The organism is Rhodovastum atsumiense (genome assembly GCF_937425535.1).
GTDB lineage: Bacteria > Pseudomonadota > Alphaproteobacteria > Acetobacterales > Acetobacteraceae > Rhodovastum > Rhodovastum atsumiense.
Genome location: NZ_OW485601.1, coordinates 3,669,344 through 3,722,699, shown reverse-complemented (window position 1 = coordinate 3,722,699; position 53,356 = coordinate 3,669,344). Strand labels below are relative to the sequence as shown.

Sequence of the window (53,356 nt, the reverse complement as noted above, 5' to 3'; positions counted from 1 at the left end):
CGGGGCATTGGCGAGGTCGACCACCACCTGCGCCCCGTCCAGGGCTTCGGCGAGGCCCTCGCCGGTGAGGGCGTTCACCCCCGCGCGGGGCGAGGCGGCGACGACGGCATGGCCCGCCGCGCGCAGGATCGCGGCGACCCTGGCGCCGATCAGGCCGCTGCCGCCGATGATGACGATCTTCATGATCTTTGTTCCTTCCGGCTTGCCGGGCAGCCGCCCATGGCCGACACCTCGGCCGGCCATGGGCGACGCGTCCGTCAGCCTTTGATGAAGGCGAGCAGATCGGGGTTCACCACGTCGGGATGCGTGGTGCACAGGCCGTGCGGGAAGGTCTCGTAGACCTTCAGCCTGCCCTGCTTCAGCAGCTTCACCGACAGCAGCGCCGAATCCGCGATCGGCACGATCTGGTCGTCATCGCCGTGCACCACCAGCGTGGGTACGTCGATGGCCTTCAGGTCCTCGGTGAAGTCGGTTTCGGAGAACGCCTTGATGCCATCGTACTGCGCCTTGGCGCCGCCGATCATGCCCTGGCGCCACCAGTTCTGGATCACGCCCGGCGACGGCGTCGCGCCGGGCCGGTTGTAGCCGTAGAACGGCCCGCTCGCGATATCGAGGTAGAACTGCGCGCGACCCGCGGCGAGCTGGCTGCGGAAACCGTCGAACACCTCGATCGGCAGCCCGCCGGGATTGGCCTCCGTCCGCAGCATGATCGGCGGCACCGCGCCGATCAGCACCAGCTTCGCGACGCGACCCTGGGGCTGGCCGTGCCGGGCGACGTAGCGGGTCGCCTCGCCACCACCGGTGGAATGACCGATATGCACCGCGTTGCGCAGGTCAAGGTGCTCGGTCACGGCGGCGGCATCGGCCGCGTAATGGTCCATGTCATGGCCATCGCCTACCTGGGTCGAGCGCCCGTGGCCGCGCCGGTCATGCGCGACGACGCGATACCCCTTGTCCAGGAAATAGAGCAGTTGCGCGTCCCAGTCGTCCGCGCTCAAGGGCCAGCCGTGATGGAACACGATCGGCTGCGCGTCGCGCGGCCCCCAGTCCTTGTAGAAGATCTCGACGCCGTCCTTGGTGGTGACGGTGCTCATCGCTGTGGTCCTTTCCCCTTATGGATTGCTTCCGCTGGTTGCACGGGCGGCTTCCAGCGCACCGGACAGTGCCCTCGCCACCGGGCCGGCGGTGGGAAACTCGCCGCGAGCCGGTTGGGTTTTTCGGGAATGCCCTGCCGTGCGCCCCGGCCGCTCCGTTGCCCTGCTGAATTGACACGCAGGCTACAGGGCGGCACCCATGTCGCATAGGACATAAACCCCCCGGATTTCGGCCATGCCCCGCCATGTCTGCTTCCTCGTCTACCCCGGCTTCGTGCTGATGGATCTCGGCGGGCCGCTCGAAGCGCTTTCAACCGCGGGCGACATGTCCGGAGGTGGCTACCGGTTCTCCGTGGTCTCGATGGCGGGCGGGATGGTGCGCGGTTCCAGCGGGCTGGAAATCGCGACGACGGCGCTTGCCTTCGAGCCGATGGACACCTTCATCGTCGTCGGCGCGCCGCGGCCGCCGGACGGCGCGTGGCTCAAGGGGATGGCGCCGACCATCGCCAGGGCGTCCGGCCTCGCCCGCCGTACCGCCAGCGTCTGCACCGGCGCCTTCCTGCTGGCCGCCGCCGGCATCCTCGACGGCCGGATCGCCACGACCCACTGGCACTACGCGCCGAAGCTGCAGGCGCGCTATCCGGCGCTGCGCGTCGACGGCGACCGCATCTTCACCCGTGACGGCCCGGTCTGGACCTCGGCGGGGATGTCGGCCGGGATCGACATGGCGCTTGCCCTGATCGAAGAGGATCTCGGCGCGGCGATCGCCCAGGCGGTCGCGCGCATGCTGGTGGTGTATTACCGGCGTCCGGGCGGGCAGTACCAGTTCTCGTCGCTGCTGGAGTTCGATCCGGGGTCCGACCGGATCCGTCGCACGCTCAGCTATGCGCGCGAGCACCTGGCGACGGACCTGTCGGTGACGCGCCTCGCCGAGGTCGCGAGTCTCAGCGTGCGCCAGTTCGGCCGCGCCTTCGCCGCCTCCACCGGCATGACCCCGGCCAAGGCCATCGAGCGCCTGCGCGTCGAGGCGGCGCGGCCGATGGTCGAGGACGGCCGCCGCAGCTTCGACGAGATCGCCCGCCTCACCGGCTTCGGCGATCCCGAGCGGATGTGTCAGGGCTTCCTGCGCGTCGTCGGCCACACTCCGCTGGAGCTGCGGCGCCTGGCGCGGCAGGGCGCCGCCGTGTCGGAACGCCAGATCGCCTGAGCCCGCGGCGGCACAGGCATCGGGATCACCGGCCCCGGAGTGCGGCCGGGCAATTTGCCGCCATGTCGGAGATGATTCGCAGCACGCGGACCGGATCGGTGAAATCCGGCACGACGGCCGCCCCCTGCCCGGCCAGGGCCTCCGCTTTCGCCCCGGTGCCGACGCCGAGGAATCCCAGCCCGAGATGGTCGGCGGCCTGCAGGTCCCACAGGCCATCGCCGACCGAGATCACAGCAGCCGGCCTCCCGTCAGGCGCGATGCGTGCCGCGGCGATGGCGGCGCTGACGATCTCCTCGCGGGAGAGGAATTCCGATGCGGTGACGAGGGCGGGCTCGGTGAAGGCGATTCCGATGGCGCGCAGCTTGGCCCGCGCCGGAGTGCGCAGCCCGCCCGTCGCGAAGGCGACGGCCCAGCCGGTCGCCCGCACCAGCGCGACGAAGGCGGCCGCGCCCGGGATCTCGCGGATCGGATGCAGTGGGCAGAGCCGCGCGAACGCATCCTCGAACCGGGCGAAGAACCGGTGCCGGTCGGCTTCGGCGGGGTTCCCGCGGCCCGCGCGTTGCCAGGCTTCGGCGAAGATGCCGCTGTCCGTGTGGTGGCGGTAGCGGGACCAGTCCGGTTCGAGCACCGGGAAGTCGAAGGCGTCCAGGGCGACACGCATGGCCGCCTGATGCAGCGTAACCGTGTCGGTGAGCGTGCCGTCGATGTCCAGCACGACCAGGCCGGGGGAATTGGGGGACCGGGACGATCCGGAGGGTGAATTCCGCATGCCCGACAGGCTAGACAGCAGCGGCGGAGGCCGCTTGCTCCGGCACGCCATCCCCTTTCGCGAACCGGCCAGGATCGATGACGCCGAAAAGCACGAACCGGGAGGACTACCAGCATCTGCCCCAGCCGGTCGGGGCGATGCCGAAGGAGTATCCGGCCGGCCATGTCAGCGCCCGCCACAGCCACCAGCGGGCGCAGCTTGTGCACGCGACCAGCGGGGTGATGGAGGTCGAGGCCGACGGCCGGCGCTGGGTGATCCCACCCGGGCGGGCACTCTGGCTGCCGCCCGGAATCGCGCATGCGACCCGCATGCACGGCGCGGTGTCGCTGCGGACGCTCTACATCCGGCCCGGCCACGAGCCGGAAGGTGCGCCGGCCGGCCTCGGCTTCGTCCGGGTCTCGCCGTTGCTGCGTGAACTGGTGGAGCGTGCCTGCGCGCTGCCGGTCGCCTACGAGGGCTCGACGCGGGCGCGGCGGACGGTGGAGCTGATGCTGCAGGAATTCGAATGGACGCGGGAGCCGGGCCTGCCCCGGTTGCGGGCTGCCGATCCCCGCCTGCAACGCATCCTCCGGGGCATGCAGGCCGATCCGGCATGCCAGAGGTCCCTCGATGAATGGGCCGCGTTGGCCGGGATCTCGCCGCGCAGCGTTGCCCGGCTGTGCCGGTGTGACCTGGGCATGACCTTCGCGCAGGTGCGGCAGCATCTGCGGCTCCGGGCTGCCCTGCCGCGCATCCTGGCCGGCGAGGCGGTCACCACCGTCGCGCTGGACGTGGGCTACGAGACCCCGGCCGCGTTCTCCACCCTCTTCCGCCGTGTCCTGGGGGTGCCGCCGTCGAAATACCTGCAGGGCTGACGCGCGTCCGCTTCGGCAGGCCGCGCTCAGGATTGCCCGGACGCCTCGGCCCGGCCCCGCGCGTCATAGGCGGTCTGGGCGCGCAGGACGTCCTGGATATGGGTCTCGGCCCAGGCGCAAAGCGGGCTGACCGCCTCGGCGAGCGTGCGCCCGAGCGGGGTGAGCGCGTATTCCACCGTCACCGGCACGGTCGGGATCGCGGTCCGCGTGACCAGCCCGTCGCGTTCCAGGCTGCGCAGTGTCTGAGACAGCACTTTCTGCGACAGGCCCTCGACCGAACGGCGCAACTGGTTGAACCGCACCGGACCGTTTCCCAGCAGCCCCAGGATCAGCACCGTCCATTTGTCGGCGACGCGGTCGAGCACGCGGCGCGTCGGGCAATTGGCTGCGTACGGGGTCGGGCGCGGCATCCCGTCCATCAGGTTTCTCCAGGGGAACCAGGTTACCGGAAGGTGCCTTCTTTAACACCTGGGGACGATTTCACTATCTGGTTTCCCACGGAAACCATGGAGCATCCCCCATGCATGTCGTCCTCATCGGCGCCACCGGCGCCGCCGGCTCGCGCCTGCTGGCCGAACTGGTCCGCCGCGGCCACACGGTCACCGCCATCGCCCGCAATCCCGCACGGGTGCCCGCCCTGCCGGGTGTCACCGCGCGGCAAGGCGACGTGGCCGATCAGGCCGGGCTGGCCGCCCTGCTCGCCGGGCATGACGCCGTCATCAGTTCCGTGCGCTTCCTCGACACCGAGCCGCGCATCCTGATCGACGCGGTGAAGGCGGCCGGCGTGCCGCGCTACCTGGTCGTCGGCGGCGCCGGCAGCCTGGAGATCGCGCCGGGCCGGAAGCTGGTGGAGACGCCGGATTTCCCCGCCGCCTACAAGGCCGAGGCGCTGCGCGGCGCCGCCTTCCTCGATGCGCTCCGCGCCGCGACGGAACTGGACTGGACCTTCCTCTCCCCCTCGGCGCTGTTCGTGCCGGGCGAGCGCACCGGCCGGTTCCGCCTCGGCGATGACGCACTGCTCGTCGATGCGCAGGGCCGGAGTTCCATCTCCTACGAGGATTTCGCCGTTGCCCTGGTCGACGAGCTGGAACGTCCCGCCCATTCCCGGCGGCGCTTCACCGTCGGCTACTGATCCGGCCCGGCCTCGCCGGCGGCGTCGCCCGGCCCTCAGGTGGCGGGGCGCTTCGCCAGGGCGAGGCCGATGCCGAGCGCGACCATCATGGCGCCCGACGCTTCCCGCAGGCGGCGGATGAACGCGGGCCGGGCTGTCGCGCCTGCCCGGAGCACGCCCGCCGCCAGGATGACCCCCATGTCGGCGAGGGTGTTGAGCGCAATCGACACGAAGCCGAGCACCGCGAATTGCAGCGCGACATGGCCCTGGGCCAGGTCCACGAACTGCGGCACGAAGGCCAGGAAGAAGGCCGCCGTCTTCGGGTTCATCGCCTCGACCAGCACGCCTTCCCGAAAGGCCCGCCCCGGCCCGGGCGACGGCACCACGGGCTCGCCAGCCAGTCCTGGCGGCGTGTCCCGTCGGGCGGCGTGGATCGTGCGCAGGCCGATCCAGATCAGATAGGCGGCACCGATCAGCTTCAGCGCGGTGAACAGCTCCGCACTCGCCAGCACGATGGCGGAGACGCCCAGGCTGCCCGCGAGGACGTGCACCATGCCGCCCGTCCCGGTGCCGAGAGTCGAGGCCAGGCCTTCCACGCGACCGCCGGCGAGCGTGCGCGCCGCGATGTAGAAGATGCCCGGACCGGGCGTGATGGCGAGCACGAGCGCCGCGGCGAAGAACAGAGGAAGCTGGGTCGGATCCGGCATGAGATGAGCATGGGCCTCGACAGGGTGACAGGCCGGGATCAGCCCCTGACCAGCGCCGCGACGGCATGGTCGGACGGGCGATCGCTGGCGGCAAGGCCGGCGGCCACGCCCGCCCGGTCCTCGACGCTGCGGTTCTGGCTCATCTTGCGCTTGCCCTCGATGCGCGTGATCGGCAGGCGCAGGCCGACGATCCCCTTGAGCAGCCCGGCGACGAACGGCGCCGGCGCGTCGTCGAGCGCCCATGGCGCGGCGCGCGGGTGCTCCTGCAGGTCGGTCAGCCGCGCGAGGACCTCGCGCAGCCGGTCGGCATCGTCGAAGAACCCGGCCGGGCCGTAGGCATGCACGGCAACGTAGTTCCAGGTCGGCACCACCTTGTGGTGCTCGGCCTTCGACGGATACCAGGAGGGGCTGACATAGGCGTCGGGCCCGTTGAACAGCGCCAGCGCCTCGCCGGTCGCGGGCAGCGTCCAGTGCGGGTTCGCGCGCGCAAGGTGGCCGTAGAGCGTGCCGTACGGCCCTTCCTCGGGCACCAGGAACAGCGGCAGCGGCGTGGCGACCAGCCCGTCCGGCGTGTGCGTGACGAGATTGGCGAGACGGACCTGCTGTATCACCCCGTGCAGGGTGGCGAGGTCATCCTCTCGGAAGGCGGGCGGCACGTACATGGCGCTGGCTCCAGGACAGGGCAGCACCTTGTGCCGGAACCGGTCTGACAGGAACGTCCATTCCCGGCCGATCGCACCAGTCCAATCACTGTCGCCGATGCGGCCGGGATTGCCCTAGAAGCCGATCACCGGCACGCCGATCAGCACCGGGTGCAGCAGCAGCATCGCCCCGTAGGCAATGCTGCCGCCCCCGAGGGCAGCGGCATCGGCGCGGGTGAAGGATGCCAGCCTTGGCGCGCCCGCATCGCCGCGCCGCGCCACCGCGATGCGGTCATAGATCGCCCAGGCCAGGAAGGCACCGAACAGCAGCATCCCACCGGCATCGCCATTGGCCAGCAGATGCGCGAACGCCCAGAACATGACCCCCGCCAGCATCGGATGGCGCAGCCAGCCCCGGATCCGGCCCGGGGCCGGATTGGCGCAGGCGAGCGCCACGAAGGCGAACCACATCAGCACCAGCGCCAGATGGCGGGTCCAGACCGGGGGTGTCCAGACCGGGATCATCGCTTCCCGATACAGCGAGAACCCCCAGATGATCAGCCCGAAGCCCAGCAGCGACACCAGCGAATGCAGGCCTCGGTAGGGCAGTTCGCCGATCCCGCCGATCACGGCGGCCCGCGCCGGCCGCAGCGTGGTGAAACTATGCGCGCCGAGAAAAATCACGATCCCGGCGATCAGAACCAGCATGCCTCTCTCTCTCCCGGCCGGGCCATTCCCGCGGCCGCGGCATTATTCCGCAAAGCGCCCCGCCGGTCACGCCATCAGGCCGCCGGGGCCGGCTGCGGCACCGGCGCCGCCAGGGCGGCCTCGATCCGCGGCGCGATGGCCTCGGGCGAGGTGGTCGGCGGGAACCGCTCCAGCACGCGCCCGTCGCGTCCGACCAGGAACTTGGTGAAGTTCCACTTGATGGCGCTGCCGAGCAGCCCGCCCTTCTGTGCCTTCAGATGGGCGAACAGCGGATGCTGGCCGGCCCCATTCACATCGACCTTGGCGAACAGCGGGAAAGTCGTGTGGTAGGTCGTTTCGCAGAAGCCGCGGATCTGCGCGTCGTCGCCCGGCTCCTGGCCGGCGAACTGGTTGCAGGGAAAGGCCAGCACCGAAAAGCCGCGCGCGGCGAAGCGGTCCTGCAGCGCCTGCAGCCCGGCGTATTGCGGCGTGAAGCCGCAGCGGGAGGCGGTGTTGACGATCAGCAGCACCTGCCCGCGGTAATCGCCCAGGCTTTGCGTCGCGCCGTCATTTCGCCTCGTGCTGATGTCGTAGATGTCCATGACGCCCCCGGTCTGGTTGACCCCCACGACGTAGGTGCCCGGCCCGACAATGCCAGGGCCGCGTCACGACTGCGGCACCACCCGGCGCGGCCTGGATCGCCCGGCCGCCGCCCGGGTAAGGAAGACGGCACGGGAACGGGGGAAGGACATCCGCATGCGCATCCTGGTGTTCGGCGCGACCGGTGGCACCGGGCGCGCGGTGGTGGGCACCCTGCTCGCCGCCGGGCACGCGGTCACCGCCTTCGTGCGCGACCCGGCGGCGCTGCCGCCGCTGCCCGGCCTCGGCGTGGCCAGCGGCGACGCGATGCGGCTTGCGGACGTGGCGCCCGCGGTCGCCGGCCAGGACGCCGTCGTCGTCAGCCTCGGCATCACCCAGCGCCAGGGCGGGCTGGTGCCGCGCATGCCGCGCGGCGGCCCCCCCTATGTGTGCGAGGCCGGCACCGCCAATGTCATCGCCGCGATGCAGGCGGCCGGCGTGGCACGGCTGGTCTGCGTCACCGCCTTCGGCGTCGGCGACACCCGCGACGCGGTGTCGCTGCCGTTCCGCATCATCTTCCGCCTGTTCATGCGCGCCCTGATGGCCGACAAGGAGCGCCAGGAAGTGCTGGTGAAAGCCTCCGGTCTCGACTGGACGCTGGTCCAGCCGGTCGGGCTGACCGACCAGCCGGCGAGCGGCAGGTGGGTGGCGAGCACCGATGGCAGGATCGGTCGTTCCACCGTCAGCCGCGTCGATCTGGGGGCGTTCATCGCCGAGGAGGTGACGGCGCGACGGCACCTGCATGAAACCGTGGTGTTCTCCGGATGAGGCGCCGCCGCGACCACCATCCCGCCTGTGGCCTGGAATCAATGCGCGGTCACAATCCTTCGATGCGACTACAATAAAACTTGTTCTTCCGGCTGTGCCGGGAAGACAAAGCGGCGCTCCCATACCGGCGCCCGAAGATCGCTTTCATGGATTACACGTCCCCTGTCACTGCCGTGGCCGCCGGCTTTCCGGCCGAGGAACTGGCCTTCGCCGCCGCCTGGGCCAGCATTGCCCCGGGCGGCTGGGCCCTGGCCCTCGACGGCGATGCCACCGAGGGCGGCAATGACGGGCTGATCAGCGTGTTTCCACCCGGATGCGAATTGCCCGTGTTCTATCTCGTCAGGCAGCGGAACATGGTGGTGATCGAACGGCAACGACCGAAGGAACTCGGCGGCGGCGCTGTTCGGGTCAGCACGCATGGCTCGCTCGCGGCCGCACTGCTGGAACTCTGTCCGCTGGTGGACGAACAGGTCGAGCGGGTCCGCGTGGCGATGCGGGAGAATGCCGGCACGCCGCTGTGACGAACCGGAGCCCCCGCCGAATCCCACGCCCGCCCCTTCCTCCCGGCAATGCACCGGCGTCGCACCGGACCGGCATGACCAAGCGCCACGCCGCCATCGGTTTCATGCCGATGCAAGATGCGGTTTTGCCGACCGGCGCACCGCCGCGCCACCGGGGTGGGATGCGGTTCGGCTCAGGCCCGCCGCACGATCGGCATCGGGGCCCCCTGGCTTTCCGCCACCAACGCCCGCCCCACCGCGGCGAGCGAGGCAAGCGTGGCCAGCTCGTGCCGCTCCACCGTCCTGCCGGCCTGGCGACGCTCGCGGGCCTCGGCCGACAACTGCCCCAGTTGCTCGAGCGCCGCTTCCACGTCCGCGAAACTGGCACGCCGCAAGAAGCGGACGGCGCGGGCAGCACCCAGATCATAGACAACGGCCATCCTGTTCTCCCCCTGCCGGAATTGTTCCTTGAGCAGGAGTGGATATGGGGTGCGGCACCGCGGACAAAAGAGCCCGCGTCCTCGAAGATAACGATCTCCCGCAGTGCCGATCCCGCGAGCGGTCCGGCAACGCGCACCGCTGCCTGCGATGTCGGACAATTGTGCCATGGAAATGATATAACAGCAGGTGGCAGGGCGGCGTGGTCGCGCATCCACCGCGACAGGCTCCGTATCGCCCCCGACCGTCTTCCTCGCCGCGCATGGCCACGCCGGCACGCCGCTTGCGGCGGCACCGACACTTCTCCGCCACGCGCCGAACCCGAAACGGTTATTCTGCCATATGACCGCAGGCCGGTGGTCAGATCAGGCGGGATACCCGCTGATGTGAGATGGCGACGATCGCCACCAGGGTTTCGGTCGGCAGGGCGGAAAAGGACTCCGTCCGATGCTGGGTCAGCACTGTTCGCAACCAGATGGGACCGGAGCGCCACGCAAGCTGGCGGAACGCCTCCACCGCGGCGGCATGGGCCGGGTCAGGGTCCAACGGGATATCATCAAGGTCAGCACAGGCGGGCATGGGGCGGGAACTCCTGGCAGAAGTCCATGTATTGCAACCGCAACGCATGTCGCGCAACCAGCAGATGTATTAGTTGCACTATTTGGTGCCTGTTGTCACCTGTTTTCTGGACGCCATTACCTGAGACTGCCAGGGCTGAACCAAAAAACCATTGCCTCTACGACACGGAAATTAACCGCTGCCAAATCACAATCACGGATTGCCTGAAGCGTTACGCTCCGTCATTCTGTTGCGGTTCCCGCAAACGGGCTGGCGCTCGCCGGGTCATATCAGGAATCCGGCCATGAGCGTCGGCCACCTCATCACCGAGTACGGGGCTCTGTTCTACCCCATCATTGGGGTGTGGACGTTTTTTGAAGGCGAGACCTGCGTTCTGGTGGCCGGGGCCGCCGCGCGCGCCGGCATGCTCGATATCCGGATCCTCACCGCGACGGCCTGGATCGGCTCCTTCCTCGGCGACCAGCTCTGGTTCTACCTGTCGCGGCGTTATGGCGTCCGCCTGTTGAACCGGTTTCCCCGCGCCAAGCCCAAGCTGGCCGCCGCCACGCGGCTGCTGGACCGGCACGCGGTGCTGTTCATCCTGACCTACCGGTTCCTCTACGGCATCCGCAACGTGGCCTCGGTCGCCGTGGGGCTCAGCGGCATTTCGTGGCCCAGATTCGCCATGCTCAACTTCCTCGCCTCCGGGGTCTGGGCCGTGTTGTTCGCCGGCGCCGGATACCTCGCCGGCATGACGATGAAGCACATGATCGGGGAAGCCTTCCACACGATCAGCATCGCCCTGGTGGTCATCGCCGCCCTGGCCGGGATCATCCTTTACTGGCGTTCCCGCCGCCGGGTCGCCCTGGCCACCGCGCCCGCCCCCACGGCAACCGCCGACCGCAGCGTGACGGTGAGCCAGGCCTAGCCCCTCACCAGCCGTCAGCCGCGCCGCCGCCCCCAGGCGGCTGCCTGCAATGTCCGCAGCACCGCCTTGGCACGGTTGGCCTTCTCGCGGGTGAGCACGGCGGTGGCGGCCTTCGCCTCGACCCACCTGATCGCCGCGGGCAGGTCCGTGGTTTCCAGCAGCGCCACCTGGGCGATCTGTTCGGGGTCGGCATCATCGGTGATCCGAGGTGTCGCGCCGCCTGTCACCGCATCCCTCCCCTTCGACCTCGTGCCTCGCCGCCGCGCGGCACGACAGCGTATGGCGCCTTACGGCTCCGGCGCCACGACGCTGATGCCAAGGCTGCGCGCGGCGGCGATGGCCGCGTCCACCAGCCCGGCGCCCCCGGCCTGTCCCGCCGCGACGATGAAGTCCGGATCCAGCATCAGCATCTCCGGCCGTGCCCGCCGCAACCCGGCGAGGCTGCCGAAGCAGGCACCGAAATCACCCAGCGCCAGCCCGACCCCCCGGTCACGCAGCGTGGCGAGGTCGCAGGGGCCCCCATCGGCCTCCGGGTCCGCCCCGTCCTCGAGCAGGGTCGCCTCGCTCAGCCGCAGCACGAGGCGCCGTGGCGGCAGCCCGGTGCGCGCCAGGATCCCCGCGATCGTGGCCGGCAGGCCGCCTTCCCGCAGCGTCGCCGCGGAGACGGACACGACCACCGGCAGCGTCGATGCCGTGGCCGCGTGACAGGCCGCCTCCAGCACCCAGGCATCGAGGCGCGGGCACAGCCCCGCATCCTCCGCGATCGCCGCCACCGCTTCCCCCGACAGCACCGCCCGCTCCGCCGGCCGCCAGAGCGGCTCGGCCAGCAGGGCGATCACCACCCCACCCGGCGTCTCGGCCAGCTTCCGGTACTGCAGGTCCATTTGCCCGTCATCAAGCGCCTGGCGCAACGCCGCCGCGGCATCCTCCCCCGTGAGCGACGCAGCGTCGCTCGCGGGGTGGAACACGCAGATGCCGCCGGCCGCCTCGCGCTGCGCCCGCTCCCGCGCCGCCCCCGCGGCCCGCATCAGCGCCCCCGCCGTCGCGGCGTCGGCCGGATAGGCGGCGATGCCCAGTGTGACCGCGGGCAGGATCGTGCCACCGGGGAGGCGGGCCGGCGCCGACAGCGCCGCCACCAGCCGTTCCGCCAGGTCGGTCACCTCGCGCGGCGAGGCTGCATAGGGCTGCACCACGGCGAATTCACCCACGCCGAGGCGGCCGACCCGGTCCACGCGACGAATCTCCCGTCGCACCCGCGCCGCCAGTTCGGCCAGCATCCCCGCCTGCGCCGGCAGCCCGCGCCGGCGGCCGACGGCACCAAGCTGCGCGATGGCGATGCGGAACAGCACGATGCGGCCATGGGTGCTGGCGGCCTGGGCCAGCAACGCATCCAGCATGGCCTCGCAGCCAGCCCGGTCCGGCGCCGCCATGATCGCCTCCGGCCCCGCCGACGAATCGTCCCCCGCCGCGGCCGTGTCGCGAACGATGACGGCCACGGCGGGCAGACCGTCGAAGCGTGTCTCCTGGGAGATCGCGTCCACCACCACGCGGCGTCCCTGCGCGTTGGTCAGCCCCAGCGCGACCCGGTAGCCATCGGGATCGCGCAGGCGCTGCGGCTGGGCCAGCCGCGCCTCCACCAGGCCGGCGAAGTCGGGCGAGACCACATCGAACAGGCTGCGGCCGATCAGGCGGGAGGCCGGCTGGCCGAGCATCCGGGCCAAAGGCGGGTTCACGTCGATGATCTGCCCGTCGCGGTGGATCAGGATGCCCTCGCGACCGGCCTTGGCGAAGCGAAGGAAGCGCTGCGCGTCCCGGCGCACGCGGGCGACGGCCTGGCGGATCCGCATCGCCCCGAGCAGGCCCAGGACGAGCAGCAGGGCGGCCACCGCCAGGACCAGCGCATCGGCGGCGATCACGCCGCTGCCGGCGAGCGGAGCGGTGTCGTCGGGGATCACGGTCACGCCCGCCATCGCCGTGGCATGCGACGCCAGCAGCGCCGCCACCAGCGACACCCCCGCCCCGACGCGGGCGGCGACGTGGTCGATCCGCCGGGCCAGGACGACCACCGCGGTGCTCAGGACGATGGCGAGGGCGACGGCGGCAAGGATCATGCTGCCATCGACCACGATGTCCGCCGGCAGTCGCAGGGCCGACAGCCCGATGGCGTGCATGACGCTGATCGACAGCCCCAGCAGCCCCCCCGCGGCGACGATCCGCCGAAGTGGGGCCCGTCCCGCGGTCGCGGTCCACGCCGACGTTGCGATGGCAAAGGCCAGGATGCCACCAGCCATCGCAACCAAGGCAAGCGCCATCGACCTGAGTTCGAAATGAACCGGCAGCCCTGGCCGGAACGCCAGCACGGCGGAGGAACCGGTCGCCCAGGCGGTGCCGGCGAACATCAGCCCCGCACCGGCCACCCATCCCCGCCGACGCGACGAGGCCGGGTCGGCACCCATTGCCAGCATCTCCAGGCTGATCAGGCAGCCCAGCCCGCAGATTACCCCGGCAAGCAGGAAGAGTCCCAGGTCGTGGCTGCCGAAGATGCCGCCGATGAGGGTCCTGTCGTCGCCCGGGAAACCAAAGCTCATTGCCGCTCCTGTTGTGTGTGTGTCCTGTGCCACGGCAGGACGATGTCCCGCGTGGCCGTCACCGCGATGCGGCTGCCCGCGGGCAGGTCGAAGGCAGGCGCCGCGCGCTCCCTGGCGGCCCACGCCGCATCCGTGCGGCGGTACAGGCTCGTCAGGTGGGCACCACCGATCCTGGCCGCATCCGGGGTGGCCGGTCCCTCCGTCCCCTCGCCCGGCGGCGCCCCGGCCGGGAGCAGGGTCAGCGACCGGCCATCGGGAAACGCCACTCCGGTCCAGACCAGCACCACCGTGTGGGGATCGATGCCACCGCCATTCCTGGCCTCCCCCGTGAGACGGGTGCCGCGCGGCAGCAGGACGCGCCGGTCGGGTTCGGGGCCACGCACGACCTCGGCCACCTCCGCGACCACCTCGACGCCGCCCGCCGGCATCCCCCCGCTGACCAGGGTCGCGGCGAAGGTGGTGCCGCCGGCCAGCACGGCGGGCGGTTGCTCGCCCGGGGCGGCGGCGTTGTCGCCCGCCGCGCCCTGCCATGCGCCGGGCTCCGCCCCGGCCTTGCCCGAGGGCAGCATCGGCGGGCCGGCGCGCCAATGCGCCGAGAAGCGGGGAATCCCGATCTTCCAGCCTGCCAGGTTGGCCAGCCCCAGGCCGTGACTGCCCAGCAGGACCGCCCCCGCGACAAGGCCGCCCGCCGCGGCCACCGGCAACTTGCGGATGCGCCGCCGCCCGGTGACCGACCAGGAGGCCGGCGCTGCCACGGCCTGGCGGCGCCGGGCGAAATCCTCGATCAGCCGATGCAGCGTGTCGTCCGCCGCCTGGCCGGGCGGGAAGTGCAGCCGCAGGATGTCGTCTTCCACCGCGACCACCCAGCATTCGACCGGCTGGTCAACCAGGTTGCACAGCGTGACCTCGTCGCCCTGCGCCAGATGCGCGAGCCAGGTATCGGCCGCGCCCGTGCCCCGGCGGAACTGCACCGCGGCACCGGTGCGCGACACGTTCTTCATGGTCGCCCGGTCCGGTACCTCGTCGCGGCGGCGGAGCCAGACGGTCCGGGTGAACGTGTAGCGTTCGGCCGAGCGCCGTTCCTTCCACGCCGGCCCGGGCGCCTCCGCCACGGTGAACCAGCGCGCCACCCGCGCACGCCACCCGCCTGCCGGCCCCCGGGGTGACGGAGGCCGTATCACCGCGTCGTCGCCGGCCGGCAGATGATGCCGCGGCCGGGTCCGCCTGGGTCCGTCATCCATGTGCCCTGCCCTCCGTCGGGCCGGAAGAGGCGGTGGCTGCAACCATCGACCTTGCGGGCCGATGCACCCCGCACCCGGTCGGACTGCCACCGTCCTTCCGGCGGCAGTCCCGTCCAGTCCGGCCCCCGCGTCAGGCCCACCACCCCCTGCCATGGCGCGACCATGGCAGGGAACCAGGAGACAGGCGCGGAAACCGGCACGGTCCGCATGGCATCGTTGGCTTTACGGACCGGGCGAAGGATCCTCCCTAACGCGTGTATATATCACGCCACCATCTACTCATGATAGTTATTTCTACATCATTCCAAGCGCCAAGGTTGCATTACGCGCCGCAACGAAGGATCCCCCTGTTGGACGCGGCACCGAGGCAGCCCTACCCTCCCGCCGACGCGCAGAGGAGACAGCAATGAGCGAGAAAGTGGCGATCGTGACCGCGGCCGGCAGCGGCATGGGCGCGGCGGCGGCGCGCCGCCTGACGGAGGCCGGCTACCGGGTGGCGATCCTCTCCTCCTCGGGCAAGGGCGAGGCGCTGGCGCAAGAGCTCGGCGGCTTCGGCGTGACCGGCTCCAACCAGTCCACCGCGGACCTGCAACGCCTGGTCGATGGCACACTGCAGCGCTGGGGCCGCATCGACGTGCTGGTCAACAGCGCCGGACACGGCCCGCGCGCCCCGCTGCTCGAGCTGAGCGACGAGGACTGGCATCGCGGCCTGGATGTCTACCTGCTCGGCGCCGTCCGGCCGACGCGGCTGGTCACGCCGGTGATGCAGGCGCAGCGCGCGGGGGTGATCCTGAACATCTCGACCTTCGCCGCCTTCGAGCCCGACCCGGCCTTCCCGACCTCCGGGGTGTTCCGCGCCGGGCTCGCCGCCTTCGCCAAGCTGTTCGCCGACCGCTACGCCGCCGAGGGCCTGCGCATGAACAACATCCTGCCCGGCTTCATCGACACCTTCCCGGAGAAGGAGGAGATCCGCGCCCGCATCCCCATGGGCCGCTACGGCCGCGTGCGCGAGATCGCCGACACCGTCGCCTTCCTCGCCTCCGACGGCGCCGGCTACATCACCGGGCAGAACATCCGCGTCGACGGCGGCATCACCCGCTCGGTGTAGCGGTCAGGGCAAGCGCCGGTCCGGCGGCGCGTCGAAGTCGATCTCCGGCCCGACCGGCACGATGCCGGTCGGGTTGATGGTGACGTGGCTCTGGTAGTAATGCCCCTTGATGTGGACGAAATCGACCGTCTCGCGGATGCCGGGCGTCTGGTACAGCTCGCGCGTGTACGACCAGAGATTCGGATAATCGGCCAGCCGGCGGATGTTGCACTTGAAGTGGCCGACATAGACCGCGTCGAACCGCAGCAACGTCGTGAACAGGCGCCAGTCGGCCTCGGTCTGCCGCTCGCCGCACAGATAGCGTCGCTGCGCGAGGTGTTGCTCCAGCCAGTCGAGCGTTTCGAACAAGGGGCGGACGGCTTCCTCGTAGGCGGCCTGCGTGGTGGCGAAGCCCGCCTTGTAGACGCCGTTGTTCACCGTGGCGTAGATGCGCGCATTGAGCGCGTCGATCTCCTCGCGCAGCGCCTCGGGATAGTAGTCCCCCGCGCGGGCGCCGATGCCGTCGAAGGCCCGGTTGAACATGCGGATGATGTCAGCGGATTCGTTGCTGACGATGGTGCCGCGGTTCTTGTCCCACAGCACCGGCACGGTGACGCGGCCGGTGTACTGCGGATCGGCGCGCGTGTAGACCTCGTGCAGCCGCGTCGCGCCGTTGATCGGGTCGGGAATCACGCCCGGGCCCGGCGCGAAGGTCCAGCCCTGTTCGCCCATCAGCCAATGCGTCACGGAAAACGAGATCATGCCCTCGAGCCCCTTCAGGGCCCGGAAGATCATGGTCCGGTGCGCCCAGGGACAGGCACGCGAAACATACAGGTGATACCGCCCGGCCTCGGCGGCGAACCCGCCCTCGCCATCCGGCGTCACCCAGTTGCGGAACCGACTCTCGCTGCGCACGAAGCGTCCGCCGCTGCTGCCGGTGTCATACCAGCGGTCCTGCCAGACACCGTCGACGAGAAGACCCATTTTTTCCCTCCCTGATTGCAGCCTTCGGGGTCAACGCCTCGGGCGCGTTGGGGCTTCGCCCCAAACCCCACCAGAGGGCTTTGCCCTCTGGACTCCCACCAAGGGCCAGAGGCCCTTGGATCCCGATTTTCTGTGCCGCGCAGCGAGACTGGGGTGCAGGGGCCTTATGGCCCCTGCCGGGTCGAGGGCAGAGCCCTCGCCTTCCTTCAGGCCGCCAGGCTCTGGATCTCCGTTTCCGCCTGCGCGAAGGCCGAAGCCCGCGGCGCCTCGCCGAGCGCAAGCCCTTCGGCGCGGATGATGGTGACATCGGTGATGCCCAGGAAGCCGAACACGGTGCGCAGATAGGTCTCCTGGTGATCGAGCGCCTGCAGCGCCGTATCGGCAGCGTAGATACCGCCACGCGAGGAAGCGATCACCACCCGCTTGCCGCCGGCCAGTCCGACCGGGCCGTTGGCGGTGTAGCGGAAGGTCTTCCCGGCCTGGGCGATGCGGTCGATCCAGGCCTTGAGCTGGGTCGGGATGGAAAAATTGTACATCGGCGCGCCGATGACCACGACGTCGGCGCCGAGGAACTCCGCGAGCAGCGCGTCGGTGAGGCTGCGCTCCTGCTGCTGGGCCTCGGTCAGGGCGGCCGGATCGCTGCTGGTCATCGCCTGCAGCACCTGGCCCGACAGATGCGCCGGCGGCGCCGCGGCGAGGTCGCGATAGGCGATCGTGGCGTCGAGGTGTGACTGCCGCAGCGTGGCGACGATGGCGGCGGTCAGGCGGCGGGACGCGGAGGCATCGCCGAGCGCGCTGGAATCGATGTGCAGGATGTTCATGGTCCTCGCCTCTTTGCCTTGCATACGGGGGCACCCCCTGTGCCGCCTTGCCTGAGCCGAAAGCTAGGCTGATTGCATTCGTGGATAAACCGGGTCTTGCTTGACAGATTGTCTTACAGGATTGACCAATTCACCCTGGCAAGGCGGCAGAGGTGGGGGCATGGACCGGCTGGCGGCGATGGCGGCCTTCCTACGGGTGGTGGAGCGGGGCAGCTTCACCGCCGCCGCCGAGGATTTGCGCCTGTCGCGGGCCATGGTCAGCAAGCACATCCAGGACCTGGAACAGCACCTGGGGGCGCGGTTGCTGAACCGGACCACCCGCAAGGTCAGTCTGACCGAGGCCGGGCGGGTCTATTTCGAGCGTGGCACCCAGGTGCTGGCCGATCTCGCCGAGACCGAGGCGGCGGTGGGCGAATTACAGGCGCGCCCGCGCGGGAGGCTGCGCATCAACGCGCCGCTGTCCTTCGGGCTGCTGCATCTGGGCGACGCGGTCGCCGACTACATGGCGGCCGAGCCAGAGGTCACGGTCGAGCTGACGCTGAATGACCGCGTCGTGGATCTGGTCGAGGAAGGCTATGACGTGGCGGTGCGCATTGCCCGGCTGACCGACAGCAGCCTGATCGCGCGCCGGCTCGCGCCCTGCCGGCTGGTCGTGTGCGCCGCGCCCGCCTATCTGGCGCGGCATGGCCGGCCGCTGCATCCGCACGACCTCACCGGCCATGACTGCCTGAGCTACAGCTATGATCCGGGCCGCGACGACTGGCGCTTCGACGGCCCGCAGGGGGCTGTCGCGGTGACGGTGCGGGGGCGCCTGCGCACCAACAACGGCGACGTGCTGCGCAGCGCGGCGCTGCGGGGGGCGGGCATCGCCCGGTTGCCGAGCTTCATCGTCGGGCCGGATCTCGCGGCCGGACGGCTGGTTCCGTTGCTGTGCGGCTACCGGGTGCCGGAGCTGGGAATCCATGCCGTCTACCCGCACAGCCGGCATCTTTCAGCCAAGGTGCGCAGCTTCGTGGATTTCCTGGCACCCCGCTTCGGCGAAAGACCGGACTGGGATGGCTGGATGACCCTGCCACAGGGGTGATCCGGATCATCCGGCCCAGGCGCGTCCTGCCACGGTCGGCTGAAACCCGGCTTCCCCGATGGGTTGTCGAATCTTCGTCGCCGTTGGACACTGGAACTTCCGTGATTCCACGAATGGCGCCGGAGCGTGCCCTGGTTTCCATTCTGTTGACGGAGCCATCGCTCAAATGCTAGCAGAAAGGTGCTCTGGCGGAGCTGAACGGCATAGCCGGAAAACGACTTGCCCCGACAGCGAGGCGGTTTCTCGCAGGGGCCGCAGCATGTCCAACCGCCCATCACATCTCGATTGCCTTGCCGCTGACGATCTGCCCGCGGGCAGTGTCACGCCGGCGCGCCGTTGCCGCGATTCATCCGGTCGATGGCCTTCATATTCATCAGTTCGCATCAAGGCTTGCGGAAACGCCAACGAAGCAACGCAGACAAATCAACAATGAATGACAAAGATACCTTTCTCCCTGTCGTGGAAGCCTATGACCGGTGGGCATCCTTCTATGACTCCTACGATAATCCGATGACCTTCGCTGCCAGCCAGGCCCTCGAAGGTCTGGCCGGCGCTGCCGATGGCAAGGTCATCGTGGAGTTCGGATGCGGCACCGGCCGGAATCTCGCCAGGCTCAAGCAAGGTGGTGCTGAAAAGCTCATCGGATGCGATGTTTCGGCGGGCATGCTGGAGAAAGCCCGTGCGCTCGATCCCGCATTCATCCTGGTTCAGCAGGATATGACGCAGCCATTGCCGCTGGCCGATGGCATCGCCGATCTGGTGCTGTTTTCCCTGGCCCTGGAACACGTCAGCGATCTGATCCCGCCCCTGCGGGAGGCCCGCCGCCTTCTGCGGACGAATGGGACGATCAAGGTGATCGAAATCCATCCGTTTCTGTCGCTTGGCCAGGTGAGCGCCCATTTCCGTGATGGCGCCGATATCGTGCGGATGCCGACCTTTCCGCACCGCTTCTCCGATTACATCAATGCAGCAGCAGATGTCGGGCTGGCGATCAATGACTGCCGCGAGTGGCGTCCCCGTGATTTTCACGGCACGCCACCACAAAAGATATTCAAACGAGGACCGGATGTTCCGATGCTGGTCGATCTGACGCTGACAAAAGCCGGCCGGGTCCGGTCATGAGTCACGGCAGCCGACACATGAGGACGAACGCAATGCGCCCATTGCGGGTGAAAAGTGAGGAATGACCTTGCGATACTGCATCTTCTCCGGTTCCAGCGCCGGAAGGCTTCCGCTGTACACCGAGGCGGCGAAGCAGCTTGGCCATGCGCTTGTCGATTCCGGGATTGGCCTCGTCTACGGGGGCGCTTCCGTCGGCTTGATGGGGGTGATCGCTGACACCGTCGAGTCCCGCGGGGGTGAGGTCATCGGCGTCATCCCGCGCTCGCTTGTCGAAAAGGAAGTCGCCCATACCCGCCTCTCCGATCTGCGGATCGTCGACACGATGCACCAGCGCAAAGCCCTGATGGCCGAGCTGTCGGACGGCTTCATCGCGTTGCCCGGCGGCATCGGAACGCTTGAGGAACTGTTCGAGGTATGGACCTGGGCGCAGCTCGGACACCACGGCAAGCCGTGCGCGCTGCTGAACGTCAATGGCTTCTACACGGGCCTGGCGTCGTTTCTCGACCACATCGTCGACGAGGCTTTCCTGAAGCCGGTTCACCGGAACATGCTGATCGTCGAACAGGAGGTAAGCCCATTGCTGGCCGCCTTGCGGACCTACGAGGCGCCACGGGCGACGAAATGGATCACGGCGACACACCGGTGATGGCATTGGCTGGAATGGGCTGGGGCCGGTCGGACACACTGCCATGCAGGAGGTCCGGCTCCCGGCGATGACGGAGGACACCCGCCCCATCCTGCGGGGCTTCCGTGGGAAATGCCAGCCACCTCATGCCGCCCCGCTATCCCCGCGCGCAGACCGGTCGGCCGTTTGGCCGACCGGTATCAAGGCGGATGATTCCGTCCACGCGGCCCAAGAGTCTAACTCTGAACTCATGCGGAACGAGCGAACCGCCAGGTGAGCAGCATGACAGAGGCGGCGCAGAGGAAGGCGATGGTGGCCTCGAAGTCGTGGCCGAGCCAGGCGAAGCAGCGCCCGACGACTCATCGCCTGGGGTGAACGGCGAAGCCGACCTGACCGGCAGGCTTGCAGACGATCCCGATGGCGATGCACGTCGCGGCAGCCACACGCTCAGCGGCGCAGGCGGCATCTGCGAAGACACGCTCGATGAACGGGAAGCTGGCGCGCGATGCCTTGAGCACGGGCAGTGTACCATCGCGGTCCTGCACGCTGGCCGGGGTCACTTGGCCGACCAGCGGCCGCCCATCGGGGTTCACCAGGAGGTGGCGCTTGCGCCCGTTGAGCTTTTTGCCTGCGTCGTAGCCGCGCGGGCCACCTGCTTCGGTGGTCTTGACGCTCTGGCTATCGATCACTGTCGCGGAGCACGTAGAAGATCGCACCCACGATATCGCGCAGCGGCCATTCCGGTGTGCGGCCCCGCGGGGAACATGGCGGCAGCAGCGGCTTCAACACGGCCCACTCGGCATCGGTGGTGTCGCGGGCGAAGCGCAGGCCCTCGCGCCCGTGCCGGGCGCGGGGGGGGCGGGATCCACATCAGGTGTCCATCCAACTCGGTCTCGACAATCCGTTGGAATCACGCCTGACCAGGCCATCCAAGCCCCATTCCGCATCCGTTCAGAGACAGCCTCTCAGTCCAAGACCGCACAGGCCGAATCAATAATTCGTTTCCGCCCCTGAATCCGCTGCGGTTGAGGTCGCCGCCGCAAAGTATTCAGGTGCCGGCACTCATTTGTGTGGCGGTTTGAGGCGAAATGCAAAATTGGCGTCGCGCTGCAGCCCTACTATGTTTCGAACTGTTTCGCTGAGGTCATATCGGTGGGATTGAGCCACACCTGCGGCTGACGGTTACGTTCCCATAAGGTTATAATAGCGGCGATCCTCGACAGAGGATGGCATGTCGCGGCAACCGGGCTGCCGAGACGGCCGAAATCCAAGCTCTGCCTGGCGTCATTTCGATAGGGCATCAATGATAACGAAAAATAAACTTGCCACTTTGCAAATGTCGCGTGGAATTGCGGCCAGCATGGTTATGCTATTCCATTATCAGGGCATGCTTGCAGGTCCAACCTTCATTGGGCATACGCCGTTTGGTGGGTTTTTTTCATTCGGCCATGCTGGTGTCGAATTCTTTTTTGTGCTAAGTGGCTTCATTATCTATTTCGTACACCGGATGGATGTTGGTTTACCTGGCGCTCTCGCCAGCTATGGCTGGAAGCGCCTGACGCGTATCATGCCTGTGTACTGGTTTATTCTAATATTTTATTTCGCAAAAACCCAGGCGACCGGCACCCTGGATGGGGCAACAGTGCTGCGCTCCATCGTCCTGTTCCCGCACCAGCCGTCGCCCTTGCTGGCGGTTTCCTGGACCTTGTCGCACGAAATCCTGTTCTACCTTGTGTTCGCCGTGGCAATCGCCCATCGCCGGGCCGGGCAGGCGCTGTTTCTACTGTGGGGGACGGCCATCCTGGTGGTCAACTGGCTGGCGCCGGGGACGTAATTGCTCACCGGGTTGGCTGACGCGGGGTTCAGGCGATGGCGAACGAACCGTCGATGAGAGCTCGGACGGCGTTGAGGGCGGTCGTTCCTTTCAGGCGGGCCGTCCCGGTGACCGAGCGATAGCCGGCGTGGACCTTGGCGCCCCAGGCGGAGCGGAACCCGTTGGTGACCTTGCGGAACACCACGGAGGGCCGGATTTCCTGCTCGCTGATGTTGTTGGTCGGCGGAACGCGCCGGTCATGCAGGAAGACGAAGAACTTGTTTCGCCAGGCCTTGATCTGCCGCTGCAACTCCCGCCCGGCCGGATGAGCGGCCGGCGTGCCGAGCAGGCGATCCAGACGTCGCTCGGCCTGGCCGGCATAGACGGCGAGCGTGCTGTCTTTGAGCGATGGTCGTCGCTTGCCGATCCGGATCGCCCAGCGCAGATGGTCGCGGATCTTCGGGGCACACACCGTATCGCCGCAGTCGATGGCGTATTGCACGTCGCGCAGCACGTGAGCGAGGCAGACCTGATGGGTCTGGCCCAACTCCTGCTGCCCGGCGTAGCGATCCGAAACCCACACCTCGGGCCGGTGGCCATCGAGCACCGCCTCGGCCACGGCGCGTCCCCGCCCTGGCGCGATCTCGTGCAGAATTGCCTGCTCGGAGACGAACACCCACTGCCAATGGGTGACGCCGTCGATGCGGGTGGTGGTTTCATCCGAGGCGATGACGCGGGCCTGCAGCAGCTTCGCCTTGATGGCCGCGCAAGCGGCATCGAACTTGCCTGCCATCCGGCGGAAGGCATTGGCGATCGCCCCTTCCGAGATGGAAAGCCCGAACAGTTCCTTGCACATCCGCGACAGGCGCTCGAAGCCAACGTGGTGGCTGTGATGCAGGTAGGCCAGCAGGGCGTGGATCCCTGGCCCGAACGGCGTCCCCGGTGGCATGGCCGCGGGCGTCGGGGCGCGATAGCGCCGGCCGCAGCCGTGACACCGCCCGCCAAACACCTCGACCCGCGTCACCTCCGGGCGGACGGCGGGAAGGTCGACGTGGTCGTAGCGCTCGCGGCACTGCTGCGCCGTCTCGGCCACGGCCGCTCCGCAATGCGGGCAGGCCTCGACCAGGCAGCGTTCCGTCTTATCGGGGGTGTCCGCCAGGGGCCGCGTCGCCCCCGGTCGCGAGGGGCGGGGTTTGCGCGACCGCTTCCGCTCCCGGTTCTTGCGCCCCGGGCCATCCTGGGACGGCGGAAGGCTGGAATTCGACGACGTCTTCCGCGGTTTGCCAACCAGCGTTTCCAACTCGGCGATCCGCGCCGCCATGCGCTCAATCAGCGCCGCCTGCTCCAACAGCAGCGCGTCCTTTTCAGCCTCGGTCAGCCGGATGCGAGGAGGGGTCGGCATCCCGATTTTGATTCACATCTCAGCGCCCAGCGCAACCCCCTCCCGCCACCCCCGTGAGCAATCACCCGGGGACGACGGCCGCGTGGTTCATCGCTTCGCCCTATAATCTGCTTTTCTTTCTCGGCATCGGCGTTGGCTGGATCACGACGCGATGGCGCGTGCCGGGCGCGATCGGGATCGCCGCCCTGGGCATCGCCGGCTTCTGTTTTTCTGGTTATGCGGAAAATGCCGGCTGGGTACGCAACGGCACCCCCAGCACGCTCCTGTTCGGCCTGTGTTCGGCACTGGCGCTGCTCGGCCTGGTCAGCGCAGAGGCGCGCTCCCGCCTCGATTTCGGTCGTACCGCCACGGTGATGGGTGATCTCTCCTATCCCTTGTATCTGGTGCATGGCGCGGTCGGCGCCGTGGCAATGCCGCTGCTGTGCCGGCCGGATCTCGGCCTGTCCGACTGGGCGGTGATGATCCTTTGCGTCGGCGCGGCCGTGGCAGCCGCCAGCGTGATCCACTCTTTGTTCGAGCGCCCGGTGCAGGCGCTGCTGCGCGCCGCCGGCCCGCGTCGCCCCACCCGGGCGACCGCCGGTCTGGAATGCGCGTCCGATTGACAGGCCGCAACGTGACGCGACGGCCCCGCCCGGTCCTCTCGTGTCCCGGCTGTCATGTCCCCTGGCCGTTGCGGACAGTCTGATGAGCACGGCGTCCGAGGACCTGTCATAGCGCCTCCCTGCCGTGGCTGGTTGGCCGAACCAGAGCAGTTATGGAGCAGCGGATGAGCTTGTTTTTCCGACCAATGCGATTGCTCGCCTCCGGCGCTCAACCATCAGCAAACCAGATCTCTATTCGTTCAGGGGCGACACCCTTCTCGGTGGCGATTTCCTCCAGACGAGCCGGGAAACTTTTTGAAAATGTTCGATTGCCTCTTCAGCCTGGGCATGATGGCGCGGCCGGACCGACAGCTTGCGAAGGCCCATCGCCCGCAACTGCCGGCTCATCGTTTGCCGCGACACCGATATCTGGATTCTTCCCAGACCCACTGACACAGGTCGATTTGCCGCCAGCGCACCACACCGTGCACCACCGGGATCGATCAGCCCCGCCGGACCGGCCGCGTTGAACGTCATCACCCAGTCCCGGACAATCTGCGGCGTCACTTCGCCGATCTTCGCCGCCTCCGCTGACCCTTCGCAGATCGCCACCAACGCCAGGAAGCGCCGGGCTTGTCCCCCGTCTTTCGCGGCCCGTGCCGCCGCACGTACCGACACCGCGTCAGAATCACTGCGCAAGAGCAAGGGGCGAGCCATGGCGAACCCCCTTCGTTCGCCATCTTCAATCCTGATCTCACCCGCGTCGGGCCCCCCCGCATAAGTCGTCATCCACGGGCATTGGTATTACGCTCCCCCGGACCGAGCAGTCCGCGCAGGCAGAGGGGCGCCCAGATCCGGCGCGTCTTGCGCCCGAGCACATTCAGAAAAGGCGCAAGCAGGCATCCAGACCGCGCCCACCACCGCGGATATCGGCCACTATCTCTCCCCCCAATCACCCGCTCAGCAGATGGGGGCGGAGAACCTCGTCAAAAAGTGCCCAGCTCGGGCTAAGCGGCCCGCATGTCGTTGAGGAACTGGCCAACTTCCTGCTGAAGCTGGCCCGATCGTGTCGACAGATCGGTCACGGCCGAGAGCACGTGATCAGCGGCAGTGCCAGCGGCTTTCCCGGCTTCGCCGACGTCGTTGACATGCGACATCACCTGCTGGGCGGCCTGCGCTGTGCTCGCGACCTGCTTCGCGATTTCCCTGGTCGCCCCGCTTTGCTCCTGCACGGCAGCGGCGATCGCCGACGAAATGACGCTGATCCGCTCGATCGTTTCCCCGATATTGCGGATCGCTGAAACAGCTTCTTTCGTCGCAGACTGAATTTCGCCGATCTGCTGCCCGATCTCCTCCGTCGCCTTCGCGGTCTGATTGGCAAGTGTCTTCACTTCGGAGGCCACAACCGCGAAGCCCTTCCCGGCCTCACCCGCGCGGGCGGCTTCAATGGTCGCGTTCAGCGCAAGAAGGCTGGTCTGGCTCGCGATCGTGGTGATAAGCCCGACAACATGACCGATGCGGCCGGCACCGTTGGCCAGTTCACGGACAATCTTGTCCGTGTGCTCGGCATCATTCACCGCTTTTTCAGTGATCTTCGTTGATTCGGCGACCTGGCGCGCGATCTCGTTGATCGATGAGGAGAGTTCCTCGGAGGCAGACGCAACCGTCTGGACGCCGGAACTCACTGTGTTGGCCGCGCCGGCAACGGAGCCGGCTTGCCGGCTGGTGGTCCCGGCTGTCGCCACCATGGAGCGGGCAGTCCCTTCCAGGGCCTGCGAAGCACCGGACAGGTTCTTCGCCAGCGCACCGATCCGCTGCTCGAAGCCGTTGGCAAGCTGGGCCAGGGCGGCTTTCTTGCTTTCCTCCGCCCGAACCCTTTCATCGATCAACACAAGGGAGCCACAGGCGCGGCGGGGCCGGCGATTCTCGTCCAGCACGACACCACCCGTCGCGCGGAACCAGCGGTAGGAGCCGTCCTTGACCTTCAGTCGATAGGTGACGTCGTACGGCTTGCCGGTGCTGCAGCTCGCCTTGAATGCGGCGAAGGTCCCGGGCGCGTCGTCCGGGTGCAGCCGATCCGACCAGGACTGCACGACATTCGGGAATTCGGCCTCGCTCTCATAGCCGCACAGGCGCCGGAACTCGGCGGACCAGGTCCAGCGGGCCTGCGGGTGCAAAGCATCCCCGTTGTAGAACACGGCGTCCCAGAGGCCGACGCCGCAGTAATGGGACAAGGTCTCCAGCAACTCCAGCTTTGCGGCGGCTTCCTTGCTCAAACGGCCATTCCAGATCATGCGGGCATCTCTCAGGGACGTGATGAAATAAACCGACTCAGCACATGAGAGCAAGAACTGTTCCAGGTAATGCGACTATAAAAATCACCAATGATTCGATAAATATGACTGGCCGAAATCGTATCGATGCTCCCGCGAAGTCCTCGTTTTCGTTGCATGCGGGATCAGGGCACGCCGGCTGCATTCCCTGAAGCCGGGTCACCGGAACATGGTGATCGCCGAACAGGAAGTGCCCCCGGTGCCGGCGGCCGTGCGGGAGGTCGCAGAGGAACCAGGCCCTACGCTTTCCCCTCCGGCGCCGCGCCCCGCAGCATGAACCCGGCCAGCCCGCCCATGACCGCGAGCAACCCCAGCCAGCCGACCGGATCGGGGGCGGTGGCGCCGAGCAGCGCCATCTCGCCGAGCAGGGCGAAGCCCACCTCGCCGGCCTGGGTCGCATCGACGGCGGCGATGCGCAGCGGATCGCTGGAGAGATTGCGCGCGTACAGGAACAGCGGCGTGGCCAGCCCGCCGGCGACCAGGGCGACGATGCCGGTGCTGATGAGTTGCCCCGTGCCCGGCGGCGGCGGCGCGGTCAGCAGGATCAGTCCCGCGAACAGCGGCAGCGCGCCGAGCGTGAGCAGCAGCACCGCGGCGGCCGGGTCGGCCAGCAGGTCGGCCGCATCGCCGCCGGCGTGGCGCAGCCGGTTGACGATCTGGTTGCCGAACGGATAGGCGAAGGCGGCGACCAGCACCGGCAGGACGCCGGTCAGCACCTCCGCCATGGCCACGCCCTCGGCGATGCGCTGCGCGTTCAGCACCAGGATGCCCAGGACGATGATGCCGCAGAAGGCCATGCCCCGCAGCGGCACCCGCGCGCCGAAGCCGGCCATGACCAGCGGGGTCGCCAGGATGGTCATCTGCCAGCTCGCCGCGACGATCCAGCCGGGCGCGTGCGACGCGGCGTAGCAGATCCCGGTGTAGAACACGCCGAAGCCGATGCCGCCGGCGAGCAGCCACAGCCGGCTCTGCAGCCGGAACAGGCGCAGCACGGCAAGCAGGCGGACCGGCCCGTGCCGGAGCGCGATCCACAGCATGAGCAGCACGGCCATGTCGACGTAGCGCAGGGCGGCGCTCCAGGCCCAGTGGCCGCCGGCCAGGCTCATCGACCGGTTCAGCACGAAGGTGACGGAGAACAGGGCGGCGGCGAGCAGGCCGAGGCCCAGCAGGCGCGGCATGCCGGGCCCGGCGGGGACGGCCGTCGGCACGGCGGAGGCGATGGCGGGGGTCACGAGGCGGCGGCTCCCGGCGATGACGGAGGACACCCGACCCATTCTGCGGAGCCTTCGCGGGAAATGCCAGCCGCGCCGGGGCCGGCGGCGGGCGTGGCTTGCCCCGCCCGCCGGACCTGCCGTAGGTCTCGCCGCTCCGTTCCGGCGCGGAGGCGTGCATGACCAACGGCTTGCTCGGTCTCAGGACCTATTCCGGCGAAACCCTCCGGCATCGCCACGACCACCACCAGATCGTGCTGCCGCATCGCGGCCGGCTGGAGCTGGAGATAGACGGCCGGGGCGGCTGCGTCGCCGCCGGGGTCGGCGCCTTCATCGCCGCCGGGGCCTGGCATGGCTTCCTCTCGCGCGACGACAACGCCTTCCTCGTGCTCGACGCGCCGGACGCGGCCTGGCCGGCGCCGGAGCGCAGCGCATTCTTCCCGGTGACGCCGGCGATCCAGGGGTTGCTCGACTACGCCACGGCGCGGCTGGAAGCCGGCGCCCCGGCCGCGTCCCTGCAGGAAGCCTGGGCGGTGCTGCTGCAGGACAGCCTCACCCCCGCCGCCCCGCCCGCGCGGGGAGAAGCGGCGCTGCGCCGGGCGATGGGCTTCATGCGCGCCCATCTCGCCGAACCGATCGGCGTCGCCGACATCGCCGCCGCCGCCGGGCTCAGCCCCACCCGCCTGCATGCCGCCTTCCGCGACCGGCTGGGCAGCAGCCCGCATGCGACGCTCGCGCGGCTGCGGCTGGACGCGGCGCAACGGCTGCTCGCCAGTAGCACCCTGCCGATCGCCGAGATCGCGCTGCGCACCGGCCATGCCGACCAGAGCGCGCTGACGCGGCGGCTGCGGCGGGCGCGCGGCATCACGCCGGCGCTGTTCCGCCGCCTCGCCGCCGGCGCGGTACCGGCAGGCAAGGCCCAGGATCCGGCAGGATCTGCCAAGACCCCGGCGCGGGCGGATGCGAGACTGCGCCCCCTGACGGCAACGGACTGAGGCGGGAGAGCACGGATGCGCAAGAACGGCGAGCTGGGGGCGACCGCGATCGGCGGCGTGGCGGTGCTGCTGTGGTCGGCGCTGGCGCTGCTGACCGTGCAGGCGGGCGGCGGCCTGCCCCCCTTCGAGCTGCTGGCGCTGAGTTTCGGCATCGCCTTCCTGGCGGGGCTGGCGATGCTGGGGCTGCGCGGGCGGGCGGCGCTGGCGGAGCTGCGCCAGCCTTTGGCGCCGTGGCTGCTCGCCTTCTGCGGAATCTTCTTCTATCACGCGCTGTATTTCTTCGCCCTCTCCGCCGTGCCGGCGGCGCAGGCCAGCCTGATCGCCTATCTCTGGCCGCTGCTGATCGTGCTGATGGCCGCCCTGCTGCCCGGCGGCGAGCGGCTGCGCGCGCGGCACCTGGGCGGGGCGCTGCTCGGCCTGGCCGGCACCGCGCTGATCCTGGCGGCACGCGGCGGCGACGGCACGACGGCGGGATCGGTCGCGGGCTATGCCGCGTCCTTCGGCTGCGCCTTCGTCTGGTCGGGCTATTCGGTGCTGAACCGGCGCTTCGCGGCGACGCCGGCCAGCATGCTGGTCGGCGTGTGCGGCGCGGTGGCCGTGGCGGGGGCCGCGTGCCACCTGGCGTTCGAGGCAACGGCATGGCCGCGGGCGGAGCAATGGGCGGCGATCATCGGGCTCGGGGTCGGGCCGACCGGCCTTGCCTTCCTCGCCTGGGACCATGCCACCAAGCACGGACGGCTGCCGCTGCTCGGCGCGCTGTCCTATCTGAGCCCGCTGCTGTCGACGCTGCTGCTGATCGCCGCCGGGAAAGCCTCGGCCAGCGGACCGCTGCTGCCGGCCGCGGTGCTGGTGATCGGCGGGGCGCTGCTGGCGACCGGCCTGCCGGCGCGGCGGCGTCAGCGCGCCCGGTGTGCCGGTGCCGCCGGCGGAAGCGCGGGCTCCGCCCCGCCCCCGGCGGCCTGATCGGCACGGCCGGAGGCGGGACGGAGCGGACGCTCAGGCGCCGGTGCGAATGATCGTCCCGACATGCTCGCCGCGCAGCGCGGCGGTCAGCCGCCCCGGCACGAGCCCGTTCACCACCTGCACGCGCGCGATGTGGCGTGCCGTCGCCATGACCTCGAGCAGCGCCCGGTCGAACGGGAGCGTGCCCTGGTGCTTGGCCAGATCGGCAAAGCTGGTCTCGCGCAGCAACTGCGCCTTCGCCCCGTCGGGGCCGGTCGGATCGGCGGTGTACACCCCGTCCACGTCCTCGACGATGGTCAGCCCGGCCGCCCCGAGCGCGTCGGCAAGCAGGAAGGCGCCGGTGTCGGCCCGGTGCGGCGGGATGCGCGAGCCCGGGAACTCGTGGTGGTGATAGGGCGGGAAGGCGCTGCCCACGACCGCGCGCGCCGCGGAGAGGTGGATCGCGAGCTGGTTGGCGATGGTGGGGTGCTCGACATAGGAGACGCCCTCCGGCGCGAGCAGCGAGGCGAGGATGTGTCCGTTCTGGCCGGCCTCGCTCGCGGCGAGCGGGGCAAGCGAGCCCACCGGCAGGCCAAGGTCAAGGCCGACGCTGTAGAGATGGCGGGCGCGGATGCCGGCACCGGTCAGGATCAGCAGGCGATGCTCGGGCAGCAGCCGGCGCAGCTCGTCCACGATCGGCAAGATCGCCTCCGCGCCACGATCCAGGATGGACCGGCCGCCGATCTTCACGACCTGCAGCCAGGGAAGCAGCTTGATCGGCCGGCCGCCGGCGACGGGCCGGGTGAGGTCGCTGTCGAGCAGGGTCTGGCGCGCGAGCGGCGAGGTGACGTGCTTGATGCCGTGGGTGGTCGCAGACATGGCAGGATTCCTCTCGCTTCAGCTCGCGGTGATGATGGTGCCGACGTGCTCACCGGCGAGCGCGCGGGTCAGGTTGCCGGGAACGAGGCCGTTCACGACCTGCACCTCACGGACATGGCGCGCCGCCTTGAGCAGATCGAGCACCGGGAACTCGAGGATGGAATCGTGCAGCCCCTTCGCTTTCATCTCGTCGACCGAGATCTTCGGGATGAAGGTGGCGTCCTTCGCGGTCTTCGGGTTGGCGGTGTAGAGGCCGTTCTCGTCCTTGACGTAGATCATCGCCTTGCAGCCGAACTGCTCGGCCAGCAGGAAGCATCCGGCGTCGGTGCGGTAGGGCGGGATCACGCCCTCGGCGGGGGGGCGCATCCACAGCTTGTAGGGCGGCATGCCGCTGAAGATCACGGCGTGCACTTCGGCCAGGAACAGCGGCACCGCCGAGAGCCCGGCGCCATCGACGGCGGAGATGCCGTGCTTGGCCAGAAGCTGCCCCAGCATGGCGGCGTTCTGGTCGGCCACCGAGGCACCGAGCTGCGAGAGCACGCCCGCCGGCAGGCCCAGCCCCGCCGCGATCGAGTAGAGATGCCGCGCCCGCGTGCCGGCGCCGGTGCCGATCAGCAGCTTGTGATCCTTGCGGGCGGCGACGATCTCGTCCACCAGCGGATAGACGGCGGCGCGGCCGCGATCGATGACGCTCTGCCCGCCGATCTTGATCACCGTCGCATCCGGCAGGATGCGGAAATCCGCGGCCGCATCCGCCGCCGCCAGCAGCCCGGCATCGGTCAGCGATCGCTGCATGAGGAGAGCCTCGAGCTCCGCCGTGGTATTGGCCATCAGGGCCGTCCCTTTTGCTGTTTCAATGCCTGTCCGCAGTTCCCGGCAAACCGCTCGTGCCCGACTGATCCCGCCAAGGGCTCATGCCCGGACGGTCCGGCCGGTGCAGCATCCGCGCTGTTTCAGACTGCCGCGCCGATGGGAAAGCGATCTGTCATCGCCCCCCGAAAACGGTTTCGTTGAAAACCACTCGCATTCATCGAAACAGGTCTTCGCACGAAATTCAGAAACGCTCAAGACGCCATTTCGATATGACCGAAGAATGCGATATATATCGCAAGTATATAACGGCCAAGCTAACGATATATCGCAGGCTTGTTACAGATAACTATTGATAAATAGATCAGTTATGCCTCCAGTGTCAATCATGCACATTTATCCCATGCCTTAACCAACGCTTCGGCCCGGCTTCGAGTCATCAACTCCATCCCTACTGCCCCGCAGTCCGCTCCGCAGACAGCTTCCTGCCGCTTCATCCTGGCGATCGGCGGGATGGACCTGCCCGTTTCGTCCCGCCGGGTCATGTCCACAAGAAAAAGGATCTGTCGTTACGTGCCGTCGCCACGGGCAGCGTTTTCGTGGGTTGATATGGGAGCACAGCACGATTACTCCTGAATGTTTGTCGACGCGGATCAACAAAGCTGCCGCCATGAGCCTCTCTTCCGGCCACGCAAACGAGACGACGAAGGACGAGGATTTCGAAATCTTCCTCGCCACCACGCCAGGTTTGGAAGACGTGCTGTGCGCGGAAGTGCGCGGCAAGGGATTCCCGCGCCCCAGGGCCGTTCCGGGCGGCGTGATCTTCAAGGGGGGCTGGCCGGAAGTCTGGCGCGCGAATCTGTGGATCCGCGGGGCCGGACGCGTGCTGGCGCGACTGGACTCGTTCCGCGTCGTCCATCTCGCGCAGCTCGACGCGCGCGCGCGGCGTGTCCCGTGGGGCCGCGTGCTGCGCCCCGATGTGGCGTTCCGGGTCGAGGCGACCTGCGCGGGGTCGCGCATCTACCACTCCGGCGCCGCGGCCGAGCGGATCGAAACCGCCATCCGGGACACGCTTGGCGCGCCGTCCTCGCCGGACGCCGAAATCCTGGTCAGGGCGCGGATCGAGCGCGACATGTGCACCATCAGCGTCGATACCTCGGGCGAGCCGCTGCACAAGCGCGGCTACAAGGAAGCCGTCAACCTCGCGCCGATGCGCGAGACCATGGCATCGCTGTTCCTGCGGCAATGCGGTTATGACGGCAGCGAACCCGTGGTCGATCCGATGTGCGGATCAGGGACCTTCGTCATAGAGGCCGCGGAGATCGCGGCCCGGCTCAATCCCGGCCGGTCGCGTCATTTCGCCTTCGAGAAATTCATGACCTTCGACGCGGCGTCCTGGCAGCGCATGCGCGAGGCAAAGAGCATGCGCGTGCCGGCCGCCCGGTTCTACGGCAGCGACCGGGATGCGGGGGCGATCGCCATGAGCCGCGCGAATGCAGAGCGCGCCGGCGTCACCGGGTTCACGGAATTCCACCAGAGCACGATCAGCGAACTGACTGCCCCCGCCGGGCCGCCGGGTCTGGTCATCCTCAACCCTCCCTACGGCACGCGCGTCGGCGACAGGCAGCAATTGTCCTCGTTGTATCGCGCCCTCGGGCAAACGCTGGCGAGCCGCTTCAGCGGCTGGCGCGTCGGGATCATCACCAGCGAGCCGACACTGGCGCACGCCACCCGATTGCCGTTCCTGCCGACCACCGCGCCGGTTCCCCATGGGGGGCTGCGCGTGACCCTGTTCCGGACGGGGCCGCTGGCCTGATGTCTTTGCCGAACGCCCTTTCCACCGTCCGGCGATCCGATCCTCCCGCGCAATCCGTGCGGCATGGCCATTGGATAGCGGGAATGGAATCGTGCAGAAAGCCGCAATAAAGCACATTGACCTCGCAACATGACCCGCCAAAGCTGCATTTTTGACATTTACTTCAGCAGATCCAACAGCACATTCACACCGCCCCAGCAGGTTGCATGCATGACACAGCATCGATACGCCTACCTGGACGGTATTCGCGGGCTTGCGGCCATATTCGTTCTGACACGCCATATTCCCTTTTTGAATTTTAACTTTTATCGAAGCTATCTTGCGGTTGATCTGTTTTTCATTCTCAGCGGCTTCGTGCTTGCGCATGCCTATGACCGGAAACTTCGGGAAGGCATGATGTCAGCCAGGCGTTTCATGCTGATACGCGCCATCAGGCTCTATCCGGTTTTCCTGCTTTCCGCCTTATTGAGCATCGTTGCAGCATTTGCCGGCGCGTTTTCGAAGCACCTGGACAGTTTCAGCCATCTGGCGGACCTCTCATTCGCCGCACTTGCCACCATCATGTTGCTTCCATGGCCAGCATCGGGCAACCCGAGCCTGTTTCCGATCAACGGTGTGTACTGGTCATTGTTCTTTGAAGTATTGGCAAATTTCCTTTACGCCCGCTGCAGGTTCCTGCTCACGGGCGCCGTCCTGGCGGGGGTGGCCTTCCTTGCCGCAACCGGGATCGTTGTCCTGGCCTGTTGCCATGGCAACCTCGACGCGGGATTCCTGTGGACATGGCAGGATGCCGGCGCAGGCATGCTGCGGTCCATCTTCGGCATCTCCATGGGCCTGCTGCTCTACCGACAGGCCCCATCCCTCTCGCGTTGCTTCGGACGGGTGTCACCGTGGCTGATTTTCCCCATCGTCGGGATCATCCTGGCATCCCCGGCCAGTCCCCACCTGAACTGGCTGATCGACGTCATCTGCGTCTGCCTGATCTTCCCGGCCTGCGTCCTGATCGGGGCACGGCGCCCCACCAGCACCGGGGAGACAATCCTCCTTGCCCTCGGGTCCGCGAGTTACCCGATCTACGTGCTGCACGTGCCCATAGCAAAGATGATGTCCCCGGTGTGGGAAAGCGTTGATGCCTTCGCGCCTTACGGCGGCATCCTGTTCATCGTTCTTCTGGTGATGCTTTCGGTGGGCCTGGAAAGAATCTACGATGTTCCGGTCCGCCGCTATCTGCTGGGGCGTTTGCGGAAATCGCGGCCGGCCGACGCGGCGCAGGGGGGATTCCTGACCCCTGCCGGTGGATAAGCCGCAGTGGCGGGGCGTTGCCCATCGGCTCGCTTCGCGACCCAAGCCCACCAGGACTTCGCCCCATGGAATCCATTCTGTGCCGCGCAGCGCGAATGGGCCTGGACCGCGACGTGGACCAAGAGGGGCCCCTGCCCCCTGCCAGGTCAAGGATGGAGCTCTTGCCCTCCTCGTCCATCGAGCACCACCAGCGCCAGCCCCATCCCTGCCAGGCTCAGCAGCACAGCCGTGTAGATATCGGTGGCCACCACCAGCCCGAGCCACCGCCCCAGCATCCCGGCAGCAATCGCCGGAGCCCCCAAGGCGACATAGCCCTGGATGTAGTAGGCTGACACCAGCCCGGCCCGTTCCTCCGCGCCGGCGAGCGGCAGCAAGGCCCGCAGGATGCCGAGGAAGCTGGCGCCCCAACCCAGCCCGGCGAGCAGCGCCCCGGCCAGGAAAAGCGGCAGCGCCGCCAGGTGCACGCCGCCGGCCAGAACCGCCACCCCCGCCAGCAGCAGGATCGCGCCCGACAGCAGCGCCGTCCGGGCCGGACGATGGCGCAGCGCCAGGATCGACAGCGCGCCGGCGCCGGTGAAGGTCGCCACCACCGCCCCGCCGGCCAGCGACGCCGCCGCTCCGGTGGCCTCGCGCACCAGCGAGGGCGCCAGTGACATGAAGAAGCCGCCCAGCGCCCAGATGGCGACGTTCAACGGCGAAAGGCGCAGGAACGCGGCGCGGGCCTGCGGCGGCACGGCGACGCACGGGCGCAGCGACGCCCAGGCACCCGGGCGCGGGGCCGTCATCTCCGGCAGCAGCCAGAGCGCCGCCGCCTGCACGACGAACAGCCCGGCCAGCAGGATGTAGACCAGGTGCAGCGGCCAGGGCGCCAGCTCGGCCAGGGCGCTGGTGCCCAGGGCGCCGAGCGCCATGCCAACCGGCGTGACCAGGCTGTTGATCAGCGGCCCGTGCCGGCGGGCGCTGTCGAGCAGCGCCGCGGCCAGGGCGCTGGTGGCGGCGCCGGTGGCGAGCCCCTGCACGATCCGCGCGGCGATCAGCATGGACGGCGACTCCGCCGCCACGAACAACCCCATGCCGAGGATTTCCAGCAGCAGGGCGGCGAAGATCACCGGCCGCCGGCCGACATGGTCGGAGAGCGACCCGGCCGTGAGCAGCACCGCCAGCAGGCTGAGCGCATAGACCGCGAACACCACGGTCAGCATCGCCGGCGAGAACCCCCAGCTCTGCTGGTAAAGGCGATAAAGCGGGGTCGGCGCGGCCGCCGCCGCCATCAGCGTCACCAGCGTGGCGGCGAGGAACGGCGCGGCGGCACGGCCCGGCGGCGCGACGGCGCCTGCCGTCGCAGATGAGGCGATGGACATGGGGGGCTCCAGGGCTTAAAGCGAATAATTGGCTTTTGCCCGACCTAGCCGATTGTCGGAGCAAAAGCAAATTTTTTGCGTTAGCGGTCATTCCCTGGCCGCGACGGCGCCTGAGCGGAAAGGAACGCGCGGCACGATGGTGGTGAAGGATGGCATCCGGCCCGGCGGGCGCAGCGCGCGCGTGCAGGCGGCGGTGCATGCGGCGACCCGCGAGCTGCTGGCACGGATGGACCGGGCCGAGCTGACCATCCCGATGATCGCGGCGGCGGCCGGGGTGACGCCCTCGACGATTTACCGGCGCTGGCACGACCTGCCGTCGCTGCTGGCCGATGTCGCGGTGGCGCGGCTGCGCCCCGATGCCGAGCCGGCCCGCACCGGCACATTGCGCGGCGACCTGGATGCCTGGCTGGAGCAGTATGTCGACGAGATCTGCTCGGCGCCGGGACGGGCGATGACCGCCGACGCGTTGGCCTGCGACCCGCGCGACCGCAATGCCGGCAGTTGCGCCGCCTATATCCGCCAGCAACTGGAAGCGATCGTGGGGCGGGCCGCCGAACGGGGCGAGCCGGTCCCCGGGCTCGACGCGCTGATGGACCACGTGGTCGCGCCGGTGGTCTACCGGATCGTCTTCGGCCACGAGACGGTCGCGCCGGCCTTCTGGCGCGGCCTGCTCGACCGGGTGCTGGCGGAGACGAAGCGATGAGCGATCCCTCGCTGGATTTCTACGACCGCCATGCCACCACCTACGTGGAGCAGGGCGACGTCAATCCGCGGCTGGCGGCGTTCCTGGCGCTGCTGCCCGCCGGCGGGCGCATCCTGGAACTGGGATCGGGCAGCGGCCGGGACGCGCTGGCAATGCTGCAGGCCGGGTTCGCGGTGGAGCCGACCGACGGCTCGGCCGCCCTGGCGCGGCAGGCAGAGGCCCGGCTCGGGCGGACGGTGCGACTGATGGCCTTCGACCAGTTGGAGGCCGAGCAGGACTTCGACGGGATCTATGCCTCCGCTTCCCTGCTGCACGCGCGGCGGGCGGCGCTGCCCGGCATCATCAGCCGCCTGCACCGGGCGCTGAAGCCGGGCGGGTACGCCTGGGCCAGCTTCAAGGACGGCACGCAGGAAGGCCATGACGGGTTCGGCCGCTACTACAACTACCTCGATCGCGCGGCGCTGGCAGCGATGTGGTCGGGCGGCGCGCCATGGTCGAGCCTGGCGTTCGAGAGCTGGGACGGCTTGGGCTATGACCGCCTGCCGACGCGCTGGCACGCGGTGATCGCGCGGCGCTGAGCACCGCACAGCCAGGCGATCGCGGCAAACATCACCGCGCCGGGCAGCAAGGGCGGCGCCGCCCCTGCCACCAACCCGATGATGAGGAAGAAGCCGGCGACCAGCGCCAGGGCGGCCGCACGGTCGACGGACCGCCACAGCGCCGCCGCACCGAAAAGCGGCGTCAGGACCGCCGCCGTGGTCAGGCCAAATCCATGATGCAGCGGGCTGGGAAGCGGAAACAGCCCCGCCATGGCAAGGGCGATGGAAGCGAGCAACACGCTGGCCCCGGCCCCGATGCGCCACGGCGCGCCGCGGCCGGGGATCCCGGGCGACATCAGGCCCAGGCCGGCGAGCAGCCCGGCCATCGCCGTGGCAAGCATGCCGGCATTGTAGACGAGCGGATACGCCACGCCCGCGCTTCCGAGTTCGCTCGGCGCCCGGTGCAGCAGGTCGAAACCCGGGTTGAGGATGCGGGCGATGAAGAGCGTCAGCGCATACAGCACGGGCATGGCGACGCCACAGGCAAGCAGGCGGCACGTTCGCCTCATCGGTCATCCTCCAGGCCGCGACCGGACATTGGCGGCGCGGCCGATGCCTTGATGAAGTCGATGAAGGCCCGCAGCGGCGCGGGCACCAGGCGCCGTCCCGGGTAATAGAGGAACGGCCCCGGGAAGCGCAGCCACCAGGGCTCCAGGACGGGTTCCAGGGCGCCGCTGTCGAGGTGCGGGCGCAGCCATTCCTCGAACAGGGTGACGATGCCGCTGCCGGCGACCGCAGCATCGACCAGCAGGTCGGTGGCCCCGCCGATCTGCACCAGCAGCGGCCCGGTCGGATCGACCCGCACCACTTCGCCCTCGCGTTCGAATTCCCAGGACATCATTGCCCCGCTGGGGAAGCGGCCGCGCAGGCAGGCATGGCCGAGCAGGTCACGCGGATGCGCCGGACGGCCGCGGCGATCGAGATAGGCGGGTGCCGCGGCGGTGGCGAAGCGCTGGATGCGGGGGCCGATCGGCACGGCGATCATGTCCTGCTCCAGCCGCTCGTCGTAGCGGATGCCGGCATCGCAGCCGGCGGCGAGCACGTCGACGAAGCTTTCCTCGGCGATCACCTCCAGCCGGATGTCGGGATAGGCGGCGAGAAACCCCGGCACGATCGCCGGCAGCACCAGCCGGGCCGCACTGACCGGCACGTTGAGCCGCAACACCCCCGCCGGCCGGTCGCGGAACCCGTTGGCCACGTCGAGCGCCGCCTCCATCTCGGCCAAAGCCGGACCGAGCCGTTCCAGCAGGCGCTTGCCCGCTTCCGTGAGGACCACGCTGCGCGTCGTGCGGTGCAGCAGGCGCACGCCGAGCCGCGCCTCCAGCCGGCGCACCGCCTCGCTGAGCCCCGACGCGCTGACGCCGGTCACGCGCGCGCCGTCGCGGAAGCCCCGGGCGCGCGCCACCGCGACGAAGGCGGCCAGGTCGCCGAGTTCCCCCTTCACTGTTCGTCCTTCCGCACAGCCCGTGCGGATTATGCCCGGTTATCGCGCGCCGCGGAAACACCCAGCTCCGTGCCGACATCAAAGGGAGATCGGTCATGTCCAGCATCAACCAGTCCGGCAGCTTCCGCCTGGGCAGGCAGAACGTGAAGCGGCTCGGCTACGGGGCCATGCAGCTCGCGGGCCCGGGGGTGTTCGGCCCGCCGCGGGACCCGGCAACCTGCCTCGCGGTGCTGCGCGAGGCGGTCGCGTCCGGGGTGAACCACATCGACACCAGCGATTTCTATGGCCCGCACGTCACCAACAAGCTGATCCGCGAGGCGCTCGCGCCCTATCCCGACGATCTGGTCATCGTCACCAAGATCGGCGCGCGACGCGGCGCGGACGGGTCATGGCTGCCGGCCTTCTCCGCCGCGGAGCTGACCGGGGCGGTGCACGACAACCTGCGCCATCTCGGCCGCGACGTGCTGGACGTGGTCAACCTGCGGATCATGTTCGACACGCACGACCCCGCCGAAGGGTCGATCGAGGCGCCGCTCACCGTGCTGGCGGAGCTGCAACGGCAGGGGCTGGTGCGCCATGTCGGGCTGAGCAACGTCACCGCCACGCAGGTCGCGGAAGGGCGGCGGATCACGGAAATCGTCTGCGTGCAGAACCACTACAACCTCGTGCACCGCGCCGACGACGCCCTGATCGACGCGCTGGCCCGCGACGGCATCGCCTATGTGCCGTTCTTTCCGCTCGGCGGCTTCAGCCCGCTGCAATCCGCCACTCTCGCCGCCGTCGCCGAACGGCTCGGGGCCACGCCGATGCAGGTCGCGCTCGCATGGTTGCTGCGGCGCGCGCCCAATATCCTGCTGATCCCCGGCACGGCGTCGCTCGCGCATCTGCGGGAGAATCTCGCCGCCGCTGACTGCAGCCTGCCGGAAGCGGCGATTCGCGCGCTGGACGAAGCGGCGGGACGGCGCCCCGCCTGATGAGGCCGGCGTGCAGACCTTGCCGGATCAGCGTGTCAGCTTCGCGAACAAGGTCGGCAGCCGCTCCGGCAGGCGGCGGACATGGTCGATCACGGCATAGCCGCCGGCGCCGAAGATGCGCTCGACATACCGGTCGGCCAGCGGATCGAGGCTGAGGCAATAGCTGCGGATGCCGGCGGCGCGGAGTTCCTCGACCGCCGTGCGGGCGTCCATGCGCAGATGCTGCGGGTCGCGCTCGTCCACGTCGGCGGGGGCGCCATCGGTCACCACCAGCAGCAGGCGGTGCCCCTCGGGGCGGCGGGCGAGCTGCCGGCCGGCGTGCCGGATCGCCGTGCCCATGCGCGTGGACAGCCCCCCGCTCATCCCGGCGAGCCGGGCCTTCACGGGGGCGTCGAAGCGTTCGGCGAAATCCTTGAAGCGGACGTAGCGGACGTCGTGCCGGCCGTCGGAGGCGAAGCCGTGCACGGCGAAGGGATCGCCGATGCCGCTGAGCGCGGTGGCAAGCAGGGCGGTGGCCGCGCGGGTGAGATCCAGCACGGACCCGGACGTGCCGCGCACCGCCTCGTTGGTCGATTCCGAGAGATCGAGCAGGATCAGGTCAGCGAGATCGCGCCGGTGGATGACGGTGCGCATGGTGATGCGCGCATCCGGCTGGCGTCCGAGCCGCAGCATCACCATGGCATCCACCGCGGCGGTCAGATTGAGATCCTCGCCATCCTCCAGCCGCCGCATCCGGGTGATGCCCTGCGGCCGCAGCCGGTCAATGATCCGCCGGATGCGCTGGCCAACCGCCGCGTGGGCGGCAAGCAGCGCATCGATGCTGCCGGCATCGCCGCGGGCCGGTGCGTGCTCACGCAGCATCGCCCAGTTCGGACGATAGGACTGCACCTTGTGGCCCCATTCCCGGTAATGCACCGGGGCCGACACGGCGCGCACGCCCGCGCGCTGGTTGAACGAGATGCCATCGTCCTCGTAGGGAAACAGCTCGGTGCCGAGCACCCAGATTTCCTGCGCGTCCTCGCCGGCGTTCTCGACATCGGTCTCGTTGATGAACTCTATCAGGCCGACCCGGCGGCGCAGCTGCGCCTGACCGGGCGGCCGAGCTTCCAGGCCATGTACTCGACGAAGCGCGACTTGCCGCAGCCGGTCGGGCCCTTGAGCATCATCGGCATGCGCACCGCGTAGGCGGCGGTGTAAAGCTCGATCTCGCTGCCGACCGGGCGGTAGTAGGGCTGCGCGGAGACAGTGTACCCGGTGTTGTCGACGTCGTTCATGATGCGGACTCTCCGGAAATGGACAGGCAGCCGGCGGCCATCCGGCCCGGGGGACGATCCTGCCTGCCCGCGTACCGAGCTGACCTAGGCGCGGATGGGGGCGCGATGCACCACCATGCTGGTGCCCTGGGACTGGGCGATGTTGTCGTAGCCGATCAGCCGGAGGTGATGGCCCGGATTGGCCGCGCGGCACGCCTCGATTTCGCCGAGGATCCGATCGACATCGGTCTCGCCGAACATCGGCAGTTTCCACATGTACCGGTAATGGCCGGTGGCATGTGCCGGGTCGGTGTGCTCGATCGCGGGCGTCCAGCCGCGGCCGACGATGTAGGCGACCTGCCGGCGCAGCTGCGCGGCATCGAGCGGCGGCAGGTAGGAGAAGGTGCCCAGCCTGCGGCTGTTCGGGTCGGACAGGCGCGACGGATAGTCCTTCATCGGGATCATGATTCGTCCTCGTGTTTCTTGCGATGGTCGGTCCGGCTGGCCGCTCAGCGATGCGGCGCATCCAGCTTGTCGACGACGTCGAACTCGAAGCGGATTTCCCGCCACGTCTCCATCGCCATCTTCAGCTCGGGGCTTGCCTGCGCGGCGGCGGTGAGGATGTCCTTGCCCTCGCGTTCGACGTCGCGCCCTTCGTTGCGGGCTCGCACGCAGGCTTCCAGCGCGCTGCGGTTCGCCGCGGCGCCGGCGGCATTGCCCCATGGATGGCCGAGCGTGCCGCCGCCGAACTGCAGCACCGCGTCGTCGCCGAAGATCGCAAGCAGGGCCGGCATGTGCCAGACATGGATGCCGCCCAAAGCGACTGGCATCAACCGGGGCCATGTGGCCCCAGGGCTGGTCGAAGAACAGCCCGCGGCGGCGGCTTCCTCGCGGGGAACGCCTGGCTGCGGCACCACCTTGAAGCAGGCAAGGACGTCACTGTCCTTCGGCGTGTAGTGCGGATCCCAATAGGTCTCGCGGTATTCCCGCACACCCGCCTGATAGATCTTGCGCATGGCATTGCCCTCCCGAGCCCCACCCCACCGGCCCGATGCCGGCGAGGCAGGCGCAGGGCAGGAAGGCCCGTGCATTAGCTGAAATTAATAGTTTCAATTGTAACGATAGACAAAAGCTTATGGACCTGCCGTGCACCTGACGCTGCAACAACTCCGACTGTTCGAGGCGGTGGCACGCCATCGCCATTTCACCCGCGCCGCCGAGGAGCTTCACCTCACGCAGCAGGCGGTTTCGATCCAGCTCCGGCGGCTGGAGGAGAACGCCGGCGCCAAGCTGTTCGAGCATATCGGGCGGCGTTTCTTCCTCACGCCGGCGGGGCACGAGATGCATGCCGCCTGCGCCGATATCCTCGCCCGGCTGCAGGCGCTGGAGGAATCGCTCGACGCGCTGGGCGACACCATGAAGGGGCCGCTGCGCCTGTCCGTGGTGACCACCGCCAAGTATTTCATTCCGCACCTGCTGGGCGCGTTCATCGCCGGGCATCAGGCGGTGGTGCCGCGGCTGATCGTGACCAACCGCGCCCGCGTGGTCGAACGGCTCGCCGACAACCAGGACGACTTCGTCATCATGGGGCAGGTGCCGACCCATCTTGCGATCGAGACATGCCCGTTCCTGGAAAACCGGCTTGTCGTTGCCGCCCATCCGGATCATCCGCTGGCCGGCATGCCGGCGATCCCGCCGGCACTGATCGCCGGCGAACGCTGGCTGGTGCGCGAGGCCGGTTCGGGAACCCGCACGGCCTTCGACCAGCACATGGCCGGGCAAGGCGTGGCCATCGCCCCCTACATGGAACTCGGCAGCACGGAGGCGATCAAGCAGGCGGTGATCGCGGGGCTCGGCCTGTCGGTGCTGCCGCTCGCCAGCATGGAACTGGAGCTGTCCTGCGGCTGCCTCGTGGTGCTGGATGTCGATGGCTTCTCCTTGTGCCGGCGGTGGAACGCCGTGTGGCTGAAGGGCAAGACCTTGCCGCGGGTGGCGCGGGCGTTCCTCGGTTTCCTCCAGGGCGTTGCCGCGGGCCGGTCCGCCGGGCCGACCGCGCGCCGCGACTGACCCCGGGGCGCCGCGTCAAGGGGAGCGGCGACCCTCCACGGCGGCGCTCCAGCGCGCCAGGGTGTCGATCGTCACCATGCCGTCCCCGGCGCCCGCCCCGGCCAGGTGACGATACGGGGCCTGCGGATCGCCAAGATCGCTCACCACGGCGAGCGCGCCAGTGAAGTCGTCCTCATCGGTATATAGGCTGGGGGTGACGACGGTGGGAATGCCGGCCGCGCGCGCGGCCGCAAGCCCGATGGTGGAATCCTCGAAGGCGATGCAGGCGGACGCCGGAATCGCCAGTCGCCGCAGCACATGGGCGTAGATGTCGGGGGCCGGCTTCTTGGCCGGAACGACATCGCCCGCCCCGATCACCGCGAAGGCCCCGGGCCCCGCCTCGCCCAGCGTCGCGCGCAACAGCGCCTCGACATTCGGCAGGCTGGTGGTGGTGGCAATGGCGACCGGAACGCCGGCCTGCCGTGCCTCGGCCAGCAGGCGGGCGATGCCGGGGCGCAACGTCACCGCGCCGGCGGCAATCATCTGCGTGTAGCGGGCGGTCTTCGCCGCATGCAGGGCGGGGATGTCCACCTCCCCGGCGCGCTCCGGCGCCTGCGCCGCCACGAAAGCGGCAAGCCGCTCCTTGCCGCCGGCGACCGCGAGCAACCGCCGATAGAGCGCGCGGTCCCAGTGCCAGGGCAATCCCGCCGCGGCGAAGGTCTGGTTGAATGCCTGACGGTGCAATTCCTCGGTTTCGGCAAGCGTGCCGTCAACATCGAAGATCAGCGCGGGCGGCATGGTTTCCTCCGGATCGAACGCTCTTTACGTGGGACGTACCAGCACCCGGACAATTGGCCCAATGCATCCCCCGTGTGCATGCCGAACGATCAGCGTCATTCCCTCCCGCCGCTGCCCGGATCCGACGCCGCGGCCGCGGCGACAAGGCCGACCAGCGGGCTGTTGAGCGGCCGCTGCCCCACGGGAAGCAGGTCGCTCGCCCCCGCCATGGACGCCTGCGCCAGGGCAACGCAGGTGGCCCCGGCCCGCAGCGCCTCGCCGGCGGCCCGCGCGATCATCTCCAGGTAGCGATCCCGCTGCCCGGCCTTGAACGCGTCCCAGGCATCCGGAACCACCTGCACGACCACCCTGGCCCCGGTGGCCCGGGCGGCCGTCTCGAACAGGCGCCGCGTCGGCTCCACCGTCGTCTCGACGGCGCAGAGCACCACCACCGTCCCGCCCTGCCGGACGGCCTCGGCCGCCAGCGCCGCATCGACGCGCAGGACCGGAACCAGGGCCCCCTCCGCGGCCATCGCGGCCGCCGGCCCCAGCGTCGAGCAGGTCAGCAGCACCGCGTCCGCCCCGGCGCACAGCGCCCGCAAGGCATCGGCGGCCCGGGCGGCGATGTCGGGCGTGAGCCCGCCTGCCCGCTCCGCATCGGCGAGCAGGTCGGCCCGCACCACGTGGTGCAGCTCCACCCCCACCAGCCCCGAGGCCCGCAAGGCTGCGTCGAACACCGGAACATTGCTCTCGATGGTATGGAGGCAGGCGATGCGGGGCACGGGAGGACTCCTTGCGGGACAGGCAGGGCACTCTTCCACGACACCAGGGCATCCGCCAGCCGGACGGCTAGCGGGCGCGATGGTCCTCGATAACCGTGCCGCAGCCAGCGAGTTCGGCCTCGTGCCCCGGCTCGCGCGCCGTTTCCGCCAGCGCCGCCGCCTCCCATTCACGCATCGCCGGATGCGCCAACATGCGGTCCACCCAGACGCGCCCGGCCTCGCCCACCTCCAGGCCGTAGGTGCGCACCCGGAACACCACCGGCGCATAGAACGCATCCGCCGCAGTGAAGTCCGCCCCCGCCAGGAACGGGCCGCCGAAGCGCGCCAGCCCTTCGGCCCAGAGTTCATCCAGCCGCGCCACGTCGCGCAGCAGCGCGGGGCCGAACGGATGGGGCCGCACGCGCACGCCCACGTTCATCGTGCACCGGGACCGCAGCGCGCCGAAGCCGCCATGCATCTCCGCCACCGCCGCCTGCGCCCAGGCTCGTGCATCCGCGTCGCCGGGCCACACGCCGGCATGGCGTTCCGCCAGGTATAGCGTGATGCCGAGCGAATCCCAGATGGTGCGTTCACCGTCCAGCAGCACCGGCACCTGCCCGGTCGGGGAAAAGCGCCGGAACGCCGTGAAATTATCGGCGGGAAGGAACGGTTCGACGCGATCCTCGAACGGGATGCCAAGCGTGTGCATCAACACCCAGGGCCGCAGTGACCAGGATGAATAATTCCGATTGGCGGTGATCAGCGTATAGCCCATGGCACGCTCCTGGAAACCGGGACTTTGCATATCGTGGCTGCCACCGCTGCCGCCACCCCCACGCCACCAGGAGGTGAAAAACCTTCCCAGAAGCTTGCTTGACAGCGCCAATCGTAGCGCTACGATCCGCCCCGTCAGCAGCGACCTGCCGGCACCCACGCCAACGGCCCCATAAGGAAACGCCATGGCACCCTCCCTCGCGCCCGCCGCCCCGCGCTCCTGGCGAGCCTGGCTCGCCACCAGCCTCGGCGCCCTCGGCTTCCTGTTGTTCGGCTACGACACCGGGGTCATTGCCGGCGCGCTGCTGTTCATCCGCGGTGAATTCGCGCTCTCGCCGACGCTGGAAGGGCTGGTGGTCAGCGTGCTGCTGTGCGGCGCCGCGATCGGCGGCCTGGTGTCCGGGCGGCTGGTGGAACGCCACGGCCATCGCCGGCTGCTGATGGGCACCGGCATTCTGTTCACGCTCGGCGCGGCCATCGCCGCGCTGGCGCCGTCGGTGGGGGCGCTGGTGCTGGCGCGCCTCGTGCTGGGGCTTGCCGTCGGCGCCGCCTCGGCGCAGGCGATGCTCTACATCAGCGAAACCGCGCCCACCGAGCATCGCGGCGCCTTCGCCGCCCTGGCGCCGCTGATGTGCACCACCGGCATCCTCGTGTCCTATCTCGTCGGCTGGTGTTTGGCCGAAAGCGGTGACTGGCGCATGATGTTCGCGGTCGCCATCGTCCCGTCGCTGCTGCTGGTGGCGGGCATGGCCTTCGCCCCGGATTCACCGCGCTGGCTGGCGCATCACGGCCGCATCGACGCGGCACGGGCGGTGCTGCGCGGCACCCTGCCCGAGGCCGAGGTGGAGCCCGAGCTGCGCCGCATCCTCACCGTCACCGCCGCCCCGGCGGTCAGCTTCACCACGATGCTGCGCGAGCCGGTGCTGCGCCATGCGCTGCTGCTCGCCTGCGGGCTGGCGCTGCTGCAGCAGGTGATCGGCATCAACACGATCGTCTATTACGCGCCCACGATCTTTCGCAACCTCGGCTTCCGGCCGAGCGACGCCATCCTCACCACCAGCTTCCTGCAGGCGCTGGCGATCCTCTCGACCATCGTGGCCGCGCGCATCGTCGACCGGGCCGGGCGGCGGCCGCTGCTGATGGCCGGCGCGGTGGCCATGGCGATCAGCCTCGCCGCGATCGGCACGGTCATGTCCACGCCGCTGGCGCAGACCCTGGCCGGCCATGTCGCGGCGGTGGCGGCGGTGGCGCTGTTCAAGATGGCGTTCTCCTTCAGCTGGGGCCCGCTGGTGTGGGTGACCATGCCGGAGGTGCTGCCTCACCGCGCCCGCGGCACCGGCATGGGCGTGGCCACGCTGACCAACTGGATGGCCAACCTGGTCGTCTCCTTCTCCTTCCCGATCCTGCTGGCGAGCGGGGCGATGGCGGTGTTCGGCGTGTTCGTCGGCAGCTGCCTGCTGGCCTTCCTGTTCGCCGCCTTCGTGCTGCCCGAAACCGCGCGGGTCAGCCTGGAGGCGATCGAGCAGCGCAGCCCCTCCCCGGCCCCCTCTCACTGACCCCCTGTCCTTGCCTTCCTTCCCACCCGGTTTCGCGCCTCAGAATCGTAGCGCTACGATGATCCGCCGCCGGGCCGACGTCACGGAGCCCCAGATGACCGAGCACCGCCCCACCCCGCCTCTGCGCAGCCAGCGCTGGTACGAGCCCGATACCATCCGCGCCTTCGCCCACCGCCAGCGCACCCAGCAGATGGGCCTCCGCCGCGAGGATTTCCTCGGCAAGCCGGTGATCGGCATCATCAACACCTGGAGCGAAATGAGCGCCTGCCACATCCATCTGCGCGACCGCGCGGAGACGGTGAAGCGGGCGGTGTGGGCGGCCGGCGGCTACCCGGTGGAACTGCCGGCGCTGTCGGTCGGCGAGGTCATGGTCAAGCCGACCACCATGCTCTACCGCAACTTCCTGGCGATGGAGACCGAGGAACTGCTGCGCTCGCATCCGATCGACGGCGCGGTGCTGCTCGGCGGCTGCGACAAATCCACGCCGGCGCTGCTGATGGGCGGGCTCAGCATGGACATCCCCATGCTGTTCATGCCGGCCGGGCCGATGTCGAACGGCCAGTGGCGCGGCCAGAAAAGCGGCGCCGGCACCCACACCAAGAAATACTGGGACCAACTGCGCGTCGGCGCCATCACCCGGCATGACTGGGTGGAGCTGGAAGGCGCGATGACGCGGTCCATCGGCACCTGCAACACCATGGGCACCGCCTCGACCATGACGCTGATCGCCGAGGCGATCGGCTTCACCCTGCCCGGCGCCGCGTCCATCCCCGCCGCGGATTCGGGGCATGTGCGCATGGCCGCCGCCTGCGGCGACCGCATCGTCGCGATGGTGCGCGAAGACCTGCGCCCGTCACGCTGGCTGACCCGGCGGCATTTCGACAACGGCATCGCCACCTACATGGCGCTCGGCGGCTCGACCAACGCGGCGATCCACCTGATCGCCATGGCCCGCCGGGCCGGCATCAGCCTCACGCTTGACGACATGGCGGCGATGGCCCGGCGCATCCCGGTGCTGGTCAACCTGTTCCCGTCCGGCAACGCGCTGATGGAGGACTTCTTCTTCGCCGGCGGCCTGCCGGCGCTGCACGCGAAGATGCGCGACTTCCTTGATCTGGACTGTGCCGGCATCGCCGGCGTGCCGCTGCGCGAGATCATCGCCGAGGCCGCCTGCCACGACGACGACGTGATCCGCAACCTCGCCAACCCGGTGACGCCGCTCGATCGCGGCGTCACGCTCGCGGTGCTGCGCGGCAATCTCTGCCCCGACGGGGCGGTGATGAAATCGAGCGCCGCCGATCCACGCCTCGCCCGCCATGTCGGCCCGGCGCTGGTGTTCGAAGGGCCGGAGGACATGGCCGCGCGCATCGACGACCCGGCCCTGGAGGTCACCGCCGACACCGTGCTGGTGCTGCGCAACGGCGGTCCGGTGGGCGGCCCGGGGATGCCCGAATGGGGCAACCTGCCGATCCCGAAGAAGCTGCTGACGCAGGGGGTGAAGGACATGATCCGCATCTCCGATGCGCGCATGAGCGGCACCCATTACGGGTCCTGCATCCTGCACGTCGCGCCCGAGGCGGCGGTGGGCGGCCCGCTGGCGCTGCTGCGCACCGGCGACCGCGTCGCCCTCGACGTGCCGGAAGGCCGGCTCGACATGCAGGTGCCGGAAGATGAACTGGCGCGCCGCCGCGCCGCCTTCGTGCCCACCCACCGCAACTACACGCGGTCCCTGGTGGCGCTGCACCAGCGCCACGTCACCCAGGCGCATGAAGGCTGCGACTACGACTTCCTGCAGGACGCCACCCCGGTGCCCGAACCCGGCATTTTCTGAAGCCCCCAAACAGGATTTTCGCCATGGACGTCCCCACCAACCAGTTCAAGCAATGGCTGAGCCAGCGCCGGCAGCCGGCGCCGCTCGGCACCTGGATGATGACCGGCAGCGCCGCCGTCGCCGAGGCGCTCGGCTATGTCGGCTTCGACTACCTCGTGCTCGACACCGAGCACGTGCCGGTGGACCAGCTCGATGTCGGCCATATCCTGCGCGCCCTCGCCGGCACGCCGACACGCGAGGTGCTGCTGCGCCTGCCCTGGAACGATGCCGTCGCGGTCAAGCGCGCGCTCGATGCCGGGGCGCAGTCGCTGATGTTCCCCTTCATCCAGACCGCCGAGGAAGCCCGTCGCGCCGTCGCCGCCGCGCGCTATCCGCAGGATGGCAATGGCGGCACCCGTGGCGTGGCGGCGGTGCACCGCGCCAGCCGCTACGGCGCCATCGGCGACTACCTGCGCCAGGCCAATGCCCAGACCTGCGTCGTGCTGCAACTGGAAACCCCCGAGGCGGTGGCGCGCATGCCGGAGATCGCCGCGGTGGACGGCGTCGATGCCATCTTCATCGGCCCGGCCGATCTCTCGGCCAACATGGGCCATCTCGGCGGCATCACCCATCCCGAGGTGCAGGCGGCCTTGCGCCAGGCGGTGCAAAGCTGCACCGCGCTCGGCAAGCCCTGCGGCATCGTCGGCGGCAATCCCGATCTGGTCGGCACCTATCTCGAATGGGGCTATGCCTTCGTCGCCATCGCCTCCGACATGAGCATGCTGCTCGCCCGCGCCCGCGAGCAGATCGCCGCGGTGCGCGGCCGCAAGCTCGCCATCGCCGGCGGCGCGGGCTACTGAGGCGGGCGGGATGCAACCGGTCGAACGCCACGCCCTCGCCCGCGGCCGGATGCGGGTCGAGCTCGCCCCGCGGACCGGCGGGGCGCTGGCCGCCGTCGAATACGGCGGCATCCCGCTGCTGCGGCCGTGGAACGGCGAGCCCAGCGTGCGGCGGATGGCGGTCTATCCGCTGCTGCCCTATTCCAACCGCATCGCCGAGGGGCGGTTCCGCTTCGCCGGAACCGAGCACGTGCTGCGGCGGAATTTCGGTGACCATCCGCATCCGCTGCACGGGCTGGGCTGGCAGCGTGAATGGGCGTTCGTCCCGCGCGGCACGCACGCGGCAAGCATGACGCTGGGCCACCGCCCCGACGGCGAGGCCGCCGCCGACTGGCCCTTCGCCTTTGACGCCGAGCAGACGGTGGAGCTGACGGACCGGACGGTGACGCTGACACTGGCCTTCCGCAACGCCGATACCCGTCCCGCCCCGGTCGGGCTCGGCTGGCATCCGTTCTTCCCGCGCCATGACGGCGCCGTGCTGCGCTTCCACGCCGACGCCGTATGGCGCAACGACGCCCGCATGCTGCCGGTGGAGCGCGGGACGGTGCCGCCGGCCTGGGATTTCAGCGCCGGGCGGCCCGTCGAGAATCCGGGCCTCGACAATTGCTTCGCCGGCTTCACCGGCACCGCCACCCTTTCCTGGCCGGCGCGGCGGCTTGCCGTCACCATGACGGCGGATGCGACGCTCGGCCATCTGGTGGTGATGACCCCGCCGCCGCCGGCCGATTTCTTCGCGGTGGAGCCGGTGATGAATGCCAACGATGCCATCAACCGGCCGGATCCGGCCGCGCACGGGCTGCGCGTGCTGGCGCCCGGCGAAAGCTTGCGCGTGCGCATGACACTCACCGTGGGGGAAACCAACCCATGAAGCTGTATCCAGGGGCCGTTTCGGTGCTCGACGTGCAGGCCACGCTCGGCGAGTGCCCGGTGTGGTCGGCCCGCGAGAACGTGCTCTATTTCGCCGACATCCTCGCCCCGGCGATCCACCGCTTCGATCCGGCGAGCGGCGCGCACAGCGTGCTGCCGATGCCCGAGCATACCGGCTGCTTCGGCCTGCGGGCCGGCGGGGGATTCGTCGCCGCCATGCGCAGCGGCGTGTTCCTGCTGGATGCCGCCGGGCGGGTGGAACGCAAGGTCGGCGACAACCCGACCGACCCGGCGCAGAGCCGCTTCAACGACGGACGGGTCGATCCCTGGGGTCGGTTCTGGTGCGGCACCATCTGGCAGCCGCGCGACCGCCCGGCCGGGGTGCTGTGCCGGCTGGATCCGGACCTGTCGTTCCGCGTCGTCGCCGGCGACGTGCTGGTCTCCAACGGCCTGGCCTTCGCGCCGGGGCGCGACCGCATGTACCACAGCGACACCCCCAACCACGTGCTCTACGCCTATCCGCTCGACCCCACGACCGGCGAGCCGGGATCCCGGGCGATGCTGAAGCGCTTCCCGCAGGGCCAGGGCCGCCCCGACGGCGCCGCGGTGGACAGCGAAGGCTGCTACTGGTCGGCGCTGTTCGATGGCGGGCGCGTGGTGCGGCTCTCGCCCGCGGGCGAGCTGCTGGCCGAGATCCCGCTGCCGGTGCGCTGGCCGACCATGGTTGCCTTCGGCGGCCCCGACCTGAAGACCCTGTTCATCACCAGTTCGCGCGAGAACCGCAGCGAAGCCGAACTCGCGCAATACCCGCAATCGGGCAACCTGTTCGCGGTCACGGTCGATGTCGCCGGCCGCGTCGAGCCCTGCTTCGCGGGCTGACCGCCCGCACCCCCTTTCAGAGAACGCCAGGAGAGACAGCATGAAGATCGGATTCATCGGACTCGGGCTGATGGGAGAGGCGATGAGCCGGAACCTCGTCGCCAAGAGCGGACACACGGTGCAGGTGTTCGACGTGGACCGCGCCAAGGTCGATCACCTCGTCGCCCATGGCGCCGAGGCGGCCGGCTCGGTGCGGGAGGTCGGCGCAGCCTGCGACGTGGTGTTCTCGATGGTGCCGAAATCCGAGCATGTCGAGGCGGTCTATGCGGACTTGCTGACGGTGGCGCGTGCCGGGCAGGTGCTGGTCGATATCAGCACCATCGCGCCCGACGTCTCCGCCGCCCTTGCCGCCCGCGTCGCCGCCACCGGGGCGGTGATGCTGGACGCGCCGGTGGTGAAGTCGCGTCCCGCCGCGATAGCGGGCACGCTCGGCTTCTACGTCGGCGGCGATGCCGGTGCCTTCGCGCAAGTGCGCCCGCTGCTGGAATGCATGGGTAGCAAGATCATCCATCTCGGCGCCAACGGCACCGGGCTGGTGATGAAGCTGTGCCACAACGTGCTGGTGGCCGAGATCCAGAACGGGGTGAACGAGATCCTCACCGTGGCGCAGCATTTCGGCATCCCGCTCGACAGCTTCGCCGAGGCGGTCAGCTATGGCGGCGCCACCAATTTCTACCTGACCAGCAAGCTGGACACCCTGCGCCGCGAGGATTTCACCCCGGCCTTCTCGGCCGAGAACATGCACAAGGACATCGGCTATTTCCGCCAGATGACCGGCCCGGCCGGGCTGAAGCTGCCCGGCGTCGAGGCCGCCGCCGCAGTCTATGCCCATGCCATGGCAACCGGCCTCGGCGGGCAGGATTTCTCGGTCACCCGCAAGGCGGTCGAGGACATGAGCCGCGGCTGACGCAACACGGACACGAAGCCCAGAGACATGAAAACCTACGAATCCGCCATCTACCGCTCGCTCGCGGGCAAGGTGGTGTTCATCACCGGCGGCGGCTCCGGCATCGGCGCTGCCTATGTGGAAGCCTTCGCCACCCAGGGCGCGCGGGTCGCCTTCGCCGATTTCGACGAAACCGCCTCTCGCCAGTTGCTGGCCCAGGACGGGCTGGGCGAGGTGGATTTCCAGGTCTGCGATGTGCGCGACATCACCATGCTGCGCAAGGCGATCGCCAGCGTCGAGGAGCGCTTCGGCCGCATCGACGTGCTGATCAACAACGCCGCCCGCGACGACCGCCACGCCATCGCCGACGTGACCCCGGAATACTGGGACGAGCGCCACGCCACCAACCTGCGCCACCAGTTCTTCGCCACCCAGGCGGTGGCGCCCGGCATGGCGCAGCGCGGCGGCGGCTGCATCATCAACATGAGCTCGATCGGCTGGCTGCGCGGCCGGCCGGGGCTGATCTGCTATTCCACCGCCAAGGCGGCGATCTACGGCATGACCCGCAGCCTCGCGCGCGAACTCGGCGACAAGGGCATCCGCGTCAACAGCCTCATGCCCGGCGCCATCCGCACCGCCCGCCAGGACGCGATGTGGGCGTCCAACCCGCAGGGCTTCGAGGCCGCCAACAAAGAGTTCCTCGACCTGCAGATGCTGAAGTTCCGGCTCGACGCATCCGACTGCGCGCGCATGGCGCTGTTCCTCGCCTCCGACGAGGCCCGCGGCTGCACCGGGCAGAATTTCATCGTGGACGCCGGGCTTTCCATCCTCTGACCCCCCGGCTGCCGGACGGGGACAGGCAGGTGCCGTCCCCGCCCCTTCCCAAGGACCACTCCCACCATGGACCTCCTCCAGGTATTCCTGCCTGACGGATCGCTGCTGGCCACCTCGTCGCTGCTGACGGTGGTCAGCCTGATGTTCCTGTATACCTTCGTCGGCATCGTCGCGGGCTTCGGCGGCGCGCTGACCACCATGCCCTTCATCACCATGCTGATCCCGGTGAAGATGGCGGCGCCGATCAGCGTCACCGTCGGTACCGCGACCGCGCTCTATGCGGTGGTGATGGACCGCAAGGCGGTGGACTGGAAATCGGCGATCACGCTGATCATCTCCTCCTTCGTCGGCGTGCCCTTCGGCCTCTACGTGCTGAAATACGCGCCCGACTACTAC

The 53,356-nt window shown here is 69.2% G+C and carries 59 protein-coding genes and 1 pseudogene (2 of these 60 cut by a window edge); 28 read left to right on the top strand and 32 right to left on the bottom strand.

The window, feature by feature from the left end; all coding sequences use genetic code 11:
* Positions 1-183 carry the 5' end (the start) of an SDR family oxidoreductase gene (locus tag NBY65_RS16960; RefSeq protein ID WP_150042665.1) on the bottom strand. It extends 570 nt beyond the left edge of the window, so only the first 183 of its 753 coding nucleotides appear in the window; its start codon is at positions 181-183; the stop codon falls past the left edge of the window.
* Between the two features lie 74 nt (positions 184-257).
* Positions 258-1,094: an alpha/beta fold hydrolase gene (locus tag NBY65_RS16955; RefSeq protein WP_150042666.1), complete on the bottom strand. Its 837-nt coding sequence runs from the start codon at positions 1,092-1,094 to the stop codon at positions 258-260.
* A 235-nt stretch (positions 1,095-1,329) separates the two neighbouring features.
* On the opposite strand from NBY65_RS16955, the gene NBY65_RS16950 reads away from it, so the two are divergent.
* Positions 1,330-2,301 (top strand): GlxA family transcriptional regulator, encoded by a 972-nt coding sequence (locus tag NBY65_RS16950; protein WP_150042667.1) that lies wholly within the window; start codon positions 1,330-1,332, stop codon positions 2,299-2,301.
* A 25-nt stretch (positions 2,302-2,326) separates the two neighbouring features.
* Here the strand turns inward: NBY65_RS16950 and NBY65_RS16945 are convergent, their stop codons facing one another.
* Positions 2,327-3,070 carry an HAD family hydrolase gene (locus NBY65_RS16945; protein ID WP_162530699.1) on the bottom strand — a complete coding sequence of 248 codons (744 nt, stop codon included), beginning with the start codon at positions 3,068-3,070 and terminating at the stop codon, positions 2,327-2,329.
* Between the two features lie 77 nt (positions 3,071-3,147).
* On the opposite strand from NBY65_RS16945, the gene NBY65_RS16940 reads away from it, so the two are divergent.
* Positions 3,148-3,924 (top strand): AraC family transcriptional regulator, encoded by a 777-nt coding sequence (locus NBY65_RS16940; protein ID WP_150042669.1) that lies wholly within the window; start codon positions 3,148-3,150, stop codon positions 3,922-3,924.
* 26 nt (positions 3,925-3,950) lie between these two features.
* Here NBY65_RS16940 and NBY65_RS16935 read toward each other — a convergent pair whose 3' ends face one another.
* On the bottom strand, positions 3,951-4,343 hold the full coding sequence (locus NBY65_RS16935) for a winged helix-turn-helix transcriptional regulator (RefSeq protein WP_150042670.1): 393 nt from the start codon (positions 4,341-4,343) through the stop codon (positions 3,951-3,953).
* Between the two features lie 101 nt (positions 4,344-4,444).
* On the opposite strand from NBY65_RS16935, the gene NBY65_RS16930 reads away from it, so the two are divergent.
* Entirely contained in the window at positions 4,445-5,056 is a 612-nt protein-coding gene (locus tag NBY65_RS16930) for an NAD(P)-dependent oxidoreductase (protein ID WP_150042671.1), read from the top strand.
* A 35-nt stretch (positions 5,057-5,091) separates the two neighbouring features.
* Here NBY65_RS16930 and NBY65_RS16925 read toward each other — a convergent pair whose 3' ends face one another.
* The 4 genes from NBY65_RS16925 to NBY65_RS16910 all read right to left on the bottom strand — a co-directional run bounded on the left by NBY65_RS16925 (position 5,092) and on the right by NBY65_RS16910 (position 7,672).
* Positions 5,092-5,742 (bottom strand): LysE family translocator, encoded by a 651-nt coding sequence (locus NBY65_RS16925; RefSeq protein ID WP_150042672.1) that lies wholly within the window; start codon positions 5,740-5,742, stop codon positions 5,092-5,094.
* A gap of 38 nt (positions 5,743-5,780) precedes the next feature.
* The gene (locus NBY65_RS16920; RefSeq protein WP_150042673.1) at positions 5,781-6,404 is read right to left on the bottom strand and encodes an FMN-binding negative transcriptional regulator; all 624 of its coding nucleotides are present in this window, start codon (positions 6,402-6,404) and stop codon (positions 5,781-5,783) included.
* Between the two features lie 114 nt (positions 6,405-6,518).
* Entirely contained in the window at positions 6,519-7,091 is a 573-nt protein-coding gene (locus NBY65_RS16915; protein ID WP_150042674.1) for an NnrU family protein, read from the bottom strand.
* Positions 7,092-7,165: 74 nt separating this feature from the next.
* Positions 7,166-7,672, bottom strand: a complete 507-nt coding sequence (locus tag NBY65_RS16910) for a glutathione peroxidase (protein ID WP_150042675.1) — start codon at positions 7,670-7,672, stop codon at positions 7,166-7,168.
* Positions 7,673-7,721: 49 nt separating this feature from the next.
* Here NBY65_RS16910 and NBY65_RS16905 point away from each other — a divergent pair, with 49 nt between their 5' ends.
* Positions 7,722-8,477: an NAD(P)-dependent oxidoreductase gene (locus tag NBY65_RS16905; RefSeq protein WP_203330595.1), complete on the top strand. Its 756-nt coding sequence runs from the start codon at positions 7,722-7,724 to the stop codon at positions 8,475-8,477.
* 146 nt (positions 8,478-8,623) lie between these two features.
* Positions 8,624-8,998 (top strand): hypothetical protein, encoded by a 375-nt coding sequence (locus NBY65_RS16900; RefSeq protein ID WP_150042676.1) that lies wholly within the window; start codon positions 8,624-8,626, stop codon positions 8,996-8,998.
* A 173-nt stretch (positions 8,999-9,171) separates the two neighbouring features.
* Here the strand turns inward: NBY65_RS16900 and NBY65_RS16895 are convergent, their stop codons facing one another.
* Both NBY65_RS16895 and NBY65_RS16890 read right to left on the bottom strand, forming a co-directional pair.
* Positions 9,172-9,417, bottom strand: coding sequence for a hypothetical protein (locus NBY65_RS16895; protein WP_150042677.1), 246 nt, complete (start codon positions 9,415-9,417; stop codon positions 9,172-9,174).
* Positions 9,418-9,775: 358 nt separating this feature from the next.
* A complete protein-coding gene (locus NBY65_RS16890; protein ID WP_150042678.1) occupies positions 9,776-9,961 on the bottom strand; it encodes a hypothetical protein in 186 nt (61 codons plus the stop codon).
* A gap of 316 nt (positions 9,962-10,277) precedes the next feature.
* Between NBY65_RS16890 and NBY65_RS16885 the strand changes: the two genes are divergently transcribed.
* Positions 10,278-10,901, top strand: a complete 624-nt coding sequence (locus tag NBY65_RS16885) for a DedA family protein (RefSeq protein ID WP_150042679.1) — start codon at positions 10,278-10,280, stop codon at positions 10,899-10,901.
* A 14-nt stretch (positions 10,902-10,915) separates the two neighbouring features.
* On the opposite strand, the gene NBY65_RS16880 is transcribed toward NBY65_RS16885, so the two are convergent.
* The 3 genes from NBY65_RS16880 to NBY65_RS16870 are packed head-to-tail and all read right to left on the bottom strand — an operon-like array spanning position 10,916 to position 14,730.
* Positions 10,916-11,128 carry a hypothetical protein gene (locus NBY65_RS16880; RefSeq protein ID WP_150042680.1) on the bottom strand — a complete coding sequence of 71 codons (213 nt, stop codon included), beginning with the start codon at positions 11,126-11,128 and terminating at the stop codon, positions 10,916-10,918.
* Positions 11,129-11,188: 60 nt separating this feature from the next.
* Positions 11,189-13,489: an EAL domain-containing protein gene (locus NBY65_RS16875; protein ID WP_150042681.1), complete on the bottom strand. Its 2,301-nt coding sequence runs from the start codon at positions 13,487-13,489 to the stop codon at positions 11,189-11,191.
* Entirely contained in the window at positions 13,486-14,730 is a 1,245-nt protein-coding gene (locus tag NBY65_RS16870) for a PilZ domain-containing protein (RefSeq protein ID WP_250265688.1), read from the bottom strand. Before NBY65_RS16870 ends, NBY65_RS16875 begins: the two co-directional genes overlap by 4 nt.
* A 406-nt stretch (positions 14,731-15,136) precedes the next feature.
* Between NBY65_RS16870 and NBY65_RS16865 the strand changes: the two genes are divergently transcribed.
* A complete protein-coding gene (locus tag NBY65_RS16865; protein ID WP_150042683.1) occupies positions 15,137-15,838 on the top strand; it encodes an SDR family oxidoreductase in 702 nt (233 codons plus the stop codon).
* 3 nt (positions 15,839-15,841) lie between these two features.
* Here the strand turns inward: NBY65_RS16865 and NBY65_RS16860 are convergent, their stop codons facing one another.
* Positions 15,842-16,801, bottom strand: a complete 960-nt coding sequence (locus tag NBY65_RS16860; protein ID WP_150042684.1) for a glutathione S-transferase family protein — start codon at positions 16,799-16,801, stop codon at positions 15,842-15,844.
* Between the two features lie 206 nt (positions 16,802-17,007).
* Positions 17,008-17,622, bottom strand: coding sequence for an FMN-dependent NADH-azoreductase (locus NBY65_RS16855; RefSeq protein WP_150042685.1), 615 nt, complete (start codon positions 17,620-17,622; stop codon positions 17,008-17,010).
* A gap of 160 nt (positions 17,623-17,782) precedes the next feature.
* On the opposite strand from NBY65_RS16855, the gene NBY65_RS16850 reads away from it, so the two are divergent.
* From NBY65_RS16850 to NBY65_RS16840, 3 genes are all read left to right on the top strand, one after another.
* Positions 17,783-18,706: a LysR family transcriptional regulator gene (locus NBY65_RS16850; protein WP_150042686.1), complete on the top strand. Its 924-nt coding sequence runs from the start codon at positions 17,783-17,785 to the stop codon at positions 18,704-18,706.
* Between the two features lie 429 nt (positions 18,707-19,135).
* Entirely contained in the window at positions 19,136-19,828 is a 693-nt protein-coding gene (locus tag NBY65_RS16845; protein WP_150042687.1) for a class I SAM-dependent methyltransferase, read from the top strand.
* A 61-nt stretch (positions 19,829-19,889) separates the two neighbouring features.
* Complete coding sequence (locus NBY65_RS16840; RefSeq protein ID WP_203330596.1) at positions 19,890-20,474, top strand: LOG family protein; 585 nt, start codon at positions 19,890-19,892, stop codon at positions 20,472-20,474.
* Between the two features lie 227 nt (positions 20,475-20,701).
* Here the strand turns inward: NBY65_RS16840 and NBY65_RS16835 are convergent.
* Positions 20,702-21,324, bottom strand: a pseudogene (locus NBY65_RS16835) (transposase).
* A gap of 360 nt (positions 21,325-21,684) precedes the next feature.
* On the opposite strand from NBY65_RS16835, the gene NBY65_RS16830 reads away from it, so the two are divergent.
* The gene (locus NBY65_RS16830) at positions 21,685-22,287 is read left to right on the top strand and encodes an acyltransferase family protein (RefSeq protein ID WP_150042688.1); all 603 of its coding nucleotides are present in this window, start codon (positions 21,685-21,687) and stop codon (positions 22,285-22,287) included.
* 28 nt (positions 22,288-22,315) lie between these two features.
* Here NBY65_RS16830 and tnpC read toward each other — a convergent pair whose 3' ends face one another.
* Positions 22,316-23,668: an IS66 family transposase gene (gene tnpC, locus NBY65_RS16825; protein ID WP_250265687.1), complete on the bottom strand. Its 1,353-nt coding sequence runs from the start codon at positions 23,666-23,668 to the stop codon at positions 22,316-22,318.
* Positions 23,669-23,721: 53 nt separating this feature from the next.
* On the opposite strand from tnpC, the gene NBY65_RS16820 reads away from it, so the two are divergent.
* Positions 23,722-24,270 (top strand): acyltransferase family protein, encoded by a 549-nt coding sequence (locus NBY65_RS16820; protein ID WP_150044309.1) that lies wholly within the window; start codon positions 23,722-23,724, stop codon positions 24,268-24,270.
* A gap of 231 nt (positions 24,271-24,501) precedes the next feature.
* On the opposite strand, the gene NBY65_RS16815 is transcribed toward NBY65_RS16820, so the two are convergent.
* The 3 genes from NBY65_RS16815 to NBY65_RS16805 form a co-directional block, all read right to left on the bottom strand.
* Entirely contained in the window at positions 24,502-24,966 is a 465-nt protein-coding gene (locus NBY65_RS16815) for a winged helix-turn-helix domain-containing protein (protein WP_162530824.1), read from the bottom strand.
* A gap of 290 nt (positions 24,967-25,256) precedes the next feature.
* On the bottom strand, positions 25,257-26,543 hold the full coding sequence (locus tag NBY65_RS16810) for a methyl-accepting chemotaxis protein (RefSeq protein WP_150044313.1): 1,287 nt from the start codon (positions 26,541-26,543) through the stop codon (positions 25,257-25,259).
* A gap of 278 nt (positions 26,544-26,821) precedes the next feature.
* Positions 26,822-27,760, bottom strand: coding sequence for a multidrug resistance efflux transporter family protein (locus NBY65_RS16805; protein WP_150044380.1), 939 nt, complete (start codon positions 27,758-27,760; stop codon positions 26,822-26,824).
* Between the two features lie 212 nt (positions 27,761-27,972).
* Here NBY65_RS16805 and NBY65_RS16800 point away from each other — a divergent pair, with 212 nt between their 5' ends.
* Positions 27,973-28,788, top strand: coding sequence for a helix-turn-helix domain-containing protein (locus NBY65_RS16800; RefSeq protein ID WP_150044315.1), 816 nt, complete (start codon positions 27,973-27,975; stop codon positions 28,786-28,788).
* Between the two features lie 15 nt (positions 28,789-28,803).
* Positions 28,804-29,751: an aromatic amino acid exporter YddG gene (gene yddG / locus NBY65_RS16795; protein WP_150044317.1), complete on the top strand. Its 948-nt coding sequence runs from the start codon at positions 28,804-28,806 to the stop codon at positions 29,749-29,751.
* Between the two features lie 33 nt (positions 29,752-29,784).
* Here the strand turns inward: yddG and NBY65_RS16790 are convergent, their stop codons facing one another.
* Together NBY65_RS16790 and NBY65_RS16785 are read right to left on the bottom strand one after the other, a co-directional pair.
* The gene (locus tag NBY65_RS16790) at positions 29,785-30,609 is read right to left on the bottom strand and encodes an amino acid kinase family protein (protein ID WP_150044319.1); all 825 of its coding nucleotides are present in this window, start codon (positions 30,607-30,609) and stop codon (positions 29,785-29,787) included.
* Between the two features lie 18 nt (positions 30,610-30,627).
* The gene (locus tag NBY65_RS16785; protein ID WP_150044321.1) at positions 30,628-31,440 is read right to left on the bottom strand and encodes an amino acid kinase family protein; all 813 of its coding nucleotides are present in this window, start codon (positions 31,438-31,440) and stop codon (positions 30,628-30,630) included.
* A 649-nt stretch (positions 31,441-32,089) separates the two neighbouring features.
* Between NBY65_RS16785 and NBY65_RS16780 the strand changes: the two genes are divergently transcribed.
* Together NBY65_RS16780 and NBY65_RS16775 are read left to right on the top strand one after the other, a co-directional pair.
* Positions 32,090-33,235 (top strand): THUMP domain-containing class I SAM-dependent RNA methyltransferase, encoded by a 1,146-nt coding sequence (locus NBY65_RS16780; protein ID WP_150044323.1) that lies wholly within the window; start codon positions 32,090-32,092, stop codon positions 33,233-33,235.
* A 210-nt stretch (positions 33,236-33,445) separates the two neighbouring features.
* Positions 33,446-34,537 (top strand): acyltransferase family protein, encoded by a 1,092-nt coding sequence (locus NBY65_RS16775; RefSeq protein ID WP_162530825.1) that lies wholly within the window; start codon positions 33,446-33,448, stop codon positions 34,535-34,537.
* 146 nt (positions 34,538-34,683) lie between these two features.
* Here the strand turns inward: NBY65_RS16775 and NBY65_RS16770 are convergent, their stop codons facing one another.
* Positions 34,684-35,898 (bottom strand): MFS transporter, encoded by a 1,215-nt coding sequence (locus tag NBY65_RS16770; RefSeq protein WP_150044327.1) that lies wholly within the window; start codon positions 35,896-35,898, stop codon positions 34,684-34,686.
* Between the two features lie 136 nt (positions 35,899-36,034).
* Between NBY65_RS16770 and NBY65_RS16765 the strand changes: the two genes are divergently transcribed.
* Positions 36,035-36,601: a TetR/AcrR family transcriptional regulator gene (locus NBY65_RS16765; RefSeq protein WP_150044329.1), complete on the top strand. Its 567-nt coding sequence runs from the start codon at positions 36,035-36,037 to the stop codon at positions 36,599-36,601.
* A complete protein-coding gene (locus NBY65_RS16760; protein WP_150044330.1) occupies positions 36,598-37,179 on the top strand; it encodes a class I SAM-dependent methyltransferase in 582 nt (193 codons plus the stop codon). The genes NBY65_RS16765 and NBY65_RS16760 overlap by 4 nt, the downstream gene beginning before the upstream one ends.
* On the opposite strand, the gene NBY65_RS16755 is transcribed toward NBY65_RS16760, so the two are convergent.
* Together NBY65_RS16755 and NBY65_RS16750 are read right to left on the bottom strand one after the other, a co-directional pair.
* Positions 37,131-37,709 carry a DUF998 domain-containing protein gene (locus NBY65_RS16755; protein ID WP_150044332.1) on the bottom strand — a complete coding sequence of 193 codons (579 nt, stop codon included), beginning with the start codon at positions 37,707-37,709 and terminating at the stop codon, positions 37,131-37,133. The genes NBY65_RS16760 and NBY65_RS16755 overlap by 49 nt on opposite strands.
* Entirely contained in the window at positions 37,706-38,644 is a 939-nt protein-coding gene (locus NBY65_RS16750) for a LysR family transcriptional regulator (RefSeq protein ID WP_150044334.1), read from the bottom strand. The genes NBY65_RS16755 and NBY65_RS16750 overlap by 4 nt, the downstream gene beginning before the upstream one ends.
* Positions 38,645-38,739: 95 nt before the next feature.
* Here NBY65_RS16750 and NBY65_RS16745 point away from each other — a divergent pair, with 95 nt between their 5' ends.
* Positions 38,740-39,618, top strand: coding sequence for an aldo/keto reductase family oxidoreductase (locus NBY65_RS16745; RefSeq protein WP_150044336.1), 879 nt, complete (start codon positions 38,740-38,742; stop codon positions 39,616-39,618).
* 27 nt (positions 39,619-39,645) lie between these two features.
* Here NBY65_RS16745 and NBY65_RS16740 read toward each other — a convergent pair whose 3' ends face one another.
* From NBY65_RS16740 to NBY65_RS16725, 4 genes are all read right to left on the bottom strand, one after another.
* Complete coding sequence (locus NBY65_RS16740; protein WP_239003083.1) at positions 39,646-40,617, bottom strand: nitric oxide reductase activation protein NorD; 972 nt, start codon at positions 40,615-40,617, stop codon at positions 39,646-39,648.
* A gap of 59 nt (positions 40,618-40,676) precedes the next feature.
* Positions 40,677-40,892 carry a hypothetical protein gene (locus NBY65_RS16735; RefSeq protein ID WP_203330693.1) on the bottom strand — a complete coding sequence of 72 codons (216 nt, stop codon included), beginning with the start codon at positions 40,890-40,892 and terminating at the stop codon, positions 40,677-40,679.
* Positions 40,893-40,976: 84 nt separating this feature from the next.
* The gene (locus NBY65_RS16730; protein WP_150044340.1) at positions 40,977-41,336 is read right to left on the bottom strand and encodes a ribulose bisphosphate carboxylase small subunit; all 360 of its coding nucleotides are present in this window, start codon (positions 41,334-41,336) and stop codon (positions 40,977-40,979) included.
* A gap of 44 nt (positions 41,337-41,380) precedes the next feature.
* Complete coding sequence (locus NBY65_RS16725) at positions 41,381-41,887, bottom strand: RuBisCO large subunit C-terminal-like domain-containing protein (protein ID WP_203330691.1); 507 nt, start codon at positions 41,885-41,887, stop codon at positions 41,381-41,383.
* A gap of 130 nt (positions 41,888-42,017) precedes the next feature.
* Here NBY65_RS16725 and NBY65_RS16720 point away from each other — a divergent pair, with 130 nt between their 5' ends.
* Positions 42,018-42,938, top strand: a complete 921-nt coding sequence (locus NBY65_RS16720; RefSeq protein WP_150044342.1) for a LysR family transcriptional regulator — start codon at positions 42,018-42,020, stop codon at positions 42,936-42,938.
* A 15-nt stretch (positions 42,939-42,953) separates the two neighbouring features.
* Here the strand turns inward: NBY65_RS16720 and NBY65_RS16715 are convergent, their stop codons facing one another.
* From NBY65_RS16715 to NBY65_RS16705, 3 genes are all read right to left on the bottom strand, one after another.
* Positions 42,954-43,715 (bottom strand): HAD-IA family hydrolase, encoded by a 762-nt coding sequence (locus NBY65_RS16715; RefSeq protein ID WP_150044343.1) that lies wholly within the window; start codon positions 43,713-43,715, stop codon positions 42,954-42,956.
* A 95-nt stretch (positions 43,716-43,810) separates the two neighbouring features.
* Positions 43,811-44,476 carry an aspartate/glutamate racemase family protein gene (locus tag NBY65_RS16710; RefSeq protein ID WP_150044345.1) on the bottom strand — a complete coding sequence of 222 codons (666 nt, stop codon included), beginning with the start codon at positions 44,474-44,476 and terminating at the stop codon, positions 43,811-43,813.
* A gap of 67 nt (positions 44,477-44,543) precedes the next feature.
* Entirely contained in the window at positions 44,544-45,230 is a 687-nt protein-coding gene (locus NBY65_RS16705; protein ID WP_150044347.1) for a glutathione S-transferase family protein, read from the bottom strand.
* A 184-nt stretch (positions 45,231-45,414) separates the two neighbouring features.
* Between NBY65_RS16705 and NBY65_RS16700 the strand changes: the two genes are divergently transcribed.
* The 8 genes from NBY65_RS16700 to NBY65_RS16665 form a co-directional block, all read left to right on the top strand.
* Entirely contained in the window at positions 45,415-46,785 is a 1,371-nt protein-coding gene (locus NBY65_RS16700) for a sugar porter family MFS transporter (RefSeq protein ID WP_150044349.1), read from the top strand.
* Positions 46,786-46,879: 94 nt separating this feature from the next.
* Positions 46,880-48,616: an L-arabinonate dehydratase gene (araD, locus tag NBY65_RS16695; RefSeq protein WP_150044351.1), complete on the top strand. Its 1,737-nt coding sequence runs from the start codon at positions 46,880-46,882 to the stop codon at positions 48,614-48,616.
* A gap of 23 nt (positions 48,617-48,639) precedes the next feature.
* The gene (locus tag NBY65_RS16690; RefSeq protein ID WP_150044353.1) at positions 48,640-49,455 is read left to right on the top strand and encodes an HpcH/HpaI aldolase family protein; all 816 of its coding nucleotides are present in this window, start codon (positions 48,640-48,642) and stop codon (positions 49,453-49,455) included.
* A gap of 10 nt (positions 49,456-49,465) precedes the next feature.
* Entirely contained in the window at positions 49,466-50,362 is an 897-nt protein-coding gene (locus tag NBY65_RS16685) for an aldose 1-epimerase (RefSeq protein ID WP_150044355.1), read from the top strand.
* Positions 50,359-51,240, top strand: a complete 882-nt coding sequence (locus tag NBY65_RS16680; protein ID WP_150044357.1) for an SMP-30/gluconolactonase/LRE family protein — start codon at positions 50,359-50,361, stop codon at positions 51,238-51,240. Before NBY65_RS16685 ends, NBY65_RS16680 begins: the two co-directional genes overlap by 4 nt.
* Before the next feature lie 40 nt (positions 51,241-51,280).
* Positions 51,281-52,147, top strand: coding sequence for an NAD(P)-dependent oxidoreductase (locus tag NBY65_RS16675; RefSeq protein WP_150044359.1), 867 nt, complete (start codon positions 51,281-51,283; stop codon positions 52,145-52,147).
* 27 nt (positions 52,148-52,174) lie between these two features.
* The gene (locus tag NBY65_RS16670; RefSeq protein ID WP_150044361.1) at positions 52,175-52,960 is read left to right on the top strand and encodes an SDR family NAD(P)-dependent oxidoreductase; all 786 of its coding nucleotides are present in this window, start codon (positions 52,175-52,177) and stop codon (positions 52,958-52,960) included.
* A 66-nt stretch (positions 52,961-53,026) separates the two neighbouring features.
* Positions 53,027-53,356 carry the beginning of a sulfite exporter TauE/SafE family protein gene (locus NBY65_RS16665; protein WP_150044363.1) on the top strand. 444 nt of this gene lie beyond the right edge of the window, so 330 of the gene's 774 nt are visible here — the first part of the coding sequence; the start codon lies at positions 53,027-53,029; the stop codon falls past the right edge of the window.

What these genes read in the sequence shown, in the direction of transcription:
- NBY65_RS16925 (WP_150042672.1), bottom strand. Translation starts at nt 5,742, where the DNA reads ATGCCGGATCCGACCCAGCTTCCTCTGTTCTTCGCCGCGGCGCTCGTG.
- NBY65_RS16930 (WP_150042671.1), top strand. Translation starts at nt 4,445, where the DNA reads ATGCATGTCGTCCTCATCGGCGCCACCGGCGCCGCCGGCTCGCGCCTG.
- yddG (WP_150044317.1), top strand. Translation starts at nt 28,804, where the DNA reads ATGCGCAAGAACGGCGAGCTGGGGGCGACCGCGATCGGCGGCGTGGCG.
- NBY65_RS16745 (WP_150044336.1), top strand. Translation starts at nt 38,740, where the DNA reads ATGTCCAGCATCAACCAGTCCGGCAGCTTCCGCCTGGGCAGGCAGAAC.
- NBY65_RS16850 (WP_150042686.1), top strand. Translation starts at nt 17,783, where the DNA reads ATGGACCGGCTGGCGGCGATGGCGGCCTTCCTACGGGTGGTGGAGCGG.
- NBY65_RS16830 (WP_150042688.1), top strand. Translation starts at nt 21,685, where the DNA reads ATGTCGCGGCAACCGGGCTGCCGAGACGGCCGAAATCCAAGCTCTGCC.
- NBY65_RS16705 (WP_150044347.1), bottom strand. Translation starts at nt 45,230, where the DNA reads ATGGGCTATACGCTGATCACCGCCAATCGGAATTATTCATCCTGGTCA.
- NBY65_RS16775 (WP_162530825.1), top strand. Translation starts at nt 33,446, where the DNA reads ATGACACAGCATCGATACGCCTACCTGGACGGTATTCGCGGGCTTGCG.
- NBY65_RS16905 (WP_203330595.1), top strand. Translation starts at nt 7,722, where the DNA reads ATGCCAGGGCCGCGTCACGACTGCGGCACCACCCGGCGCGGCCTGGAT.
- NBY65_RS16885 (WP_150042679.1), top strand. Translation starts at nt 10,278, where the DNA reads ATGAGCGTCGGCCACCTCATCACCGAGTACGGGGCTCTGTTCTACCCC.
- NBY65_RS16940 (WP_150042669.1), top strand. Translation starts at nt 3,148, where the DNA reads ATGACGCCGAAAAGCACGAACCGGGAGGACTACCAGCATCTGCCCCAG.
- NBY65_RS16770 (WP_150044327.1), bottom strand. Translation starts at nt 35,898, where the DNA reads ATGTCCATCGCCTCATCTGCGACGGCAGGCGCCGTCGCGCCGCCGGGC.
- NBY65_RS16895 (WP_150042677.1), bottom strand. Translation starts at nt 9,417, where the DNA reads ATGGCCGTTGTCTATGATCTGGGTGCTGCCCGCGCCGTCCGCTTCTTG.
- NBY65_RS16785 (WP_150044321.1), bottom strand. Translation starts at nt 31,440, where the DNA reads ATGGCCAATACCACGGCGGAGCTCGAGGCTCTCCTCATGCAGCGATCG.
- NBY65_RS16860 (WP_150042684.1), bottom strand. Translation starts at nt 16,801, where the DNA reads ATGGGTCTTCTCGTCGACGGTGTCTGGCAGGACCGCTGGTATGACACC.
- NBY65_RS16840 (WP_203330596.1), top strand. Translation starts at nt 19,890, where the DNA reads ATGACCTTGCGATACTGCATCTTCTCCGGTTCCAGCGCCGGAAGGCTT.
- NBY65_RS16920 (WP_150042673.1), bottom strand. Translation starts at nt 6,404, where the DNA reads ATGTACGTGCCGCCCGCCTTCCGAGAGGATGACCTCGCCACCCTGCAC.
- NBY65_RS16935 (WP_150042670.1), bottom strand. Translation starts at nt 4,343, where the DNA reads ATGGACGGGATGCCGCGCCCGACCCCGTACGCAGCCAATTGCCCGACG.
- NBY65_RS16855 (WP_150042685.1), bottom strand. Translation starts at nt 17,622, where the DNA reads ATGAACATCCTGCACATCGATTCCAGCGCGCTCGGCGATGCCTCCGCG.
- NBY65_RS16805 (WP_150044380.1), bottom strand. Translation starts at nt 27,760, where the DNA reads ATGCCGCGCCTGCTGGGCCTCGGCCTGCTCGCCGCCGCCCTGTTCTCC.
- NBY65_RS16685 (WP_150044355.1), top strand. Translation starts at nt 49,466, where the DNA reads ATGCAACCGGTCGAACGCCACGCCCTCGCCCGCGGCCGGATGCGGGTC.
- araD (WP_150044351.1), top strand. Translation starts at nt 46,880, where the DNA reads ATGACCGAGCACCGCCCCACCCCGCCTCTGCGCAGCCAGCGCTGGTAC.
- NBY65_RS16690 (WP_150044353.1), top strand. Translation starts at nt 48,640, where the DNA reads ATGGACGTCCCCACCAACCAGTTCAAGCAATGGCTGAGCCAGCGCCGG.
- NBY65_RS16760 (WP_150044330.1), top strand. Translation starts at nt 36,598, where the DNA reads ATGAGCGATCCCTCGCTGGATTTCTACGACCGCCATGCCACCACCTAC.
- NBY65_RS16875 (WP_150042681.1), bottom strand. Translation starts at nt 13,489, where the DNA reads ATGAGCTTTGGTTTCCCGGGCGACGACAGGACCCTCATCGGCGGCATC.
- NBY65_RS16765 (WP_150044329.1), top strand. Translation starts at nt 36,035, where the DNA reads ATGGTGGTGAAGGATGGCATCCGGCCCGGCGGGCGCAGCGCGCGCGTG.
- NBY65_RS16865 (WP_150042683.1), top strand. Translation starts at nt 15,137, where the DNA reads ATGAGCGAGAAAGTGGCGATCGTGACCGCGGCCGGCAGCGGCATGGGC.
- NBY65_RS16910 (WP_150042675.1), bottom strand. Translation starts at nt 7,672, where the DNA reads ATGGACATCTACGACATCAGCACGAGGCGAAATGACGGCGCGACGCAA.
- NBY65_RS16790 (WP_150044319.1), bottom strand. Translation starts at nt 30,609, where the DNA reads ATGTCTGCGACCACCCACGGCATCAAGCACGTCACCTCGCCGCTCGCG.
- NBY65_RS16755 (WP_150044332.1), bottom strand. Translation starts at nt 37,709, where the DNA reads ATGAGGCGAACGTGCCGCCTGCTTGCCTGTGGCGTCGCCATGCCCGTG.
- NBY65_RS16715 (WP_150044343.1), bottom strand. Translation starts at nt 43,715, where the DNA reads ATGCCGCCCGCGCTGATCTTCGATGTTGACGGCACGCTTGCCGAAACC.
- NBY65_RS16945 (WP_162530699.1), bottom strand. Translation starts at nt 3,070, where the DNA reads ATGCGGAATTCACCCTCCGGATCGTCCCGGTCCCCCAATTCCCCCGGC.
- NBY65_RS16815 (WP_162530824.1), bottom strand. Translation starts at nt 24,966, where the DNA reads ATGGCTCGCCCCTTGCTCTTGCGCAGTGATTCTGACGCGGTGTCGGTA.
- NBY65_RS16870 (WP_250265688.1), bottom strand. Translation starts at nt 14,730, where the DNA reads ATGGATGACGGACCCAGGCGGACCCGGCCGCGGCATCATCTGCCGGCC.
- NBY65_RS16845 (WP_150042687.1), top strand. Translation starts at nt 19,136, where the DNA reads ATGAATGACAAAGATACCTTTCTCCCTGTCGTGGAAGCCTATGACCGG.
- NBY65_RS16810 (WP_150044313.1), bottom strand. Translation starts at nt 26,543, where the DNA reads ATGATCTGGAATGGCCGTTTGAGCAAGGAAGCCGCCGCAAAGCTGGAG.
- NBY65_RS16700 (WP_150044349.1), top strand. Translation starts at nt 45,415, where the DNA reads ATGGCACCCTCCCTCGCGCCCGCCGCCCCGCGCTCCTGGCGAGCCTGG.
- NBY65_RS16680 (WP_150044357.1), top strand. Translation starts at nt 50,359, where the DNA reads ATGAAGCTGTATCCAGGGGCCGTTTCGGTGCTCGACGTGCAGGCCACG.
- NBY65_RS16950 (WP_150042667.1), top strand. Translation starts at nt 1,330, where the DNA reads ATGCCCCGCCATGTCTGCTTCCTCGTCTACCCCGGCTTCGTGCTGATG.
- NBY65_RS16900 (WP_150042676.1), top strand. Translation starts at nt 8,624, where the DNA reads ATGGATTACACGTCCCCTGTCACTGCCGTGGCCGCCGGCTTTCCGGCC.
- NBY65_RS16725 (WP_203330691.1), bottom strand. Translation starts at nt 41,887, where the DNA reads ATGCGCAAGATCTATCAGGCGGGTGTGCGGGAATACCGCGAGACCTAT.
- tnpC (WP_250265687.1), bottom strand. Translation starts at nt 23,668, where the DNA reads ATGCCGACCCCTCCTCGCATCCGGCTGACCGAGGCTGAAAAGGACGCG.
- NBY65_RS16915 (WP_150042674.1), bottom strand. Translation starts at nt 7,091, where the DNA reads ATGCTGGTTCTGATCGCCGGGATCGTGATTTTTCTCGGCGCGCATAGT.
- NBY65_RS16800 (WP_150044315.1), top strand. Translation starts at nt 27,973, where the DNA reads ATGACCAACGGCTTGCTCGGTCTCAGGACCTATTCCGGCGAAACCCTC.
- NBY65_RS16675 (WP_150044359.1), top strand. Translation starts at nt 51,281, where the DNA reads ATGAAGATCGGATTCATCGGACTCGGGCTGATGGGAGAGGCGATGAGC.
- NBY65_RS16730 (WP_150044340.1), bottom strand. Translation starts at nt 41,336, where the DNA reads ATGATCCCGATGAAGGACTATCCGTCGCGCCTGTCCGACCCGAACAGC.
- NBY65_RS16955 (WP_150042666.1), bottom strand. Translation starts at nt 1,094, where the DNA reads ATGAGCACCGTCACCACCAAGGACGGCGTCGAGATCTTCTACAAGGAC.
- NBY65_RS16670 (WP_150044361.1), top strand. Translation starts at nt 52,175, where the DNA reads ATGAAAACCTACGAATCCGCCATCTACCGCTCGCTCGCGGGCAAGGTG.
- NBY65_RS16780 (WP_150044323.1), top strand. Translation starts at nt 32,090, where the DNA reads ATGAGCCTCTCTTCCGGCCACGCAAACGAGACGACGAAGGACGAGGAT.
- NBY65_RS16735 (WP_203330693.1), bottom strand. Translation starts at nt 40,892, where the DNA reads ATGAACGACGTCGACAACACCGGGTACACTGTCTCCGCGCAGCCCTAC.